Here is a 52,100-nt window from a genome sequence, read left to right as displayed (position 1 = left end):
CCCTGCAAGCCTATACAATGGATAAAACCCGTAACTCCATTCGAGCCCTGATGGATCTCTCGCCCAAAGAGGCCCTGGTACGGCGTGCTGGCCAAGAGCTACGCCTGCCGGTGGAGGAACTGGTGGTGGGTGATCTTATCATCGTCAAGCCCGGTGAACGTATCCCAATGGACGGTGAAGTGGTGGTGGGGCGGACCGATGTGAACCAGGCCCCCATTACTGGTGAGTCCATGCCGGTGGAGAAAACCGTTGGTCAGGAGGTATACGCCGGGACCATCAATGGTCAAGGGGCCATTGAAATGAAAGTTACCAAGTTGGTGGAAGACACCACCCTGGCCAAAATCATTCAACTGGTGGAAGAGGCCCAGGCCCAGAAGGCACCGTCCCAGCAGTTTGTGGATGTCTTTGCCAAATACTACACACCGGCGGTAATCATAGCCGCTGTACTGGTTGCGGTGCTTCCCTGGCTGTTCTTTGGGCAGCCCTTTCAGCCCTGGTTTGAGCGAGCCTTGATCCTCTTAGTTGTTTCCTGCCCCTGTGCCCTGGTGATTTCTACCCCAGTGTCCATCGTGGCTGCCATTGGCAGTGCCGCTAAGAGAGGGGTATTGATTAAAGGCGGCGCTTATCTGGAAGAAGCAGGTGCCCTTAAAGTGATTGCCTTTGACAAGACCGGTACCCTGACCGCAGGTAAGCCGGAAGTAAACTCGGTCATTCCTACTGCGGATGTTCCCTTAGAACAGGTGCTGGAGATTGCGGCTACCATTGAAACCCGTTCCCAGCACCCCCTGGCAGAGGCGATTCTCAAATATGCCAGGGAACGGAATATTCAGATCCCAGAGGGCACCGATTTTCAATCCTTTACCGGCAAAGGGGCTGGGTTACAAATAAATGGTGAACCATACTACATCGGCAACAGACGCTTGTTGGCAGAGTTAAATATCCCCCTGGGGCATCTGCAGGAAGAACTCACCGCTTTGCAGGATCGTGGCCAGACGGTGATGCTTGTGAGTAGCAGTAAGGAGGTTCTGGGTCTCATTGCGGTGGCGGATAAAATCAGAGAAAGCAGTCGGGCTGCGGTGGCAGCATTGCACCGGGCAGGTATTACCAAGCTGGTGATGCTAACCGGGGATAACGCCGGCACAGCCAAAGTCATTGCCGAAGAATTAGGCATTGATGATTACCGGGCAGAACTGCTGCCGGAAAGTAAACTTTACGCCATTCAGCAGTTACAACATCAATATGGCAAGGCAGCAATGGTGGGCGATGGTGTAAACGATGCCCCGGCCCTGGCCGCCGCCACCGTGGGGATTGCGATGGGTGGTGCCGGTACAGACACCGCCCTGGAAACCGCAGACATTGCCCTGATGGCAGACGATCTGACCAAGCTACCCTATGCCATGCACCTAAGCCGTAAGGCACTGGGGGTGATTAAGCAGAATATCGGCTTCTCCCTGGTGGTAAAGGGGGTCTTCCTAGTAGCAACTTTCCTGGGCATGGCCAACCTATGGATGGCGGTCTTTGCGGATACCGGGGCAGCGTTACTTGTCATTGCTAACGGTATGCGGTTAATGAAGGTGGCTGACCCCTACACAGAGACAAAGGTTAAGCCCAACCAATCCAACCTGGCCAGTGTCAGTGTATAGCTGCCAGCAGATAAAAAAGTCCGCATTCTGTGAAAGGAATGCGGACTTTTCAATGGGAGGCACTACCGGTTTTCTTAACTCGTGAAAAAAATTCTCACGATTTGTAAGCCCATAACAAATGCAAAGATTGCAGTTATGAGGATCGCTACCCTTAAATCTTCTTCCTCCATTGGCTCACTCCTTCGGTCTTAGCAAGCTATTCGTAGGTTCGCTCCGATTTTTAGAGGGGTACCAGGAGATAATAAATTCTTGTCCAGGGAACAATGGGAATATTATAATGATAAAGTGAACGTTTCTATAATCGAAGGTCGGTTATCTACCCGGAGGTGATCCTGTGGCTCAAGAAAAGCAGGCGGATACCTGTGAAACTTTTTGCTTTAATGAAGAGAAGGTCGAACGATTAAAAACAGAAGTCAAAGCCACCGAGGGATTGGCGGAAATTTTCAAGGCATTGGCCGATGACACCAGAATGAAGATTATCTATGCCCTATCCCGTGACGAGCTTTGTGTTTGTGATGTGGCATCCATTATCGGTTCAACGGTGGCGGCGGCCTCTCATCATTTACGGTATTTGAAGAATGTGGGGTTAGCCAAGCAACGCAAGCAAGGGAAGATGGTCTTTTACTCCATTCATGATCACTGTGTAAAAATCATTATCGAAACAGCCCTAGCACATTATCAGCATGATGATAAGTAGAATAAAGGTTTTTAGTTAGATCTTAAAGGCGGAGATTTTCTCCGTCTTTTCTTTTTGGGAGGCTTCTCGGTTGCTATTTCTGGGATTGTCTTTAGAATAAAGTGCCATAATAAAGCAAATACCAAATATATGGGGTGGTTGTAGGATGGTGACGGGTAGAAAGGAACTCCTTTTAGAAGGGCTTAATTGTGCCAGTTGTGCCAGTAAGATAGAGGAGCAGATTAAAGCTCTGGCCGGGGTGACAGAGGTTTCTGTGAACTTTGCCACTAAAAAGCTGTCTCTGGAAACGGAGCGGGTAGAGGAGCTGGAGCAGGTCATCCAGGAAGTGAGGAACATCATCAGGAAGTTAGAGCCTGATGTGACGGTCTCTGAGAAAAAGGTTGATTTTACGCAGAAGAAAGCTTTTTTATTAATGGGGCTCGATTGTGCCAATTGTGCTGCCAAAATCGAGAGCCAGGTACAGAACATTTCGGGGGTTAAAAGTGCAATGGTAAACTTCCCGGCTAAGAAGCTCCTGGTGGAAGTGTCTTCTGGCAGTAACAATGCCGATATTCTTAGTCACATTCAGGAAAGAATTAAGCGAATTGAGCCTGATGTTGAGGTTCGGCCAGCGGGCGAAGAGAAGAAGGTTCTAGCCAGGGAAGAAGAAAAACACGGAGAAAAAATGGAAACCATCCGTCTGGCTGTGGGAGCGCTCCTTTTTGCCGTAGCCATTGTCTTTACATTCTCATTTACCACAGAGGCTGTACTCTATGGGATCAGCTATCTATTGGTGGGTGGCGAGGTACTGCTCAAAAGTGTGCGAAATATTTCCCGGGGGCAAGTCTTTGACGAGAATTTTTTAATGAGTATCGCCACCCTGGGGGCCTTCGCCATTCGGCAGTTCCCCGAGGCGGTGGCGGTGATGCTTTTTTACCAGGTGGGGGAATTGTTTCAGGACTATGCGGTGAATCGCTCCCGTAAATCCATTGCATCTCTGATGGATATCCGGCCTGACTTTGCTAACCTGAAAGTGGGTAACGAGACCAAGCAGGTCAGCCCGGAAAGTGTCAATATCGGAGATATCATTGTGGTGAAGCCGGGAGAAAAGGTACCCTTAGACGGTAAAGTGGTGGAGGGCACTTCGATGGTGGATACCTCCGCCATGACAGGGGAATCAGTGCCCAGGGAGGCCGTGCCAGGGGGAGATGTATTGGCTGGTTTCATCAATAAGAGCGGTGTGTTATCCATTGAAGTGACTAAGAAATTTGCAGAATCCACCGTTTCTAAAATACTGGATCTGGTGGAAAATGCAGCGGGCAAAAAGGCACCCACAGAGAATTTTATCACCAAGTTTGCCCGCTATTACACGCCGGTGGTGGTCTTTGGAGCCCTGGGGATTGCCCTTTTACCGCCGCTTTTTATTCCCGGGGCCACCTTTAGCCAGTGGATATACCGTGCTTTAGTGGTGCTGGTAATATCTTGCCCCTGTGCACTGGTGATCTCCATTCCTCTGGGCTTTTTCGGTGGCATCGGCGGAGCCTCCCGCAACGGGGTGCTGGTAAAGGGTGGCAATTACCTGGAGGCCTTGAACAATGTTAAGATTGCCGTGTTCGACAAGACTGGCACTCTGACCAAAGGCGTGTTTAAAGTTACCTCCCTTGTCCCGGCTGGAGATTTTAGTAAAGACAAGTTATTGGAATACGCCTCCTTTGCAGAAGTTCATTCCAACCACCCCATTGCTAAATCGATCATAGAGGCCTATGGGCAAAAGGTAGCCACGGAAAAAATAGAGACCTATGAAGAAATCAGCGGCCACGGCATTAAGGTAAAAGTGGGCGGGGAGGAAATCCTGGCGGGCAATATCAAATTGATGAAAAAGGAAGGCGTTGAATATTCCCAGGAGCAAATTGTGGGAACCGTTGTGCATCTGGCTGTGAATAAGAAATATGCCGGCTACATCGTCATTTCCGATGAAATCAAAGAGGATTCCCCCAGGGCTATGCAGCAGCTAAAAGAACTGGGTGTAAGAAAACTGGTGATGCTCACCGGCGATAACCAGGCCGTGGGCCAAGCCGTTGGTAAATCCCTCGGCTTGGATGAAGTGCGGGCGGAACTCTTGCCAGATCATAAGGTAGAGCAGGTTGAAAAGCTCAACCGGGAAAAGGGACCAAAAGAAAGACTAATGTTTGTGGGGGATGGTATTAACGATGCACCGGTTTTAGCCCGGGCGGACATCGGTGTGGCGATGGGGGGCCTGGGTTCAGACGCCGCCATCGAGGCGGCGGATGTGGTGCTGATGACAGACGAACCCTCCAAGTTGGCTACGGCCATCAAAATCGCACGTCGCACCCGGGGTATTGTCTGGCAGAACATCATCATGGCCATGCTGGTGAAGGGCATCTTCTTAGTGCTGGGTGCCTTTGGTGTGGCCACCATGTGGGAGGCGGTCTTTGCAGATGTGGGTGTAGCCTTAATTGCCATTCTCAATGCTATGCGGGTGATGCGGTTTAACCCCGCAGAACCTTTGGTTGCTAGATAAATAGACTATAGCATAAGCTCCCCAGCGGGAGCTTATTTTAGTTGTCATCCTTTTTTTCATCGGCGCTGTATGTCGTGTAAACCGGATTCTTCCTCTGTGCCATTTGGATTGTTACAAAAATGTTAAAAAGTTGTAACATTCCTGTGATATTCGAAGTTTATTATCATTATAAATACTAAAAATGGAGAAGTATGTCTTATTTCGTTCCAATCTAGTTCTTAGGACCACCTTCCAAAATGGCTATGGTTTCGCAGGAAATTAAATATTTATTGTAGAAATTTGCAATATAGACAACTATTAGGGGGATTAAATTGACCTTCCGACCGACTAAAAGATGGATCACCTATGGACTACTCATCAGCCTTTCGGTTTTTACTTTATCCTCGGTGGCGGAGTCCACAGGGCTTGATGATAAGCTCAAACAGGTAAGGCAAAAGCAAAGCCAAACCCAGCAAAGAATTACCGAACAAAAGGGTGAAGTAAGGGATATTACCCAAAAGATATCCGCATTAAATGCCACCATCAATGACAAACGCAATGAAATTGCCGATTTGAATGGACGTATCGCCGCCAACAAAAAGCAGTTAGCAGAAACCGAAGCATTACTGGAGCAGGCCGCAGAGAAACTGGAAAAGAGTAATGAAACCTTAAACCAGCGGGTAAGGTTCTATTACGAAAACGGTCAGGTGGCTTATCTGGAGGTGTTGCTGGAGGCCCGTAATTTTTCAGATTTCATCAATCGAGTGGAATTGATGAAAATGATTATGGAGCAAGATAAGGAGATTATCGATCGGGTAGCGAAGGAAAAGAAGGATATTGAAGTGGCCAAAGACCAGCTTAACAAGCGACAGCAAAATTTAGTGGCACTGCGGCAAGAGCAGGAGAGGAGCCGCCAGGAGTTGGCTGCCCGTCAGAGTGAGCAAGCGGGCTTATTAAAGGAAGCTCGGCAGGACTTAGACCAGTATGAGCGTGACTTGGATCGCTGGGAAAGCCAGGAACAAGAAATTTTACGACAAATCGCCTTGCAAAAGAGCAGCGGTACCACCACTCAATATAAAGGGGGCAGACTGCTCTGGCCGGTACCTGGCTATAACCAGACATCCTCGCCCTATGGCATGCGCTTTCACCCCATTTTAAAGAAGAATCGTCTGCATAACGGGCTGGACATTCCCGCTCCAACTGGGGTCAACGTGGTGGCTGCCGAGGATGGAAGGGTTATATCCGTAACCACCATGTCCGGTTATGGCAAGGTGGTGATGGTGGATCACGGTGGTGGCTTAAGCACCATGTACCCCCATTTATCTGCACAGTTAGTTAGTGAGGGACAAGTGGTGAAACGGGGTCAAGTAATCGCTAAGATTGGCACTACCGGTTTATCCACCGGCCCACACTTGCACTTTGAGGTATTAAAGAATGGTGTCCCCCAGAACCCGGCGGGGTATCTGTAGTCCATTGGCCTTCAGCTGTTGGTCATACTGTATTTTCTATTCACGAAACTAGGAGGTATTGCCCTTGAATATAAAGATCACACCGGAGGCTCGTCAGTATATTTTGGAAAAAGCTGGCGGTAAGGTTACCCTTCAATGTATGGTGGAGGGGGGCTGACGCTGCAGTACCCACGGAGGGGCTATCAATAGCCACACTCCCACCGTGCGTGGGGGAGCACCTTCTGCTCAGCAGAAAACCCACTTTCAGTCCCAGGAAGTCCAGGGTATCACCGTTTATATCGATCCACAAATACGCCTGGCGGAACCAGACCAACCGCTGGGGCTTCATTATGCCGGTTGGTGGATTTTTCGTTCCCTGGAGTTGTCCAATGCCGTCTGTGCTTGGCCTGGGGAGGAGTAAGGGGTTGTAAACTTTACATAACAACCTATTTCCAGCTATAATGATACCTGTGTTTTTTACCAGTTAATTGAAAGGAGCTGAACAATGGGGCAAACAAAGTGGACAATGAAAATATCCACCTGGCTTAGTCAACAGACAAAGCCTGTAAAGTGGGGGTTGGCGGGCCTTTTGAGTATGACGCTTCTATTAGGAGTGGTTTCAGGTGTGCTGGCCAATACCCCCTGTGAGATTAAGGTAGATGGACAGGTGGTGGCGGTGGCTGCCAACAAGCGAATGGCAGAAGTAGTCGTTAACCAGTTAACAGAGCAGCAACGTCAGCAGCTAAATCAGGTAACGCTAGTACAAAAGGTCAGCTTTGAGAGAACCACCGATAGACCAGTCCAAGTATTGCCGGAGGCCAAACTGCGCCAGATCTTGGCTGAAAAACTTACCTTTGAAACCACAGCGGTAGGTATCCAGGTGGCTGGAGAGGTGAAGGTCGTGGTGGCTGATAAGCAGACCGCCACACAAGTATTGGATAAACTCAAGCAGACCTACCAGGTCGACCCGGATTATCGGGTGTCCTTCCAAGAGAACGTCGCTCTGGTAGATTTGCCTGTGCTGTCAGATAAGGTACTGACAGGCGATGCAGCATTGAAAAAGCTGCTAGGTCAGGGTGAAGGCCCCCGGCTTTATACCGTCAAAGAAGGGGATACCCTTTGGGACATTGCCATTGCCTTTGATGTAAGCCCAGAAGAGGTGGAAAAGGCCAACCCAGGCTTCACCCCGGAGACCATGCAAATTGGACAAAAAATCAAGGTGCTAGGGGCACTGGAGCCCATGATCAGTGTGGTTGCCACCACTGAGAAAACCGTAACAGAGGATTATGAGGCACCTCAACAGGTCAAGAAAAATCCCAACCTACCCTACGGGACCAGTCGGGTTATCCAAGCGGGTGAGCAGGGACGCAAGGAAGTTACCTATCAGATTGTCGCAGTTAATGGCTTGGAAAATGAGCGTAAAGTGTTACAAAAAAAGATTCTGAAAGAAGCCAAACCCCAAATCATTGAAAGAAGCTCCCAGGTAATGGTGGCTTCCCGGGGCATTTCCCGGCCCGCCGGTGCCATTTCTTCCGCCTATGGCTCCCGCTGGGGACGCCAACACCAGGGGATTGACATTGCTCGCTCCTACGGTACAGCCATAGAAGCAGCCGGTGCAGGAAAGGTGATTCGGGCTGGATGGTTTGGAGGCTATGGTTTATGTGTGGAAATTAACCACGGCAATGGGGTGGTAACCCGTTATGCCCATATGTCAAGTGTTGGGGTAAAGGTAGGCCAGACGGTGCAAAGGGGACAGTTTATCGGAAAGGTTGGCTCCACCGGCAGATCCACCGGACCTCATCTACACTTTGAAAAATTGGTCAACGGTGTGCCTAAAAATCCAACTGCCTAAGGGCTTTGGCACAAGCCAAAGGGGTCGATTAGAGTGGCGTAAATGAACTAAATCCTAAAAAATAACCCGTATCAAATCCAAGTGGTACGGGTTTGCTACTTTTAATGCTTTTTGAAAAGATAAATGAGGCTTATTTTGGGAAATGAGTTTGGCCGAGTCCTTTATATTTTAAAACCATTGGCAGCGGCCTTTAAGGCATCGGCCAGTCTGGTTAATTCTTCGGTGGCGGAGGAAACATCCTGCAGGGCCGCTGTTTGGTCTTCGGTGGTGGCAGCCACATTTTGTACGCCAGCGGAAATCTGCTGCACGGCGGCGGATAGTTGCTGCACCTGGCCCGACAAGCCTCCGATGGTTTGCAGTAGGGAGCTAAAGCGACCGCTCACTTCATGAATGACTTCGGCACCGTTTTTGATATTGGCAGTACCTGTGTCCATTGAAGCCACAGCCGTTCCGGAGTCGGTATGGATTTGCTCAATGTGTGTACGAATTTTTCCGGCGGCAGCTGCCGATTGCTCTGCCAGTTTGCGTACTTCCTCCGCCACCACGGCAAAGCCTCTGCCCTGTTCTCCGGCTCGGGCCGATTCGATGGCGGCGTTTAAAGCCAGCATATTGGTCTGGTCGGCGATGTGGGTAATTAACTCTACAATCTGATTGACTTGACTTAGTTCTTGTACTAGCTTTTGTAACATTTGGGAGGCGTGTTGGCCAGAAGTAGCAATGACCTCAATTTGTTGGGTGATCCCCGCCATACCTTGCTGGCCTGCCTCGGCGGTGCTGGCTGTCTCCTGGGCCACTGTCGCCACCTGGTGGGTGTTGTGGGCAATCTGATCTGCGGAAGCAGAAATTTCGGAAATGGTGGCAGCATTGCGGCTGGCGGCGGTAGTCGTGTGCTGGGTTTGCTGGGATAAACCAGCCGCAGCGGTGGTTAGGCTGTCCGCCGTATGGATCAGGTGCCCCGCTAAGGCCCGGAGATTTGCTCGCATTTGGTTGAAGGAACGGGCCAGTGTGCTTAGTTCATCCCGGTTTTTCACCGGTAAGTCTCTGCCGCTTAAATCACCAGAGGCGATCTTGGCCGCTTCCTGGGCCATTTGTTGCAAAGGATGGGCAATCAGCCTCCCCATGAACAAGGCCAACAGAACACCGGCCAGCAGGGTGACGAGGGTTAGCAAAATTACAAAGCAATTTACGCTATCCACCTTTTTCTCCACACTAGATTTGGCCTCCTGTTCTTCTTTAGCTTGGTATTGGGCCAATTGCTCTACTGCTTGGTGAAATTTTTCTAACACTTGCTGGTTGCTGTGGATATACATTCGAGCTTCTTCTAACTTACCGGATTGGACCAGGGAAACGATCTCCTCCGTGTATTGGTCATATGCGTCCATCGATTGCTCAATTTGCGTCGCCAGTTGCCGGGTTTGGTCATGCTGGGCTAATTTTTTTACTTTTTTAATAGAATCGTCAGTCTGACCGTCTAAGGCCATTAGCTTATCTAGGTGTTGTTGGTCGCCGAAAAGTACATAGTTATTGAGAGCTGCTTCGGTAACCGCAAAGGAAACTTGGACATTTTTTGCTTCTTCCGTTAGCTGTAATTCTTTGTCAATAAAGTTGGTAAAGGTTTGCTCCACATTTTCCAGTTGTGTGTAAGAAGTGCCACTCAAAAGTAGTAGTAGTAACAACACCACACCAAAGCCTGATAATAGCTTGAATCGAATCCCCATAGAACCCCTCCACTCTTAATCAATACCAATATTTTCTATACTAGCACCCTAATTTCACAGCCATGTCACAGCAATGTAACATTTTTGTGATATTCCAGGGTTGTTGGGCATGGAGAGTGGTTATTACCTCCGCTCGGTTATTTAAATTTGGGAAAGGAAAGAATAATCGTTGCTAATTTAAATAATACAATGTTATTATATTAGCAAGTGATTATATAATCAATTGATGTTAAGATAACTTAACTGAAGGAGGGGTTTTAGATCATGGAAATTAAAGTATTAGGAACTGGCTGCCAGAAGTGCAAAGAAGTGGAGAAATTGGTGCGGGAGGTTTTAGCAGAAATAAACGTACCCGCCAATGTGGAAAAGGTGGAGGACATTGCCCAGATCGTGCAGTATGGTGTCATGCTTACACCAGGGCTGGTGATTAACGGGAAAGTCAAGGTATCTGGTCGGGTGCCCAACAAGGCCGATATCAAAAAGCTGATTGAGGAAGAAAATTAGTTAGTCAAAAATAACCACGACTTCTCAGTCGTGGTTATTCCGATTTTTGAGTGGTATTACACTAGCAGATAGCCAAAGGCGTTAAAGGTATAGCCGATGATGAGGATACCAACGGTTACAACCCCAACAAACACGGCGAGAAGCTTTGTCTTAACTACCTTTTTCAGGAGAATCATCGAAGGAAGGGACAATGCAGTTACCGCCATCATGAAAGCTAAAGCGGTTCCGATTCCCACTCCTTTCAAAACTAAAGCTTCGGCAATGGGCAGGGTACCAAAGATATCGGCGTACATGGGCACCCCTACCACTGTGGCTAAGAGTACAGAATACCACTTATCCTGGCCCAGTACCGCACTGATGATATGATCCGGTATCCAGTTATGAATGGCAGCCCCAATTCCTACGCCAATGAGGATATAGAGCCATACTCTTTTAACGATGTCCTTCACCTGGCTTTTGGCAAATTCCACTCTGGCACGAGTTGTTAACTCCTCTACTTCAACATCAGCCATTTGATTGCCGAAAACAAAGGGCTCTACATATTCCTCCATCTTGGCTTTGCTGATAACAGTGCCCCCGATCACAGCCAGTATCAGTCCAACGACTACATAGGCAATGGCAATCTTCCAGTTGAAGATGCTGGCCAGTAACAGAACAGAGGCTAAGTCTACCAGCGGGGAAGAAATTAAAAAGGAGAAAGTCACGCCTATGGGCAGGCCGGCGCTGGTAAAGCCGATAAAAAGCGGAATGGAAGAGCAGGAACAAAAGGGAGTTACCGTGCCCAATAAGGCGGCCAGTGTATTGGCTGTGATGCCGTTGAATCTGCCTAATATTTTACGGGTCCGCTCCGGAGGAAAGAAACTCTGGATATAGGAAATTGCAAAAATAAGTACGGATAGCAGGATAAATATTTTAATTACATCGTAGATGAAAAAATGAATACTGCCGCCCAAACGTTCTTGAATGCTTAAGCCAAAGCCCTGTTCCACTAAGGTTTTAACCAGGTTGGAGAGCCACTCCATCTTGAGCAGTTGACTATTTAACCAGTCAAATATAAACATACACTCATCCCCTTACCTTTTCTCTGAGCTGACAAAACAAAACTCTTGCTGGACTAAAACAACTCCTAAGCCTTGTTTGATCAGCAAGTTCTGTAGACTTGGGTTAACCAGTTGATAACCGTCTCCTTTCTGACCCCAATTTATATATTAAAATATAATTATATATGCATATTAAGTCTTAAATGATGAATTGTCAATATCATTTGCGAAAGGGTTAAAGCTATGATCACAAGGTCGCAGGCTTGTTCGGCGGTCTTTTTTATTTGTAAAACTTTTACAATTTGCTTGTTTACTGGGAATATTGGTGCTAATATATAATAAATTTATAATATAAGCAAAAAGTAGGGTAGATGAAGGAGGCGGGTTCATGAAGAAGCGTGGCAAACTGGTGCTGCTGGGTATGATTTTGCTAGCCTTTGTGGCGGTGGCTAGCAAACCCCTTTGGTCCGGGGGCGGAGAGAAAGTAGAAACACCCCAGGTGGTTACCACTCAGACCAAAGCCGGTCAAACAGACACCAATAAAAGTGAGCCAGGTCAAGCAAAGGCCAGTTCAACGGATGCTAGCCAGAACTCGGCAGTTCAGCAACAAACAAGTGCTGTTAACACAAAGGCCCCCAAGCTGACTAAACTTTTAGAAGATAGCTTTGCCAAAGGCAAGCCCGTGGCGGTGGTTTATACCTACAACGCCGATTGCTGACCCACCACCCAGGAATTCTTTTCCAACCACCGGTCGGTGGTACAGCAAATAGAAAAGAAATACGGCGCTCAGCTAACCTTTACTTGGATTGATATCGCAGTTTACCAGGAGTCCGAAGGGGAACAATTAAACAAAACCGCTGCAGACATGAAGGTGCAAACCGCCCCAGCCCTGGTGCTTTTTGATCGTAAGCAGAAGTTGGTGCAGACCTGGATGGGAGAACTAAATCAGGCTGAGGTCAGCAAAGCCATCGAACAGGTGGTGAAGTAGATGCCCTCGCTGGAATCCCTTTTAGCTGGCTCTTTACTATTTTCCCTGCTGGCAGCCCTAACAGCAGGACTGTTCAGTGGCATTAGCCCCTGCACTTTACCCACCGCCGTGATGGTGGTGGCCTATGTGGGCGGCTATGACAATCGCTCAAGGCTAAAGGGCTTTATCCTGTCTTTATCCTTTGTGCTGGGCTTATCCCTCACCCTGGCCGTGGCCGGAGCGGTGGTGTCCGCCGTGGGCGGGCTGTTTATGGGGAGCAAGGTGGTCTGGTATGTGGCTGCCCTGGTGGCAGTGCTGATGGGTGCCAATCTGCTGGGGCTCTTTAAACTGCCCGGTTTTGGCATCAACCCCACCGGGGTCAAGCAGGGCAGTGGCGTGCTGGGGGCCTTTTTGTTGGGCATCCCCTTTGCCATCATTGCCTCTCCCTGCACCGCTCCCATCACCGCCACGGTGCTGGCCTACGCCGCCACCAAAGGCAGTGTCTGGTACGGCTTTACCCTCCTCTTTGCCTACGCAATGGGCCGCAGCATCCCGCTCTTGGCAGCGGGAACCTTTACCTCGGTTTTGAAAAACGCCTCGAAATTTGAGAATTTTAGCTTGGTGGTGCAAAGGATTAGTGGTGTGGCTTTGATTGGGCTGGGCTTTTATCTGCTGTATGGCATCGTTGGCTAGTTGAATAACATGGACAGGATCAAACCTGTCCTTTTTCATTTTCCCCCTTGCCAGACAAGGTTGCTTAGGAATATAATGTGTTTAACCAATATACATAGAGGGGTAATGTATTATGAAGTACGAGACAGAGGAGTATTGGAATGGGTTGGTGCGCATGAGTTTATCTCGCTTTTTTATTTTGCGGGTACTTTGCTGTCGGTCCCTGCATGGCTATGAGATTACCAAAGAGGTGGCCGCACTGACGGAGGGTTGCTGCGCTCCTACCGAAGGGGGACTCTATCCGGTGTTGCGAGAGTTTGAAGAAAATGGGTTGGTGACCTGTGTTACGGAGCTTAATGGCAAAAGGGAACGCAAGGTCTATAGCCTGACAGAAAAAGGGACTAGAGCCTATGAAACAGCCAGCAAAGCCTGGATGAAGGCCGCAGAGTATATACTGGCAGAAGTGAGTAGGCCGGGGCTGTAACCGGCTAGAGGAGGGAACAATGTTGGAATTGAATAACCTTACCCAAGCGGGCAAATTCTTTCTCATTATCTCTGGGGAGTTAATCGCTCTCTTTATCGGGATATCCTTTCTAATTGGCCTGTTACAAGAGTATATCCCCCCGGAGAAAATTAGGGCGGTGTTGACCAGACAGAAAAAATTTGTGGGGAATATAATCGGGGCAGCCTTTGGGGCCTTAACCCCCTTCTGCTCCTGCTCCACCATTCCTATGTTGGTGGGATTACTAAACGGTGGGGCACCCTTTGGGGCGGCCATGTCCTTTTTAATTGCTTCACCACTGCTAAATCCTGTGATTCTGGTCATGTTCTTAGGTCTATTGGGTCTAAAGGTGACGGTGATTTATGGAGCCATTACCTTCGTGGCAGCGGTACTCACGGGGGCTATCTGGGAGAGAATGGGCTTAGCGGACCAGTATAAGCAGGTAGTCACCCGGAGCAGTTGTTGCTGCTGTGGGGAGGGTGCGGAAGAAACGGCGGCTGCCACCGAAGTAAGCCAAACCTTTGAAGCAAAGCTTAAGCGAGCGGGGGAAATGGCCTGGTCTTTGTTCCGGCAGACCTTTCCCTACCTTATTCTTGGCGCAGCCATTGGTGCCTTTATCTATGGCTTTATACCAGAGGATTGGGTGGCAAAGGTGGCTGGCCCAGATAATCCCCTGGCTATTCCGGCGGCGGCCATTGTAGGTGTACCCATGTATATTCGGGTAGAAACCATGCTGCCCATCAGTACGGTGTTGTTAGATAAAGGAATGAGTATGGGGGCAATATTGGCCTTGATTATTGGAGGGGCCGGGGCCAGCATCCCGGAAGTGATTATCCTATCTTCCATTTTCCGCCGTAAGCTGGTAGCAGCCTTTGTGTTCACCATTATTTTGGTGGCCATTGTGGCTGGTTATTTATGTGAGATATTACTATAGCGTAACGCAAAGAGGAACACTCTTTAGATCAAGTGTGTTCCTCTTTTGTATTGCTAGCTCTCTAGGGGCAGGCAATGAGCCGCCGGGACCACAGGCAATCGGCACAGGAGGGGTTGTTACCCCAGCAGTCTGCTTCATTGGTGTCGGTGTAGGAGCAGCCGTCCACAGATTTGCAGTCGGTGCAGGAGGGGATTTTAAAATCCTTGAGCTTACTACGAAAGTTGACATAGGCTGGGTCGGTCCAGATATCACCCAGGGTGCTTTGGTTGACATTACCCAAGTAGAAGGGGTACATCTCCTTTTTGCGCCCGTAGATGTAGCAATGGTAGGCGTGCATCAGGGCGTAACAGGGGGCCACTTCGCCTCGGTAGGTGATGGTGGCGGCTTTGTCTTCCACAAACTTGCACTGCCGGTCGGTGCGGATTTTCATATAGGGCATCTTGGCGTGGATCTTAACCAATATGTCGTCTTTGCCGTGGTTAAGCTGTGTATCGTCCAGGTCGTAGAGGATTTCATCCTTCATTTCCTCATTATAGGGCAGCACGTTGGTGACGATCACCTGATGGGCTTTTAATTCTATGGATAGGCGAATGAGCTTGGCCAGTTTATGGAAGTTTTTCTTCATGGCCACAAACTCGATGCCCAGCTCTGGCAGCTTGCTTTGGGCCGCTGCTTTGGCAGCATTTAGGGCTTTGATATTATCCACCACCGGGGCAAAGTCTGTCTGGCGGATTTGGTTGTATTCCTCCTCATCGGGGCCGTCCAGGGAGATAAAGATGGCATCTAGTGGGAGGTTTACTAGCCTGGCAATATTTTCTGGGGTTAAAAAGGAACCGTTCGTAATCATCTCCACCCGCAGCCCCAGGGCTTTCACGTCCCGCAGCATATCAAAAAAACGGGGGTGGCTCATGGGTTCCCCAAAGCCGCCGAAATGTACCACTTCCAGCTCTGGCAATTGCCGCATCTGGTCCAGTAACCGCTCAAAGGTGGTCCATTCCATCTGGCCCATATCATCTAACCAGGAGTTGCGAATGCAGGTGGTGCAGGAAAAGTTACAGAGGGTCGTTACTTCAATATAGAGTTTTTTAATGTCTTGACGCAGGGGAAGGATTTTGTAGCCTTCCTCGGTGGTGAGCAGTAGGGCCTCGGAAGCACTGGGGTCTGCTAGGCATAGGCCGAGATCACTGAGTTTGATTTTTTTGCCTCCGGCCAGGTTATCTTTAGAATGGACATTGATTTTATTCATGACGGGCCTCCTCAGTTGGTTGATCAGTTAGTGGGGAGGGGAATGCAAGGCAACCCCAGCAAGGGGCAGGGTGCTGCTCCTTGCTGGGGTTACTAAATTTAGTGAAAATTATTTTACTGCACCACTGCTGGTAAAGTATTTCTTTTTGAAGCCCAGAGCTACACTGACCAGGGCAATCATCACGGGCACTTCGATCAGGGGGCCAATAACCGCCGCAAAGGCAGCACCGGATTCGATGCCGAAGATGGCCACGGCCACCGCAATGGCTAGCTCAAAGTTATTGCTGGCAGCGGTAAAGGCCAGGGTGGTGCTTTGGCCGTAGTTGACGCCGCTGCGTTTGCTCATAAAGAAAGACAGGAAGAACATGATGGTAAAGTAAATTAAGAGCGGGATGGAAATCCGTACCACATCCATCGGCAGTTCCACAATATACTTGCCCTTCAGGGAGAACATAATCACGATGGTGAATAGCAGGGCAATCAGAGCCAGTGGGCTGATACGGGGAATAAACTCTTTCTCATACCACTCCTTACCCTTGCGGGGTACCAGTAAAGCCCTGGTTAGCATACCACCGGCAAAGGGAATGCCCAGGTAAATGAGGACACTCTTAGCTACTTCCGCCATCGAGACGTGCACTTCAATGGCTTCCATACCCAGCCAGCCTGGTACCAGGGTAATAAAGAAGTAAGCATAAATAGAGTAAAAGACCATTTGGAAAATGGAATTCACAGCCACCAAAGCGGCGGCGTATTCATTGTCCCCTTTGGCTAGATCGTTCCAGACTATTACCATTGCGATGCAGCGGGCCAGACCAATTAGAATAAGTCCAATCATATAATCAGGATAATCCCGCAGGAAGGCAATGGCTAGCACAAACATCAGGGTGGGGCCGATAATCCAGTTTTGTACCAGAGAAAGCCCCATGACTTTACCATTCTTAAAGGCTTTGCCCATTTCTTCATATTTCACCTTTGCCAGGGGTGGGTACATCATGACGATGAGGCCCACGGCAATGGGAATGGAAGTGGTACCGATGGACATACTGTTTAACCAATCGGCAATGCCGGGAAATACATAACCCAGACCTACCCCAATGGCCATTGCCAGGAAAATCCACAGGGTTAGAAAACGGTCTAGGGTAGACAGTCTTTTTTCTGCCATGTTCTTAATTCCTCCTTATTCATCTTTTTCGCAGACGGATCTTTTCAGGCCCATCAATTCACAATAATTGGGGGTCTCTCGCAGGGCCGAAGGTTTGATATTAGCGGTGGTGGCCTGCAGTAACTCCCCTAAATGCTGCTCCACCAATGGGTAAATCTGTTGCAAGCCACAGGCCTTTAGGGTGTACAGCACCAGTTTGCCATGTTTGACGCTTTCTATTAAGTCCGCCTGGCGCAAAATTTTTAAATGGTGCGACACCGCTGGTTGGGAGAGGCTAAGACCCTGCATGATTTCACAGACGCTTAGCTCCTGCCCCGAGAGCATTTGCAGGATGTTCAGCCGATGGGCATCCCCCAGGGCCTTATAAAGATTCACTAACCGTTCCATATCTCACCACCTCATATATTTAAATGTTTAAATATGATTATTTATTATATTACTATTTAATGATATAATCAACTTGTACTCCGTTAAAAATTTTTAATGGTAACTTCACGGAACCTTAATTGCTTTTTGAAGCGGGTTAGACTAAAAATATTGCATAGCAAAAGATCACCAGGTTTCATAAAAACGAACAGAGGAGAGAAGACATCAGACATGAAGATTGCCATTTTTGCAGATGTACACAGTAACCTATTAGGCTTGCAAGCAGTGCTGGCGGATATTCGGCAAAGGGATGTAGACGCCACCTACTGTGTGGGGGATTTGGTGGGCTATGGCCCTCGGCCCAATGAAGTAATCGACCTGCAGAGGCAGGAGAACATTCCCACCATCATGGGGAACTACGATGATGCCATCGGCAATATGCGGTTTATCTGCGGGTGTGACTATAAGAATGAACAGGCCAGGCAACTGGGGGAAAGCTCCATCCTCTGGACCAAAGAGCATACCTCCGAAGCAAATAAAGGATGGCTCCAGAAGTTGCCCGAGCGTTTGGCGTTTACTGCCGGTGGATTGAAATTCCTGTTGGTACACGGCAGCCCCCGTCAGCTGAATGAATACCTTTTTGAAAACACACCCGAAGAAACCCTCAAGCAGTTCTTAACGGAAAATCATTGTGATGTGCTGGTTTGCGGCCACACCCACTTGCCCTATCACAAGCAGGTGAACGGTGGGCATGTCATCAATGTCGGCAGTGCCGGGAAACCCAAACACGGCAATGCCAATGTGGGCTATGCTCTGGTAAATGTGACGGAAGGGAATTTGACCGTGGAGTTTATTCAGGTATCCTATGATTTTGAACAAACAGCCAGGGAAATCGAGGCCGTGGGCCTGCCGAAGGAATTTGCTGAGATTATTCGCACCGGGAAGGCCTAAAGATTCACGTAATGGGCTTTTTATTTTCACGCTAACCGCCATCAACTGGTTTTATCATAGAAAGTGTTATATAATAATATTAGAATGAACTAGGCGGTGACGTGATGCAAGAAAAAATAGCCCAACGAAAAGCAGATTTATTTAAAGCCATTTCTCATCCCACCCGTATCCGCATTTTGGATTTGCTCAGTGATGGTGAGCATTGTGTGTGCGATATCTTTGAAGGTCTCAATGTGGAACAGGCCAATACTTCCCAGCACCTGTCGGTGATGAAAAAGCAAGGCATCTTGCAGAGCAGAAAAGAGGGACTGCGGGTGATCTACAGCATCAAAAACCCGGAAGTCATTGAGATGCTGGAATTGGCCAATCAAATCCTGAAAAAAGAAGCGGACGAAGCCATGAGCACCTTTGCAGGCGTAGCGGAAAAATAGTGTCACAGCACTCCACAGATTTGTGGGGTGTTTTTTGTTTCTACCCTTGCTTTCCATCAAAAAAAATTGATATGATGGGGTTATGAACAACAATGTGAAAATTGCCAAAGCACTGAGTGACCCCATTCGCTACAAAATTATGCTGATGTTGGCCCAGAGTGAGGCTGGTTGTTGTCCCATACCCGGTGTGGAAGATCAGCGGCCAGGTTTATGTAATTGTGAGCTCATGACAGAGCTGGGTCTTATCCAATCCAGGGTGTCCTATCACATGAAAGAACTGGTGGAGGCAGGGTTAGTGACCGAGGAACCCAGGGGGAAGTGGAAGATGTATTTTATCAATACCAAGAGCTTGCGACAATTCATGGAGCAGCTAAACCAGGATTTTGCCCTGAGGTAAATTTTTTTGGGTGGATCAATCAAAAAAACTTGATATGAAGGAGGGTTTTGAATGAATGAAAGTATCCGGGAAATGGTGCGGCAAAGTTATGCCAGAGCCATCAGCCAAAAGGGTGGCGGTTGTTGTGGGGGTAGCAGTTGCTGCTGTGGGTCCACAGACCAGTCCAACCCCATTACCGGCGGGCTTTACGGCTCGGAGCAGGTGGCAGGCTTGCCAGAGGATTTGGTGGCCAATACCTTTGGCTGTGGCAACCCCACGGCCCTGGCAGAACTCCATCCCGGCGAAGTGGTACTGGATTTAGGCAGCGGGGCGGGGCTTGATGTATTGCTATCGGCCCGCCGGGTGGGTCCTACGGGTAAGGCCTATGGCTTAGATATGACCGATGAAATGCTGGCCGAAGCCAGGGCGAACCAAGCGAAGGCTGGTATCACCAATGTGGAGTTTTTAAAAGGTCACCTGGAGGCAATCCCTCTGCCAGATCATTGCATCGATGTGATTATTTCTAACTGTGTAATCAATCTTTCGGCAGATAAAGATCAGGCCCTGCGGGAGGCCTATCGGGTATTAAAGCCAGGTGGACGCTTGGCGGTGTCTGATATTGTTTTAACCAGGCCCTTACCAGAAAGACTGCAGCAGGATTTACTGGCCTGGGCCGGTTGTATAGCCGGTGCCCTGCAGGAACAGGAATACCGAGAGAAGCTAGCTGCCGCTGGCTTTGCGGATAGCGAAGTACAGGTGACCCGAGTCTACGATTTCACCGGTGCCCAGGGCCAACAGATTTTGCCCAATTCTTCGGAGGAAGAGCGACAGGAGATCCAGGGGGCAGTGGTCAGTGCCTTCATCCGGGCTAAGAAGCCGCCGATGAAGTGACTGCCGGGCGTAGATTATCATATTAGAATGGCCACTGACCGAGATTACCCAGCGATTTGCCACCTTTTGCAATTGTGTCACTTACCCACCGAAGGCGTTAAGGGGAATTTGACTAATCTCTTGGTGGCGGAATCTCCCAGCGTGCTTATCGGTATGATTGGCCTAGAACAATTTGGCACGGCTGTATTGCTACGTCTTAAGCGGTGGACTCGGCACAGCGTAAGGGGGGCATTGCGATGGCCCTGGTAAATGAAACACTAAACCGTGCCCGTAGCAGGGGTGGGCAGGAGGCTTATCTATTAACCAACACCGCCGAAAAGTTTATGGCAAGATGGGGATTTACAAGGATCGAGCGGCAACAAATACCAAGAGATTTACTACAACATTCGGCATTGAGCTATCCCATTTTCATAACCTTCCGAATGATAAAAGAAAATCTAACATTTATCCCCATCCACTAAATAAAAATAACTCATTATTTGATATGACGCCTATTAGTATACAGAGGTTTGACAAAGGGTACATCCTTCCTAGGGCTGGTTCGAACAGTACTCTATCTGATAAGAAAGTATTGCTAATTGGGTGTGGTTCAGTAGGTAGCCACATAGCGTTAGAGCTAGTAAGAGCGGGGGTAATGAATCTAACCCTTGTAGATAAAGACCTTTTTCATATTGAAAATGTTTATAGGCATGCACTGGGGGTTTCTTCCCTTTATGAAGCAGTCAAGAACAAGGAGAATGAAGAATATTATAGTTTACCAAAAGTTATAGGGCTGAAGCGAGAAATTGAGTCTAAATTCCCCTATGTAATAGTGAAGTGCCACCAAGATAGCATTGAGGAATTAATAGTGGGAAAAATGATTGAACCTACCGAATACGATCTGATTGTGATTGCCTTAGGTAATCCAACCATTGAATTATATCTTAATGATTACTTTCATAATTTGTCAAACTGTCCTCCGGTGATTTTTACATGGCTTGAGGCATTAGGAATTGGAGGACATGCTATTTTAACGAAAAACAATAACAAGGCTGGTTGTTTGAATTGCCTATATCTTGACACAAGTGGTTTGAAGACAGACCTATTCAATAGGGCATCGTTTGCTGCAGCAAGACAGTTTTTCGGGAAAATAATTGCCGGATGTGGAAGCGTTTTTACTCCCTATGGCTCAATGGATGCGATAAGTACTGCAATCCTCGCAACTAGGCTAGCGACGGACACTCTACTAGGGCGTGAGGTGGATTGCCCCCTTTTATCTTGGAAAGGAGAGAGCCGAGTTTTTTTAGAACATGGATATATATTGTCGGATAGATATAAGCTAAATAATGAAACATTATATAGTCTCAGATATAGCTACAAGAAAGACCAATGTGAGGTTTGTGGAATCAGAGGTGATTAGACTATAACGATTTTAAATTCATTAGTTTATAATCGTAGTAATACAGGTTATATCAAGATCTGTCGGGGAGCTCTTAGGAAGATGGTGACATATTCTCAGGTTATTCATGATAACCACGAAGGTGGGGGACTACTTTTAGGTCGGCTCATTATTGACTGTAACGATGTTGTTGTTGACGATATAACTGTCCCCAATATAGAAGACCAGAGTGGGAGATTCTTTTTCTTGAGAAAGGGTTTAGCACATCAAGAAAAATTAAAAATAAGATGGTTGCAAAGTAACGGCACTTGTAATTATTTGGGGGAATGGCACACCCACCCAGAAGCTATTCCTAGACCTTCTAACCAAGACATATCTAATTGGAAGCGAATTCTTCGGGAAACTAAGTTTGAAAGTGGTATCTATTCTTTATAATTATTGGAACACGGGCTATAGGCGTATGGGAAGGTAAAAAGGATAATCTAGATATATTAGAGCTCACTGTAGAAACTAGAAAGAGTGGGGGAGTTGTATGAGCAAACCGAGAAAAAATCTCAAAGCAGCTGAAGAGAATTTTTTATGGGTGTCATCGGGAGGAATTTGTGCCTTTGATGGCTGCCATCAGCCATTAGTGTTTGACGACATAGGGACAATAGTAAATGTAGCTGATAAAGCTCATGTCATTGCCCATAGCACAGATGGACCTCGGGGCGATGAACGGGAAAAGTATGGTCTTAGTGAAGACGATATAGATAGTCACAAAAATCTTATACTTTTCTGTAAAATCCATCATAAAATTGTGGATGCTAATGAAGAGAAATATACTCCAGATACTCTTTTTGAAATGAAAAGAAAGCACGAAGCTTGGGTACGAACCAGACTTCAGGAAGTCCAAAATTCGATAGCTATAATCCATAAGACAATGGGACCCCCTGTCGATCATATTACTCTAGCTAGCAAACATAAAATGTTGGGATCGGTTTCACTTCAAGAAAGACTTGATGCTTCGACGGATATTCCTTGGGACCAGATTAAGGATAAAAACATTTTGAAATATAGAGAAACTCTAGATTTAATGAAAAAGTATGAAGGGACTGTTATTGATGTTTTTCCATTATCTCAGATTCCCTTACTAATTCATTTAGGTAGTTTAATTACCGATACTATCCCAGTAAATATTTACCAATATGATCGAAGCATTCAGGAATGGGTACTCGGCTCACCTGAAAATATCTTACTCGAAGAGTTAGGGCTAAAAGCCAATAAAACTATAAAGGGTTCCAAGATTCTTATTGTTTCAATAGGCATAACAAGTAAGATTGAAAGTGACGATATTATAGATGTGGTAAATTTAGAGGAATCTGATTTTCTTGAAATTACGGTAGAAGAACCGAAGGTCGATAAAGTAATTTTTAGTGAGCAAGTAGCAAAAGTAAAAAGTTGTTTCAAAAGAAATGTTGAGGAGTTAATACAAAAAAAACGGTACAATGAAATCCATCTTTTCTATGCAGGGCCAGCGGGGCTTGCAGTGGAAATCGGAAGATCAGTTAACGCAAACATGTGGCCTCATGTTAATCTATATCATTTTAGGTATAGAAATCAGCCCAAACATGAGAGAACCTTCAGTATATGACGTTAAATAATTGTGCAGAAAATACGATCAGTAGGGGACTATATTGCTTTATCATGTATCAAGTGTATCATTCGACAACTAAATGTGTTCTCATACTGTTTAAACAACTTAAAAAGAGCAAAGTAATCATACGGGAACGCATTTAGTTGTCGAATGGGAAGGGATTTACTTATATGATGTTGAGTTTCAAGATCTATTGGTTAAACTTGAATCCCAAAATGGTTCCGATAATGTATATTATGTTAACTAGAATAAAAAAAGAGGGTGCTGCAGGGCTTTTCTCTATCGGGCATTTGGCCTGGACTGGTGGCCCTTTAACTTATGGGTCTTGATTCTACCGCTAATAGAACCTTAAAGCTAATTTTCAGATGGGTTATTTATCAGTTAGTTGTATATACGCCTTGAGACTCATATAGTAAAGATCGTTACGGCGGCCAGCTGCACACTCTGTTGGCCAAGTATGATTAAGGTACGGGTTTGCTCTTTGTAGTTCTAGCTTTATGGCTAAGGCTTAGTACATCAAGGTATCCCTATAGGTCTTGGGTCAAAACCCAAAGAAGCTAAGTGGTGATATCAACGGTTTCCATCTAGTTTTTGATGGCTTATTAGCTAGCAAGAATGGTTTATTTAAAACACCGACTCCTGTCTTGCGTTAACAACACAGAAATCATTTTGAGTCATTCCTTATGAGGCGGCCAATTCAGCTTCGCCCGTTGCTGTTTTAAACGTTAGGTATTATGTTAACCATGCAAAAACATACGTTCCCCCTGCTCTGTTTTCATTAGGATTATTCTCTATAACGAATTATATAATGTTATCTTCTCCGAACCACATCAATAAAGTATGATATGGCATCTGCAATTAACCCCCTTTTCTCTCTAGAATGAGCCATAATTATTTATCTTGAGAGAAACAATGGTTATTCCTAGGCTCTTGGATTTTGAGAGACTTAAGGGCCTCTCCCCTTCTCCCGATAATCGTTGTACCGAGGATTGTCAAAGGACCGGACTATATTAATTATGATATAACGGATCTGCAACATGTTGAAATAACAACGATTTAGTACATTCGGCTAGTCCGAAAGTTTTAAAGCAGATTAGCATTTTAATATAGTAATTAACTAGTCAGTTTCTCTAGTTATCCTACTTAGGTATAGATAGCTAGTTTAGATTACTGCCCTTAGTTTTTACGACACCTGCCCCATTTATAGTAAAACCTCTCTAATAGAAATCAAGAGGTTTTACTAATCCGTGAATACCTGACTCCGAGCTCAAACTTCATATGATATGGATTATGGGAAGCTCACATACTTTAGCGGATAGGGAATGTTAATAACGCGTAATTCACACTGCCTCACCTGATAGTGAGTAAACATAATATATGATCCGCCAAAGTCCATTAAGCTAATTCTTCTAGGACAGTAAAGATCTCCTACTTCTAGCATAGTGACCTGTTTCAGAAATCAAATATATTCATTCGTTCTATGTCCTACCATTGATGATCTCCTTACAATAGGTAAATATCCATTTTATTAACCAAAAGATATGGCGGTTTAATTAAGCTCAAGTCGAATTGAATTTTCACAATCAGTAATAATTGACCCAATCCGGCTGATTTTCTCCAACCGCCTTTTCAACACTACTGATCCAGTCTGCGATCTGTTGGAGCTTTTTCTGCAATTCCTCTGGCGTGAGGTTCCCGTCTTCCGCATCGTCCCATAAGTTGCTGAGTGCGTATTTCACACCGTCTTCCGGGAAAAATATACCATCATGATGTAGATTATCCATAAGAGCGCCTTCGCCATCCTTAGCGTACTTACCATTGATCGAGTTATGGCGAACCTCCCATCCTTCGATCGTCCGCTCAATTCGATAAACGTCCGGATGCCCCCACCTTCTCGTATATACAGAAAAGGTCATTTTTTTGTTTAGCGTATCGTCTCCCTTGGTTTCCATCGTTTCTCCCTGCCCTCTTATTTCTTTCAACAATGCAGTAAGCATATGATAATGATGGTAAAAATCGATTACGTCATTCTCTGGGAGCTTTCCGCTATTGATTATCAGCCATTTTGATAGAATTGGAAGCATACCCCAATGAAGAATCTGGATCACTGGATGTAGGTCAGAAAAAATCTTCCGTAGCCTTTCATAATCAAATGAAAAGCTTGTGCTATTTTCACGGTCGTCATAAAATCTTCCAAAGGATTTTATAAATAAGACCTTGGCGGTTTCCAACTGTCCGAGTGCCTGGTGATGATTCTGAATAATTCTTTGGACTTCATCCAGCCTTTCTGTCTTTAGAATGAATTTCTCATCCATTTGTTTAAAGAAATAATCTAAATTATACGCGATATCTCTTTTCCTAAAATGAAAGACTGTCTCAATCTCCGCCACCGTATACTCGCGAGTCACTTCAAAATTCTCTTTAAGAATTCCGCGTATGATGGAGATTAGTAAATTCCTTCGCCTTGCAGTCGCTTCCGAAATCATCATTAGGTCTTCCTCCGTCACATCTACTTCTACCTGCATCTGTTGATATTAAAAATCGGACAGCCACCGTGGCACATAACATAATTTTCGCAGGTTTGGCACGCAGGAATGGAATATCTCTGTGCTCCGGGCCTGCTTAATCTTTCACGCATTTTGACAAATTCTTCGCCAAATCTCCATCCATCCTGCAGTGAATGCTTCTTTAGATCAATTCCATTCCCGGAGATATCATTCATGAATGAACATGGGTACAAGAGTAGATTTTCTGAAATATAAGCTGAAAATCTTGCCGCTTCACAGAAATCCACAGTCTCCTTCAGAAGACCGCCTCCCATCAGTGGTAAGAACGAAATCATACAGCTGTCAAAGCCAATCTTACAATTTTTGATCTTCTTCACGGACTCAAAGAAATTCTTTATTTCATTTCCATCCGTCAGGCACAAGGCATCGGAGGAATGCACTGGTTTGTAATTCAGAAAAATGATCGCATTGATATTTTCCAATAATTTGGTGTGTTTCTCCATCAATTCCATCGCCTGCGGGAGGTTGAGTTTGTTTAGCATAAAATGGATGTTTACCTTGATTCCATATGCGCTAGCTCGTTTAATCACTTCCTGCGCATCTACATAGGGTTCATACCAACTGACGGCCATTGCGCCGCAGTATTGCTTCGTTGCCGCATAGATCTCGTCCGTCATGCCTTGTCCGTTTGTTGTATATGACGGAACAATATTATGGTCACGGGATTTCTGCAATATCTGCACAAAATGAGGATGCTGGTTTGGGTTTCCGCCGCCCAAGGCCACCTGTAAAACGCCTGCCTTTTCCGCCTGCTTGATAATGAGCTCGTAATCTACCAGGCGCATGAAACTCCCCTGCCTGTTTGAAGCTCGATAGCAAAAATCGCATTCCCGTTCGCAGTAATTTGTGATTGCGATATCAAGCAGTTCAGGGCCTGCTGCGTTGCAGAATGGCTCGCTGCCGTTTTTGTCATATCGGATAAACGTTCCCTCATCCCGATCAAAGCCCAGGATATACCCGCTTTCTCTACAATTTCGAATCAACCAACATCCCATTACCAGCCACCGATTTTGCCGTTAAAATACAAACTATCTTCACAAATCAGAAAGCTTTCCATACAGAAATATACTTCTGCAGCCGAGTATCCATCCGAACTAAGTTTTCCGTAATACACCTTTCTTTTTTCAGCCAGCAGCTTTTCTACGATTTTGACTGTCTCTTCATCGTAGTGTTCCTCTTGCAGAAATTCCGCTACGCTGCGATATGATGTTCGGGACTCTTTCATATATTCCATAATGTCCTGCTTGTTCTGCTCGACTGCTTCATATAGGTCTTCAAAGATCCGACTCATCGGAGACAGTCCTTCGACTCCGATGCCTTTTAAAAAGCGATCCTTATTGAATTCATCCTTCATGGAAATGATGAAAGAGGTGGAGGAACTGTTCGTTACAAAGTCCTGCCTGATCTTCATAAACCAATCTCCTTTAAAGCCTGATTCAAAACATCTATGCCGTTTTCTTCGTATTGGATCAGATTGTCTGCATTATAACTGGTTAGATTTATGTTGAGCTTTAATAAGGTTTGACCTTCACCCAGATCCAAAATCTCCATATGCTCCCAATCCAATAGCTCTTTTTTATACAAGTAATCCTCAAAGCTTTCATATTCCTGTGGGTAGTACGTCAGATATTCCTTTTTTAAATCCCTAGCATATTGAAAAAAAGCCCGGAAGATCCTCTTTGAGTAAAACTCAGCAAAGGAACCCCTTTGCAGATGTAATACATCAGATATCCTTTTTTCAAGTTCTTCATAAGCAAAGCTCTCATTCGCTATACAATAATATTTATCCAATAATTTAAGTATCCTCATGTTATCCTCCGAGTTTACTAGAGAAGCAATTTAGAAAATAGCTCCATGTCGATAGATATATCCCGGCAGAAGCTGTTTTCCTGAGCCAGTCGTTCAATTATCTGATCGTATGCATCGCCGTTTCTGCTCTTTGTGAGATGATGCAAAATCTCCTTTACATTGCATGAAATTAAGCTGCTTTTGTGTTGGTTCATTTCGTTCAGAATGCGAACAGCCACCACCGGTGACACCCCATAGAGCTTACACCATAAATCTAACGCGCCCCTGTTCTCCAGTTCAAGCAAATAAAGGACCAGTCGATACAACTCGGAATGGCACACATTCCAAGTATCATCATTTACATATTCCGCAATGTCCCGGATCATCATGTTAAACGGCCACACAGACTCTGGCCCGGTATTGGTATAGATGCCTTTCTTCTGAAGATAAACGCCAAACATCCTTTTAATAAAAGCATCATACAAGTCTATTTTTTCCGCAAGCACATCCAACGCTTCGAACAGCAAACGGATATTGATATTACTAAAAAATTCACAGTCATATTTGTCAATTAGATCATGAACAATCTTTTTCGCGTGAGGTCCATTCGTAATAAGCTGCATCCTCCAAGCTTTCGTATCATGGGCGGTGAAATGACGATCCTCCAGACCCCATATATAGCGCCAGTAGAGATTTTCGTATTCAGGAAGATTTTCGATGATCGGCAACAGATCCTCCTGCGATTCGGTTCGCGCTAAATAGAAAATGTATTTTTGAACGCCTTCCCGGATCGTAAGATTTTCTTTATTCATCTGATCCCAGAACGCCAGAAAAGCGTGCTGCTCCGCAAGATGGGTTAAAATATAGTTCGTTATGCAGAAATCCCGGAATTCATCAAATGTAAAGCTGATCACAACGGTATTTCTCATCAACATACCAGTTTTCATTATCTGTTCGTCCTTGAATATCACCTCGTTATCCAGCATTTGATAGAGCAGCTTTTGCTCTGTTTCGTTGAAAATACTGGATGGGACATTAAAGAACGTTTTTTCACGGATCATATACTCCGAAATTTTATCAAGCAGGACGTATAAAGAATCTTGATGATTTAAGACCTGTTGATCCTTTTGATATTCCAGTGATTTTAGGTTCAAATATTGCCGGAAAACATCATATTTGTAAACGTCATATACGTAAATTTGCTTCTTGTTTTCGTTTACTTCGCAAAAAAATCGCAGCAGCAGCACATCATTGGTTATTGCATCATAGAATTTATCCGTTAACGTATTTTCTCTGATTGTGATCCCGAAAAAGTTCAAGTACCCTCGGAAGATCCGCTCCTTGAAGTCGTCGCCCCTATGCCACATATCGATATGTTTATATGCGCTCAAATACGTTCCTTCTTCGATCACCACAAACCGCTCCTTCAGGAACTCGTTCCGGGTGGTCATAATCACTTTGATATATGGACAGGCCTGACATTCCTCCAGAAAATCCCGTATGCACTGGCCAAAGTCCTTCACCAGCGTATTCTCGTTTAAGCCGTCTATGATGATGACGATCGGCCTCTTGGAACTATTCCATTCCCGGTGGAGAATTTTATTTGCATAAGGGAATGAATACGCCCCATTAAGCGACAGTTTTTGCTTTGCGAGAATCATCGGATTTTCTCTAAAATCATAGGCATTAAAATATAATGAGCAATAGCCCTTTCTCATCAGGAAATTCAATGCGAAGTCGCAAACGAAATTCGTTTTGCCCTGACCGGCGTCTTTGGTTAGCAGAATATACTTCTTTGCTATAAAGTCGATATTGTCTTTTATGTCAGATAAGTAGTGTTTAACAGAATTATTGAGACTGTTCTGTCTGATGGCAAAGTATTTTTCCAAATTGGAAATATCAGAGTCATTATTTTTTTCAAATTCCTCCAGCCTTGAGATTGCATCCGAAATCCTATCCTGCAGGCAAATGCATACCTGTTCGAGCTCCGTCGCTGAAAAATACTCGGTAAGATCCGAAAAATCTATTTCCTGTTTGCCATTTTCTCTCAGGTGAAAATTAACACTTTTAAAATCAAGAATTTTCGTATCACAGATTGCCTTCTTCAGAAACAACATAGGGTCTGCAAAATAGCGGAGATTTTCTTTATAGTCGCCTTCTTCCACGAATATGTCGGCAATGTATTTTTTGCTTTTCACATTTTTCTCGATCTGGCTTTTCGTATATTGGGTACATGCCTCATTCAACAGCATTTGATATGCATTAGGCTTGAAATTTTCCTTCGCCAGCAAATCCTGGAACATCTTCACGGATGACATGCATACGCCCAATGCGCCGCTGCTATTATGAGCCTGCATTTGAAGGATACCGACGATTCTGTTATCACAGAATACCGGAGAGCCGGATAATCCCTGATAATTATCGGACTTTCCGGTTGCAATTACTGCCAGATGATAATCCCATTCCATTTCCTTTGCCGGTGAAACTATGATCCCGGTTCCCCTCATATGATGCTCGTGTTGCCGGGATGTAATAAATCCGCTGACCGACCAGGTAGATTCTTCATCCAAGATCTCATCATCGGAAAAAATATCTGCCATACTGTAAGTATCGGAATGGCCGATCTCCAGCACTACTGCAACATCATTCTCCTTTATGATGCGAGCATGGTCTTCTTTGTCACTGATCCACACCGTATGACGGTCTCCGCAGGCCACATGCCTGGGAGTCAGCACGAGATTTCGCGCGATCATGATCCCGGTTCCGTATTCAATACACTCATCTTTAAGATAAGACTGTACTTTGACATTGTATTTCTCCATACTATTTTCCTTTACAATCTGATTTCTCGATGTCCAAACATAGCGGAATATCCGTATTCTTCCTGCATATCTATCAGTTCCTGTTTTTGTTTGATGTCGTAGTTAAAATATATAATTTTATTTCCGGTTAGAATGGCTCTAGCCAAGAGTTCATTCTCCGGATGCCGGTTTTGCTTTCCACCATTGGTCGATATGAGAAGCGTTCTACCCTTTGCTTTCTCCAGTAACTTTAGATTTGGTTTTGTAGTACCATGGTGGGATATCTTGATCATATCATACTCATCTGTCAAAAACTCCGCCCAACTGTCGCTGTCCGAGTCCCCAGTAAATAACAATATCAAACCCTTATATTCGATTTCGATTACAATGGATGCATTGTTTACCTCGTTCATATGTGCCAGTGTGGAAGTGCCTATCCAACGCTCGAGCCGCGGCTCTGAAGCCGAAATATATTCTTCAAAACTGCCCGGTTCTAATTGCAACTCCATTAATCGCTCAAACAATGCTGCAAATTCCATATGTTCCGAAAGCTCATAGTCGACACCAAAGTTCCGGATCATCTCAATATTCAGTTTGTGTGCAAGCCTATCCAGAGACGCTTCGTTTGGCGACAACACGATCAGTTTGCATTCTCCAATTTGAATGGAATGATCGACCAGCTTATTTCTGCTGTCAGCAATTCTTTTAACGACTCGGTCAATAAATTGTGCGTTTAACCGATATCCATTCTTAGCGCATAGCTCCTCGAAACTTCTGCTGTGTGCTGCTGATATAAGGCCGGCCTTGCCATCGATCTGCATGGTCAACTGACCCAATACCATATTCATCCGTTTCGTTTGCATCTCCCCGATTGCCGCCCGTTTTCTCTCATTAAATTCATCCCGCATGAACAGGGTGTTGAAAAATCCATTGAACCAAATATTTTCCACCTCGATAATATGAGGTGCGTTTGCTGGACCGTTCTCGCTTAAAAATGCGATTGCTCCTCCTATATGATCCTGATCTATGTGCGTAATTAGCATCAGTATCACACGACAGCCCTTATGCTTTAATTGGATTAACAAGGGTTTTAACTCGATTTCGTAAGTATCCTTATAGCCACAGTCAATAAGGATACATTCCCCATTGTTGAATTCCACTACAAAGCAGTCTCCGGCTTTGGCGGGAAGAAAATGTACAACGCAATTGCTCACGGCAGATCCTTCTTTCTATCGGCTGATGCCTGTGGTTCTATAACCTACTAAGTAACAACTGTTGCGCATTATAGACAAACATCAGCATTATTCGAACTTCGTATTATAGACATTAGTACGGCCCGTTGATTTTAAGAGTCGATGACTTGCCCACATTTTTTGCCTTAGGTAAGGTTTTTTCTGGGCAACTGCGCAACCAATCCAAAGTATTCTGTGATGGCCCATATTTCTAATCAAAACTTAACCACTGCGTGCCTCAAATGGATCAATGCTATTTTCTATATAAAATGTCTTTACTGATGGTATCGCATTGTTTACCAAAACTTCAGTGTATGTGTCTTGGTAAAAGTCAATGCGCCTAGGGCCGTCGATTCCAAGTGAATTATTGAGTCACTAATCATAATAACCGACTAATATAACGTTCCACTTCGTCTACAAGTGTATAATCAAACATAAATATATCTACCCCTGGATTTAATATATCACCCTTAATTCGATAAAGTTTAAGAATTATGTCGAACATAAATAAAATACACCGGAATTTGTCCCAGTGTATCTATAGTACTACTAGCCACCAATTTACAAGCTATACATATTTAGAAACAGATGGCTTAATAAATTGTATTGCTTGATCTTATCGACTCTTACACAAATAAGAAAGCTGAACTTCTAAATCTTCAATAAGATACCGAAGTTTGTGGTGGTTTATAGCCTTTCTTTCTTTTTTAAGAATTTGCTGCAATGTCCGTTCTTCACTTGCAGCCATTAGCCGTGTTGCCGTGTCTCGACCCAGTTTTTCCTCTAGCTTAGAAAGATTCATACTAACTGTTGGAATGCTTATCTCTTCATCAGAGCGAGTTAATAGACGTTCTAGTGTTAAAAGCTCTCCAAGTTCTGCAAGTTTTTTTTCTGCAGTACATGCAAAAGCTAAATTCATCTCCGGAAGATACCGTGGACTTAATAGCTGTTCAGGAAATCTTATTAGAAATATATCCCAAGCAGAAGCACATAGTATTCGTTTAGCTTTTTCGAAATTCATTCCTGCTTGTACTCCTATGAACGAACCTGCGAGATCTGCAAAGCAGTACATCGCTAGGTGACTTTCTCGTGCCAAACGTAAACCTAATTCTTCTGTCATAAAACTCTCAAATTCATCAAGTTTCTTCTCAATAGGTCGTTTATCTTTCTTGTGGATCAATGTCATTTTTAGTAGACACACGTAGCTAAGGTTTATCAATTGTACTAAGTTGTCAATTTTTTTGCTATCACCTATATACTCCTCAACCCAAGCTCTACCACAGTCTTCAATTGTTCTAACATTGAATTTTGTTAAGTAATAATCTATGGCGTCAGGTTTAAGGAGGATTTCCTTGGTCTTTAGAAAACGCTCCTCATCCATTGAATGTAGATATACAATTGAAGTGGCAACAGGGGCAACTTTATCAACAAACACTTTAGGATCTGATTTAAAGTAACTTTCTAATAAATAAAAAGTGGGATTATAGTCAAAATTATATCTTGTCACATAGGATAGAAATTCTTCAATAGCTTGCCTTATGTCCCCCCTCATTCTTTGGCGACTGACACGATATTTATGAAGTTCCGAAGCAATATGCGAATCTAGGACAATAGTAACAACTATTTGATGTTCAAATTGACCGTGTGCCCTCAAAATATCAAGGTTAAATAAGAATGGTCTTTTTCCAGCAAACTGATTAATTATATGTATCTTATGGCTATCAGGGCCAAAAGTTATTCCTTGAGGCAATATGTCAAACTTATATGGTGAAGCAGCGACCTCGTAGATGTAGATATGTTTGTCTCCAACGGATTCTAAAAATTGACGATAATTATCAACTATACTAATAATGGAAACACCTCTAATCTCCCAGTTTTTGGGGGGGAAGTTAAAAATACTTTTTCCTAAAGATCATTGAATATTTCCTACCTTCTTACCTTAAATTGAGTAGGTTCAAGCACAAAGTCTTCGCCAATATTTCCTGGTATAACAAAAAAACTACCAGTGCCATACTGTTTCTTGAAATCATAGATCCTATATAAATAGTAGTTGTCCGAATTCTGCTGTGAGAAAGTTACCTCATTTATGGACATTAGAAACGGGGTATTAATCCCACCTGTTGTTGTCTTTACTTCGATATATTTCTTTTCCCCTTCAATAGTGAAAGATTCAATGTCATAGCCAGCACCATCTCCTATCACTTCAGATGTGTGTATGATTTTATTGGCTAAATCCTTGAGCCCAGCCTCAATTAAATGTTTCCTTTCATATTCCAGAACTAATAATTCGCCTGCTCTCCCTAAGTCTTTACGCTTAGAATCAACCTCACTATAATCAACTTTTCTTCCATGAAAATCTCTCGTTGTTACGCCTTGGGTAGATGTCCTTGGTGCGGGTGGATCCGTCTTGGTAAGTTGAGGCAAGCTCTCTTGGATACTAGCAGAATCCTGTTGTGGCAACGTCTGGTTTAGTACTAGTCCAATTTCCTGTGCTCTTCCTTCTGGTAATTCCCAATCCAGTATTTGCCACTTAAAGTGTACGGGCTCCTCCCTCTCACTATCATGGCTTAAATATGCCAATTGACCTAAATATGTATAGTCTCTTCCCTTGGCAGTTCTGAGAAAAAGATAAATATTATTAGTTAAATGATTATGGTTTATAAAATCCTGAATTGTAGAGTGAGTAAATTTATGTCGAGGCTGGGATTGCCAGGTAAGGATACCCTCCTCAGTAATTCCTTCATCAAATGTGTGACCTGATTGGCTTTGACCATATGTAACAAAGAAAACATAGTCTTTCTCCCGGTTAGGAATCTTAACAATCCCATGCAATCCCCAGGTACCAGCTTGCGGGATAAAAGTTGTATGGGGTGAAAAAATATTATGTACTTCATCTCTGCTATAATCACTGTATTTCCTTAATGGTCTAACCATAATTAACCTCCAGAAAAACATTAAAGATATAATTGGCTTTTTCTATATTTTTTGACATTTCCCTCTAATAGTCTTCAAAATGAAGAAGGAAAGTTACTCTGTTTGTCTAATAATTACAAACAATATCTCGGGAATTGAATATTATGATGGATTTGAGCCACCATCCGATTTGTGAGAGCTACTATGTGTATCTCACAAATCGGATGGTGGCTCTATCTCAGCATATTATTCAGGAATCAGCTTTAATCTTTATGTAAGCTAATACTTCCATAAAATAACCCCCCCATGGGTGCTTTTGTGCTTTATGGAGGATTCGACAAAGATTTGACTTTTTGAGAAGGCAAGCAAGTTGGAGATAAACCGGAGCAGGTTGAAATGATTTATCAAACAGCGAAGAAATAGCAAAAACACCCTAAAAGGATGTTTTTTATTGAGGTTAGTCTTTTGGGCAAGTCTCTCTGTACCTTAAACCTTCAGCTAATATGGATTATGCGAAGCTCAAAATCGGCTGGTTCATTTACAATAAACATAATAGGAAGTCCGCATGCCGGTCAAAGTAGTGTTAAAGATTACGTAGATACTTAAGTATAAATCCGTTTTATCCACTCTGCCCGAAAAGTGATCTGAGTAAACTCTGATGGCCCCTTCAGCAGGATAGCCGCTTCCTGAAAGGCAGGCCCTTCTGAAAGTTTGCGTTGAAAAGACTGGAGTCCCGCCCCCGCGTTGGGTACAAATATATTCATGGTGTATTTACCGACACGCACCTTGGCATTCAGCGTATGCATACTTATATGAAGAGATACATCAATATCACACTCATCCACATAATACTCCCAGTCATGGTTTATATGTAATACATTTTGGGCAATCAACGACTGCTTTAGGTATTGGTAGTCCTCATTGCTCTCCGTGATACGAAAGAGTGTAGGAACCGCCGCCTTTTCCTGAATCCTTTGCCAATCGGCCCCACTGAGAAGCCTTAATCTCTCCTCCAAAGATAGATGGATACAGGTCTCGTTTATAAGTTGATGGTTCAGATAATTAATGGCCATTAAATCCAAATTGTTGGGCGGACAACTTAAACCAACCGCGCCCCTAAAGGCCCGGTTGGTAGGTATCTTAAAGCGGTCGACCCCATTAATCCAGAAAATAGCAGCACCATCTTTATCAAGGTTCAGCACAGCAAAATTAGTTGATTTGTATCCTATATCTACAAAACCTATTGTAAGTTCTTCTCCGTCTTTCTTGATAATCTTTCCCTGACTAATTAATTCGCTAAACCAGCGGGCGAAATACAGTGGATATTTCTCGTGGGTTTCACCTGTAGCATTGTAGCAAGCAAACGCCAACTCTTGCAACACAAACAAGCTCCCATATTCCTTTGACAATTCCATATATCTCTCATAAGAGCTCACCGCCAACGCGTTTTCGCCAAAGTATCGACAGAGCGCTCCCTTTTGCAGATAAGCCTCTGCACATTCCGGCTCTAAACAAATTGCCCGTTCTACCAGATCAAGGGCCGTCTTACTATAGGGATGTAAATTAGCCTGCATTAGGCAAGGCAAAGCGCTGCGTGGCTGCAGTTCCACGCAATGTTCAAACCTTGCCTGCGCATGCTTTTTATCACCAAGATTAGCATAGCACATTCCGGCAACCATAGCTTCTTCAAAGCGCATAGCCTTTTCCGGATATCCGTCCAGGATCGACAGCGCCTCCATGTATTTCTCGTTTGCAAAATGAGCCAGAGCAAGAATTAATAGAGAGCTATTCCCGTCAGTTGGATGCTCGCTGCAGAGTCGCTCAATCTCCTCAAATTCCTCCAGAAATAGCAGAGACCAGAGCTGCAGTTCTAGGTAGGACGGATTCTGCAAGTACAGCATCTCAATGCTATTTTTGTATTCCGGCAGTTGGTTCCTCTCGACAAGTAGCTTGATCACCTGTAACTCAGAAAAATCACGTGTATGAATCAGCATATCGGCCTCAATGTCTTGTAAAAAGCGTTGTTTAAGCAGTGAGACCGATACATTATCAATCCCGCTTACAATCTTGCTGGTGCGGTTGCGGTTGATAATTTCTATCAGTTCACCTCGGCTCAATCCTCGCCGCCTAACACTCAAGTCGAGATGTATGCACTCAATCAACTCACTTAGAATTCTCTTTGCATCCACAAACAGTTTGCGCTTTTCAGCCCATTCCAGCACTTCCGCCCAAGCTAATTTGGCGGCGTCCTGTTCGCCGATCGTATCGAGTTTTACCTTTTTTAGCTGCACAAACTCTAGTTTCTTTTTTGCACAAATTTCTTCTAGCTCCAGCTCAGCTTGGACCCTCTCACTTTCATCACCAATATCGCTAAGCTGCTGTAGTTTGTCCCGAAGGTTGCGCAAATCATCGTTCATCGAGGACCCCACATAGCACTGAACCATATCCTCCTTCTCAGGAGCAGTATTCAGTAAGCTACGGATTCGGTTGACGTCCAGCTGATTAATCTTGACTTGGACGTGTAGATCCGGTTGGTCCTGCGCATAATGGATGACAAAATCATCCATTGTCTCAAAGCTAATTGAGGTAAATTTAGAATTGCTCAGATTACGAAACAAATAAATTACTGCAACACAGTCTTGATAGACCAGTCCTTTCCTCTCAATGCTGCCGCCAGATTGCTGTCTGCCAAAGTAACCCATATTAAAAAACCTCCAGCGATTAAAACATTATCTGAAAATCAGTAAGGTGTAGAAAGAATAGGGATGATTACAAGTGTCCCTTATCCAAAAACCAGAGTATATGGATTATGGGAATCTGGATTCGTAGACTGCTATTACGGATTTTTATTGATTTCCATTTGAAACATGAACACCGCCAAGTTTTCTCCAATGTATGTGAGGTAGATTTACTGCCCAAACTTCCTTTGCTCCTTGGTATGCTCTAAACTTATCAATTAACCCGTCTTGCGTAATCCTAAAGGATATTTTGTCTGCTTTTGGTGCTGTCCTATCCCAAGGATTTGTAAAATCACCTTCCATTGTAAAAAGGTATGTATCTTTTTCGGCAACTTCTACCCCACTATTCGTGGGTTTTGACTCGCCAAATATTTGGGAAGCCTCAAAAAAAATATCCCCAGCTTCGCTTTTAATATTAACCTTTTCCTGTGAGTCTTGAGAGCATCCAGTGATTGTAAATGAGACTTGAAGAATGAAAACTAGATACAACAATAATCTTGGGATAGTCAATTTCTTTCACTCCCATTTAAAACTTTTAGGTCCGGTAAACTATAAAATTTCCCCCAGCACTGAAAGAGATTTTCCAGTGAATTATCATTGGTAAATATGGATTATGGGAAGTTAGACTTTGCAAGCAAATAAGAACATATCGGTAGTTATACTTCCATCTTCCTCCGGGTAATCCTGTCTAAGCAACTGTAAAATCTTTAATCCACTCTCTTGTAAAATCTGGCCCAAAAATTCTTCCGAGTAATAATTGAAATAGATGTAACCTCCATTACTAAAACTTGTTGTCTCAAATCCAGATTTTTTTCCCTCCATGCAGCTTAAGTACAACATACCATTCTTCTTAAGCATTTGGACAACTTTCTTTAGTAAATTTATTGTCTCATCATTATCAAGATGTACGATACAGAACGAAGCAACAACTGCATCATACTTATTTTCTTCCATTTCAAGCTCTCGAATATCCCCCACTTTAAACATCACGGAATCATGGGGAACGTTTTGTCTTGCTAATTTAATCATTTCTTCCGATAGGTCTATCCCAACAACGGTAAAACCTTGATTGGATTCAAACAAATATTTAGCTACATTTCCAGGACCACAGCCTAAATCCAGAATCTTTGACCCTGACTTTAACAATCTACAAAATGAGCCGAGTTTCTCTTTATACAAATCTAAGTTCATAAATTTATTTTCAAAGCCCTTAGCAGACTTATTATATGCTTTCATAGTTATAGCAGACCTTTCCATCACATTCTCCTTAGCAAGTTAGTTATATGGATTATGTGTAGTTTAACGTTCTCTAAAAGTCCGGTATGTTCTAAACATAATGCGAAGCCTAATTGATTTATCTTATAGTACTTCTACTCGTGGTTTAAATATTTGTATATCTGGATTTTCACGACATATTTCTTCTGCTAAATCAAAATTATTACTAATAGAAAATATACATCTTTGACTATGAACAACTTGTGCGCTGTTAAAATATTCTACCCATTTATGATCATTGACAGCCATATATTTTCTATCGGTAAAAATATCATTATAGGTCTCGGCATGGTACATGCCTAATAATAAATTAGATGATATGGGAAACAGAATTTCAATTCCCTCCGAATTTAATCCCCCATAACTTAAAAATGTATCATGTTTATGAGGAATATTAACTACAGGGTCATCAGATGTATAGAAAGGGGTGTTTGTCTTATTAACATAAATAACCCAAATATGCTTTACAAGCACCTTTGCAAATTCTAATGCCATTTCAGGGTCAAGTATTATTCCATTATGTTGTAATTTGACATATTCCTTATCTACAGAAACCTTAAAAGCCTCTTTGGGCAAAGCATCTTCTTCGTTCATTTGTGATTTGTAAGTCATAGTTTCTATAAATTTTTCGAACGTTGCGCCTATAGTATCTCTAAATGATTTTGTTCTAATTATTTGGATGGCAACAAAAAGTGAAAAGAGTTCTTTTTCACTTTTTGATAAAGCATAGCAGTTCTGTATAATCCATTGGTTTCCATTACTGCTCTTTTTAATTATATTTTCTAACATAAAACTGTATATGCTCTCTACACCTTCACTAAAGAATTTTTTCTCAATATATTGCTGGCTATCAATATCATTTAGTGCAGCCTCAATGTTGTCAGTTCCCAATAATTCACCAAGTTCTTTCTTGATTTTTTCTTGTTCGGCTGATACAGCTTTTTTATACATATCAAATAAATTCAAATCATAGAAACGATTTTTCATTGCAACATTTAAAATATCTTGATTAGTACGTACTTCCATTTTTTCTTTATCAAATACATTTATGCGTTCTTCCGTAGAAGCAAAATGTCTTAAATAACACTGAGGAACATAGTGTTCCTTTTTAGTATCTGCCATAATTTTGTTAACCCCTTTTTACAAGGTTTTTGAGAACTATAAAAAGACTTCAACTAACCGAAAGCATCCCGAACTTCTTATTAGGTTCGCATTATAGACATTAGTTGGTTATGCTTATTTAATTTCTTACTAGCTTTACACTATAGACATTAGTTACATAGCTTTTGTACAATAACTTGAATTATTTTATCTAACAACATTTCGCATGTTTCCTGATTATTCCTCCTAAAACATCCACAAAAAGTCAGTTTATTCTCAATAAAGAGTAAAATGTTGGAGTTTTTAAAAGCTCTGGCTTACATAAGACTATCCTAATATATTGTGATAACTTAGAGTACGTCTTAGACGGCTCACCATTAAGAGATTTAGTTTATTTTAAAATTGTCTAAGCCATTTTGGTAAGAAGAATAAATCTATAATCTTGTAATTCCCCCGGTTTGATGGATATAGGGTTTAGAGTGTAATTTGGACTGAACCTATTATAGTTAAAGCTGCTTAACCCGATGTTTAATTTACTGGGGAAAGATCAGTCATAACTTACTTCCCTTTCAACTTTAGGTTGCTCCACTCTTTCAATCCTTACAATTCAGATTTACCCCTCATTGTAATTCCTTGCTCAAGCTGCATTGTCCCATTCTTCTTAATATATCTAAGATGAACATAGTTGGTGACAGATTCCCAGACTTGGATGATCAAGAAATACTCGGTTGACAAAGTCTTTTTTGCCTTGCTTAACTTTACTCTTTGAGCATGAAATACTTAAAAACTGAATTATAGTGATATTCTTTGAAATTCTCAAGCCATATTGATAAATACTAACTCCTAACGTATAAAGAGATAATATATATGATGAATGATGCAAAGATGCAATATTAAATATAATCAATACATTGGCTCTATGATACATTGATACAATGATACATGAATGAAATGTTGTTCCTACAATAAAAGAAAAACAAGAAACAATATTTTGTGAATAGTTGCATATAATTCGTATAAATAAGCGCTATGGGGCAAATATTAAATTTAAAAAAGGGGTGCTTATAGTGAACTGTTATGAGAGTTGGATACAATATAAAGATATTATTGAAGCGTTTATAAATTACAAGAGGTTTACTGAAAAATCAAACTTAACACTAACCAAATATGAACGCTTTTTGTCCAAGTTCTTTAGTGAATTTAAAAAAGATTTGAAAGACATTAACCATGAAGATGTACTTGAATGGCTAAAGAGATATGAAATCGGAAAAAAAACGAGCACATCAAACCAAGCTATTTCTATACTATCATGTTTTTTTAATTATTGTTTAAGCGAGGAGCTTATTGATTCGATACCTATTAAGAAAAGATGGAGAAGTAAAGTTCCAAAATCTCTCCCCAAAAATCTTGAATGTTCGGACCGTGCAAAAGTAAAAATTTTTGCGGAGAATCTATCTCTAAGAGATCGTATAATTGTGGAGTTGTTAGATAGTAAGGACGGTCAAATTAAAATTAGCAGCTTTAAAGACATTCTTCCAATTCTGTTTTGAAGAAGGTGTACTCACAAAAAATCCTGTCTTAAGTATAGAATCTCCCAAAGCAAATCAAGATTTACCAGGTCATTTAGATATGGAAACCATGTTTAAACTTCGTGAAGCAACGAAAGAAAGCCCAAGAGACAGAGCTATAATAGAAACACTTTTTTATACCGGTGTAAGAGTCAGTGAATTGATAAATATTTTGCTAGAGGATATTAGATGGAATGGGCATCAGATTTGGATTCGTAATGGAAAAGGGAATAAGGAAAGATTTGTCTTATTTACATCTGATTGTGGTGCTAGAATTACTAGATATCTTGATTTAAGGGCAGATAACTCTCCATATCTATTTGTTACTAGATTAGGTAAACCATTTACCCGCCAAGGAATACATAAAATAATAAAAATGTATGCTGAAAAAGCCAACATAAATCAAAACGTTACCGCTCATTCTTTTCGACATACATTTGCTACAGAATTAGCCCTTCGTGGATTTCCGTATGAGTATATTTCAGAATTACTTGGTCATAAAAATTTAAACAATGCAAGAATTTACACCAAACTTATCTCTTCCATTAAAAAAAGATAGTATAACTATCTGGTTCCGGAAAATATTATTGTGTCAACATCAGCACAAACTCCTAGAGGGATAAAACTTTGATATATAAGGGTTTAGCCCTCTTCTCTTTTTATTAACCGATCTCAGATTGTATATTATGTTAACTTTGACCATAAAAATGCGATAGGGGTGCCTCTCTGCACATAGATGAACTGGCATTAATTAATTGGTTGCCAGAATCATTGTAATTACAGGCTTCGCCTAGTGTTTGATTGAGGTTTGAATTTGTATGGCAGATCAGGCATTCCCTTAGGGTCTTTCAGGTACCTCGCCAGAGTGTTGTCAGTTTTACTCTCAAAGCACGGTTCCAGGCTGTTGTTGGCTTATGGTTGGGCTAGTTTGCATATTGGCTTTTACGCTGGGGTCAGCACAGAGAGTCATTTGATGTATTCCTTTATGAATGCCAATTCGATTGGTTATGAACGTAGTTCGTATGAGCTTTTTATGGAGAAAGCATTAACTTGTTTCCACTACTCTGCCTGTACGTGGTTTAGTGGTATTTGGTGGTGGGATGCCATCCATTTAAACCTGGGTAGGAATACATGACTGAACGGTGAAGTTAAGATTAAGCTTTCCATTGAGGTTTTATGGTAGGCCTCCTGTCTCTGGGCTGGCCCCATTATGTTAACTTCGCTCTTATTGATTGATCTCTAACTTCATACAGGTACTACTAATCAAGCAGGCTGTGCCCAATGTTGATTGATGCAGTAGGTCCTCCGGGATTTCTTGGCGTTCTATCCTGGTAACCCCCTCCCCTCCCATGAACATTTCTACTGTGTTGGTTAACAAATAAGCCACCACTCCTACCGCGGGCTAGCTCTAATGCCTTATTCACCCAGAGCAGTGGCAATAGCTCCTCTTTACGCTGGTCGGTGGCTACAGCCAAAGAACGTAGCATCACGGCAGCATCGATTGTTCCAGTTCGATGACTCCTATCAGTCCACTTTGGGAATGCCTAACCAATAGTTATTTTATGTAAAAAGAACTATCCTTTTTACTGGCACACACATGGCAGAAAGGTGATTAATGCAACGAGTAAGAGTTTACGCCCCCTCCTCCTTGATTGCTTACATCAAGAGTTCCACGAACATCCAATTATATGGATAATACGAACTTTATCAAAAAGCTGACATTTTTGGTGGACTAGTTTTTGGGGAGAAGGTCACATACAAATTAGCAGGTCAAGCTATGCCACTATACTTGCTATTTGAGGTTACATATGGTATTGTTGAATCTATCATTAAGAACAGGAGGTACAAAAAGATGTGTAAAAATAAATTAATCTTGAATAATCACAAACTAAATTTAGAAGTTCAGGAGGAGGCACATCTTTATTGCTAACTGTTTTTATTCCTATGCTATAAACCAGTTACAGCCAAAGGCGAGGATGTTCTCTATCGTCTTTTTTTGTGCCCTTCTCCAAGATCATCAGTAAAGGAGATGGGGTTAATGAGTATACTCTTTGAGGGAGTATGCAAAATTTACCATGGTAAGATGGTATTGGCAAATATAAGCGGTAAAATTAATAATGGCGAGAAAATAGGTTTTATTGGGGGCAACGGTATTGGAAAAACAACATTCGCCAGAATTCTAGCTGGTGCGGAAATTCCAGATATGGGCAGCATTGAATATTCGCCCCATAATTCACTCATAATCTATCTGCAACAATACCCAGATTTTGAATCAGGGACTACCGTGTACGATGAATTATATAAAGCGGTCAGCAAAAATTCCGATGTAAATGAACCAATTGATACCATTGTTCAAAAATCGTTGCATCAAATGGAAATTCACGAAGATCTGTGGGAGCAGCAAGCAACAAACTTAAGTGGTGGAGAAAAAACGAAACTCATGCTCTGCAAAGTTCTTACAAGAAATTTTGACTTGTTGATTCTTGATGAACCCACAAATCATTTGGATATCGATAGTGCTACGTTACTAGAAAAGATTATTAAGCGAATTAAGCAGTCGGTTTTAATCATATCGCATAACAGATATCTTTTAGATCGGGTGACAGATCGAATATGGGATTTAACTGTCACGGGCTTAAAGTCCTATAAAGGCAATTATTCCGAATATAAAATACAAAAAGAAAATGAAGTTAAGCATACTCTTAAAGAATATGAAAAGCAACAAAAACAAATTGAGCAACTGAACCAAACTATTCGCAATAGAAGAAAATGGCTAGTGAGTGCGCAAAAATGCTCTGACTATAAAAATGCTGCAAAAACACAAGCCAGCGCTATTAAGGCAAAAGAAAAAGAGCTTGCTCGATTATTAAAAAATAAAATAGAAAAACCGCAGCAGATTCCGATCCCGGCATTTGACTTTATTAACAAATTTCATGTCCAGAGAAACAAATTATCCCCTGTTATTATACGTGCGCACCAATTGGCCAAGGCTTATGGTAGCAATGTCGTCTTTGAAGATCTGTCTTTTACGATTGGCAGGGGTGAAAAAGTGGCCTTATTAGGCGAAAACGGATCGGGAAAAACCTCCCTTATAAAAATACTTTGTGGTGTTGATCGTAATTTTCAAGGCCAATTATCCTTAGACTCTGCTCTTAGAATAGGCTACTTTTCTCAGGAATTTGAAGAACTTAAAGCCTATAGAACTATACTTGAAAGCGTTACTACAGTGGATAAATCAACAGAAGATCTTCGAACCCTGCTTGCCTGCCTTCTTTTTAGAAAAGACGATGTTTACAAAAAGATTAAGGGGTTGAGCATGGGAGAAAAATCTCGGGTTGCATTTGCCAGGCTGATTTTATCAGGCGCAAACTTTCTTATTTTAGATGAACCGACCAACTATTTAGATATTGCTGCCAAAGAAAAAATTGAAGAAGTCTTGGAACAATATGCAGGAGGAATACTATTTGTTTCACACGATATCTATTTTGTACAAAGGATTGCCGCCAAAATCATGTTGCTTGAGCATGGTTCGCTGAAATGTTATGACGGAAACTATGATTATTACCTGCGAAAAAGAAAAAATGAGTGTATTCAAAATACAGGTGAATTGGATTTTATAACGATTCGTAACCGCATCCTGAAACTTGAATGTGACTTGGCGTTCATTGGCGGAAAATTGAATGATAGCTTAGGTGAGGACGAGAAGAAAAGTCTCAATGAAGAGTATATGAGAAAAGCACGAGAACTGAATGAGTGTCGGAAACTTTTGTAAATAATTCTTCGGTCTACCAGGAAAGAGAAAGTATCGTACAAAATAAATGTAAGCGCTTACTATTAGTCAATCAGTAAAAGCAAAGTTTCCGGCCGATAAGGGCAGGGGCTTTGCTTTTGCCTTGTAAGATGTTAGTTAGTGGTCTTTACTAAAGATGGCTCTCATAACGGAACTGTGGCTCACTTACACCGGAGGTATGGCTCTCACTTTCCGGCATTTCAGAGTCACCTATTTTTGCGTAGATTACCGAGGGAACACATAAAACTCTCTAAGCCTGCTCTATCAAAGCCACGCACTCCACATGCCTTGAAGAGACAAAAAGATGTCGTTTGAAGCTGGTAGGGCATTGGCGGAAGGTTTTGTGTACAACACACGGAGAACGTAACGAGTTTTGCATAAATGGTACTTCCTCCTTAGTGGTAAGTATTGCCATTTACACAAAACTCGTTACGTTCTCATAGGTTATTGTATTTGGTCATTTAATATTTATAATCCAATTTCAGCCGCCATTGTGCGCATACCGAGGATGCATTTGTTAATAACATCGTCAAGTTCCATATTAAGGTTTTTACATCCTTGTAGAATAACCTCACGATTCACACCGGCTGCAAAGTGTTTATCTTTGAACTTCTTTTTTACACTTTTGACTTCTATATCCATGACTGACTTTGATGGACGCATTAAAGCAGCAGCTCCTATTAGCCCAGTCAACTCATCTATTGTAAAAAGTACCTTTTCCATGTATAGTGTTGGTTCTGCATCTACCACCAATCCGTGTCCATGACTAATGACTGAATATATGAATGTATCATCATAACCTGCAGCTTTCAATAATTCAGGCGCTTTTTTGCAGTGTTCATCTGGATACATTTCATAGTCTACATCATGCAGAAGCCCAACGGCACCCCAATAGTCTACATCTTCCTCGGCTTCCGTAGCAAAATAGCGCATCACCGCTTCCACTGCAATACCGTGGCGAATAAGCGCTTCATTCTTATTGTATTGCTTTAATACAGACATTGCTTTTTCTCTCATAATTATAGAACCCTCTTACTTTTAGTATTTTAGATCTTAATTAGCTCTATTACCAAGCCAAGCTTTATAAAGAAATTATACACCAAAGCGCAAATCAAGGAAAGGAACCCCCCTGCCTTTTAATCTTCTACGAAAGAGTTAGGTTATATCAGACTAGGGCGTTGATTTATCTTTATACTTTGCCGATATCAAAATAGCATTTCCTTTGTTGTATTTTCTACTGACTAGTTACGGTCTGATTTTCCCGTTTACCATCCCCTTGATATCTAGGCGCGGAGTATTCAGATAATGAGAAAACTCTCGGCATTTATCCCGAGAGTATACAGATACTCTATTCAATAGATGATAAGTTCAATTAAGAAAACTGCAATGCAAGCAACCGCCGAGACTTTAAAGAGACTGCTTCCCTGATATGCAAGAATAACCGCGACAACAAACCCGCCCAAAGCAGACCAAGTATTTGCAGTTGCGTTCAGAATAGCGGGAAATATCATTACTGCCAACGTAACAAAAGGAACATAATACAGAAATGTTTTAATATAGACGTTACTGATGTCTCTTCTTAGCAACGTCAAAGGGATGAGTCGTATCAGATAGGTTACTCCAGCCATAACCAATATATACAGATAGATATTCCCGCTCATGTTAACCCGCCTTCTTGGAGAGCAGGAGCAATGCTCTTACCCCCTGCAGAACAATCTTCATCCGCTTCCCTTATAGGGAATAGGAATGCCGCTATCCCAGCAATCAGTATTGTCAAAATAATAATTTTAAATCCTGGAGAAACATGATGGAATATCTCTAACTTTGCAAAAAACGAACTCATTAACATTGATAATAAAATAATACCAGTCAAAACTTTATTGCCTTTGGCCGGTGGAATAATCACCGCAATAAACATGCCGTAAAGCGCAATACTCAAAGCATTTATTATTCTTTCAGGCAAAACCTCCCCAGAAATTACACCGAAAAATGTGCCAAGCGTCCATCCCGGAATAGCGCTGCTCATCAATCCATAATTATAGAATGGATTGAGTTTGCCGCTTTTACAAACCGCGACACCGAAAATTTCATCAGTTATTCCATGAGCAAGCAAGAACCGGTGGATAAAAGGAGCTTTTGCATCTAGTTTTTGCGATAGTGCACACGACATCAGACAGTATCGTAGGTTTAGAATCAGTTGAGCAGATGCCATTTCCAGATAGGTCGCAGAAGCTCCCATTAACCCTAATGCGGCAAATTGGCCTGCGGAAGTTAGATTGGTTAAAGAAATCACAACTGCTTGAAACAGCGTAAGACCTGCCTTTTTAGCAAGAATACCAAAGGTAAATGAGACGGCAAAGTATCCCAGACCGATCGGAATGCCATCACAAAAACCATTTTTCCACTGTATACGATTAGTTCCCATTATTCTCAAATCCTTGAATTTCTTAGTCGTTGACCTAGCCAACGCTTAGAATCTTATTCTAGCATGCACATTGACATCAGTAAAACAAATGTTTATGATCTTTATATAAGATATTCTAATGTATCAGAGGTAATAAAATGAATTGCTATCGCGCTTTCATGATCATACTGGAAACCGGCAGCTTTACCAAAGCGGCCGAAGAACTGGGCTATACACAGTCGGCTATAAGCCAAATGGTACGCTCCTTAGAGGAAGAACTTGCCACTACACTGCTGCTGCGTTCACGAAAAGGGATTGCACTCACGCCGGACGGCGAGGAATTATTGCCTTATATCAGAAGATTAGCTAATTCACATCGGGAGTTAATGGAAAAACAAAAAGAAATGCGCGGACTGCAAAGCGGAATCATCCGGATAGGAGTATTTGCGAGCGTTTCTTGTCATTGGCTACCTGGGTTAATGAAGGATTTTAAAAATCAATATCCATCAGTAGTTTTTGAGCTTTATCAAGGGGAATATACCAGTATCGCAAAATTAATTAAAGACGGTAGCGTCGATTTCGGCTTTGTTAATCCCTATGCAGTATCGGATCTAAACACAATTGCTTTAAAACACGATGAAATGTTAGCAGTATTGCCATACAAGCATGCTCTAAGTGATTGTGAGCAAGTCTCTTTGGCAGAATTGTCAAACGAACCATTCATTCTCTTGGATGAAGGCCAATTAAGCGAACCGCTAGAATACTTCAAAAAAAATAATTTACAGCCTAACATCCAATATCGTGTTCATGATGACTATACAATTATGTCCATGATTGAAAAAGGATTGGGGATTTCCATTTTACCAGAATTAATACTAAATCGAATCAATTATAATATTCTAACCAAAAGGATATCACCTACTATTGTTCGTACCATCGGTATCGCATTCAAAAATTTTAAGGCATTGCCCATAGCTAGCCGATATTTTATTAATTTTCTGGTGAAACAGTATGGTGACATTAGTGAAAATAAAGATCTCCTAGGTAATTTAACTTGCTACAACGATTATGGGAACAGAAACAAACCGTAAATCATCTACCTAGTGACTACCCACGCCAGGCAAACTACGTAAATATAGATGAAAAAAGCTCAGTGATTAATGAAGGTTATCAATCACTAACCATAGGCGTTGCCCGTAGGCCATCCGGCGAGTCGATAGTACTACATCCCCCCCTGTCCCACTGCCTAAATCCAGCAGCACTTCACCGGGATGCAATTCCGCCAGAGCTGTGGGATTACCACAGCAACTATTGCCACCGCAGCAAAAACCGCTCTTTTGCTATGGAACGCGCATAATCATTAGTTAATATATATTATGTTAACTTAAACCTTCAAAACGCAATAGGATGCCTCTCAATTTTATTGAAATCAAAAATTAACCTTTAATTTATCTGAGAATATGATCTCGGGTATAGAAGTTATAGTGTACCTTAGTTAACCTTCGAGTATTGCTGTACAATGAGGACATCTTGATGCCTTAATATGGATTTCGGTGTAACAATAAGGACATATTTTGGTAGAAGGAGCTTCCAAAACTTTCTCTTTCTCTTTCGACAGGCGGTTTATTTGTTTTATTACAAAGAAAATAGAAAAAGCTACAATTAAGAAATCGATAATATTGTTAATAAATATTCCATAATTTAAAGTTACTACTCCGGCCTTTTTGGCTTCTTCGATGGATTTAAAATGTTCATTTCCAAGAACTAAGAATAAATTAGAAAAATCCACTTTACCAACTAGGAGGCCTACCAGTGGCATGATTATATCATTGACTAGAGATGTAACAATTTTACCAAATGCACCTCCTATAATCACACCAATGGCTAAATCAATGACGTTCCCTTTTAACGCGAATTCTTTGAATTCTTTCCACATATCTTATCCCCCACATACAAAGTTTTTTAGTATTCTTATACCAATTCACCAGACACATTAATAAATTGGAATTTGTAAATTCAGCTATCCCTGAACGGTAGGTACTCTAAAAAACGCTTGACGGCCAAGGAAGCAGTTTTTTGACTCCGTAGCGCGAGGCCGATTGTGCGATAGGCAGGAACGCTCAGTTCCTTGGCTACGATGCGATAAGGTATCCTTTTCAGAATCAGCTCAGGCAGAATGCTGATGCCGAGACCACTTTCTACCATCGACATGATAGCATAATCATCCCACGTTGTGTAGCGTACATGTGGCACAAGATTATTGCGCTCAAAGATTTCCGCAGTTTCAGCTTTTACAGTCTTTTCAAACAGAATAAGCGGGTAATTGCACAGGGCTTCTACCGGAAATCTGTCGCAGTCGGCAAGTGGGTGGTCTTCCGGCAGCACGACCAGCAGTCTATCCTTCTGAAGCTCTATCGTCTCGAATTCCGCCTTGGTCGGTAGCCGCAGGAAGCCACAGTCCACGTGCCCGTCGCTTATCCATGCTTCGATCTCCGTGTACTCGCCAAGCAGCAGATCATAATCGATACCGGGATAGTCCTTCTGAAACTCCTTGATTATTTTCGGCATCCAGTGTGTTGCCGCACTGGAAAAAGTACCGATGCGGATGATGCCGGACTGCAGACCGTTCAACTCGTCCACCTGCATTTGCAGCTTCTGGTACTCCTCATAGATGCTTTTTACATATGGCAGCAGCTGCAGTCCGTCAGAGGTCAGCCTGACGCCGGTTCGGTCACGTTCCAGCAGGGAGACCTTCCACACCTTCTCCAAATCACGAATCATCCGGCTGATGCCGGACTGGGAGTAGTTGAGCACCTCAGACGCCTTAGTAAAGCTGCCATACTCTACTGTTTTGATAAACGCCATATATTTGAGCAGATTCATATCCATAGTTCACACCTCTTGCATCTGGTTTTGTGCTAATATCCATGCTAAACAGTCGATTTTCAAAACTATAGCTAGATGATATTCTAATAAAGAACTGTTTTCAAGCATAAATCCAAATCAAGGAGAGACAATGCCGTGAAAAAGGCGTATTTTAAATACATCTTAGCGCTACTGCTATTTGGTTTCAATGGCGTCGTCGTAAGTCATATTACACTCGCAAGCTATGAGATTGTGTTCCTACGGACAGTGATCGGAAGTCTCCTTCTGTTGGCGATTGTTCTGCTTTCAAGAGAAAAATTCACATTTTGGCAACACAAGCGACAGTTTCTCTTTCTCGCCATATCCGCTATTGCCATGGGAGCAAGCGGGTTGTTTCTCTATGAAGCATATAACCAGATTGGCGTTGGTATCGCATCTCTGGCATATTATTGCGGCCCTGTCATCGTGATGGTGCTGTCACCGCTTTTGTTCCGCGAAAGGCTGACATATCCGAAAATCATTGGGTTTATGGTGGTACTGTGTGGTATATTATTCGTCAATGGGCAGGCATTTCAGGAAGGCAAGACCGCTTGGGGACTGTTTTGCGGCGGAATGAGTGCACTCATGTATGCTTTAATGATCATCTTCAACAAGAAGGCAAAGAACATCACAGGATTGGAAAACTCAACGCTGCAACTTACCATCAGCTTTCTGCCTGTTGCAGTTTTTTGCTGGGTTAAGCAGGGCCTTCTTATTCAAATTCCCGGTGAAGCTTGGATTTGGGTTCTTCTCCTTGGCGTGCTCAACACCGGAATTGGCTGTTATTTGTATTTCTCCTCCATCGACAGTCTTCCAGTGCAGACCGTTTCAATTTGTGGTTATCTGGAGCCCCTGACAGCTGTCGTATCGTCTGCAATATTTTTGCAAGAAACGATGAACACACTTCAAATATGTGGTGCTATCATGATTATCGGTGGAGCGATCATAGGCGAATGTTTCCTAAATAAGAAAGCACAAATGTAGATTATAATTGCCTAACCAGCCCTCAACAGCCGAAATCAAGACTGTTGGGGGCTGTAATTTTTCACGAACTTTTCTCCTAAACCATTTCAGCAATTTGCAACTTTCTTACCGGCCTTCGTTTTCGAATTAGACCCTCGATGATATATAGTACGGTTTTGCTGCGGATGTTATTTGTAGGAAGTTATCTTTCTTTCAGGTATATTAATTGCCTCGGTCAACCAGGCTGTTGCTGGACCCACCGGGGCTGTTTTCGTAGCTATGGGGTTTCTTTTCAAAGGTTACAGATTTAAGGGGCTGTGAAAAGTTATCTATTATTGCAGATGGGTGAAGTTCTGGCTTCTCCCTCTTCGGCACATTGACTGAATAAGTCTTGAATCTATACTATAGCATTAGCATTTAATTACATAAAAAAAGACATAACATCTCCTTGGAGGAAATGCTATGTCTTTTTTTGTGGTTTAAAGGGCGTTAAACTTGCGGTTAAATTTATACTAGTACTTGGTTGTTTAATCTTGTCTAATTTAAGTAGCAACCCTCCTGAAATAATAAGAAATGCGCCAGATAGTTGTATGGTTGATAGCGTTTCTCCTAAAATTAAAAAAGCCAATACTGTTGCTATTACGGGTTCTATGGTACTTAAAATTGAAGCCTGACTGGCCCCTAACAATGATAATCCTTTTTGATAACAAAAAAGAGGTACAATCGTACATAATATGGCTGTTCCCAGACCAACCATCCACATAGCCTGATAGGAATGACCTGCAAATATATTAACTGGCGGATAAACTACCATGGTAGCCAATAAGCAAACAACCGATGTATAGGTTGAAATGGTCACTGGTTCCAGAGTTTTAGAAAGATACTGCCCGTTTATATTATATATTGCATAAAATATCGCTGATCCGATACCATATAAAATACCTAACATACTAATTTGATGTGTAGATGTATTTATAATATCTATAACCATTAAGCAACCTAAAGACGTAATGAGTAATGTTACCGCCTTAATCAACGATATCTTTTCTTTAAAGATCATTGTTGCCATAAGCACAACCATTAGTGGGTATGTATAAAGCAATATATTTGTAATTGTGGCAGACATATGCTTTATAGCTAACG

The 52,100-nt window shown here is 42.8% G+C and carries 48 protein-coding genes (1 of these 48 only partly in view); 24 read left to right on the top strand and 24 right to left on the bottom strand.

Going from position 1 to position 52,100, the window contains the following annotated elements; genetic code table 11:
- From BUA78_RS14620 to BUA78_RS14595, 6 genes are all read left to right on the top strand, one after another.
- On the top strand, nucleotides 1–1,643 hold a 1,643-nt coding region (locus BUA78_RS14620), incomplete at its 5' end, for a heavy metal translocating P-type ATPase (protein ID WP_072915780.1).
- 334 nt (nucleotides 1,644–1,977) lie between these two features.
- Nucleotides 1,978–2,340 (top strand): ArsR/SmtB family transcription factor, encoded by a 363-nt coding sequence (locus tag BUA78_RS14615; protein WP_072915782.1) that lies wholly within the window; start codon nucleotides 1,978–1,980, stop codon nucleotides 2,338–2,340.
- Between the two features lie 145 nt (nucleotides 2,341–2,485).
- Nucleotides 2,486–4,861 (top strand): heavy metal translocating P-type ATPase, encoded by a 2,376-nt coding sequence (locus tag BUA78_RS14610; protein ID WP_072915784.1) that lies wholly within the window; start codon nucleotides 2,486–2,488, stop codon nucleotides 4,859–4,861.
- 311 nt (nucleotides 4,862–5,172) lie between these two features.
- Nucleotides 5,173–6,309 carry a murein hydrolase activator EnvC family protein gene (locus BUA78_RS14605; RefSeq protein ID WP_072915787.1) on the top strand — a complete coding sequence of 379 codons (1,137 nt, stop codon included), beginning with the start codon at nucleotides 5,173–5,175 and terminating at the stop codon, nucleotides 6,307–6,309.
- Between the two features lie 202 nt (nucleotides 6,310–6,511).
- On the top strand, nucleotides 6,512–6,709 hold the full coding sequence (locus BUA78_RS14600) for a hypothetical protein (protein WP_072915789.1): 198 nt from the start codon (nucleotides 6,512–6,514) through the stop codon (nucleotides 6,707–6,709).
- Between the two features lie 84 nt (nucleotides 6,710–6,793).
- Nucleotides 6,794–8,140: a peptidoglycan DD-metalloendopeptidase family protein gene (locus BUA78_RS14595; RefSeq protein WP_072915792.1), complete on the top strand. Its 1,347-nt coding sequence runs from the start codon at nucleotides 6,794–6,796 to the stop codon at nucleotides 8,138–8,140.
- A 161-nt stretch (nucleotides 8,141–8,301) separates the two neighbouring features.
- On the opposite strand, the gene BUA78_RS14590 is transcribed toward BUA78_RS14595, so the two are convergent.
- The gene (locus BUA78_RS14590) at nucleotides 8,302–9,858 is read right to left on the bottom strand and encodes a methyl-accepting chemotaxis protein (RefSeq protein ID WP_072915794.1); all 1,557 of its coding nucleotides are present in this window, start codon (nucleotides 9,856–9,858) and stop codon (nucleotides 8,302–8,304) included.
- 264 nt (nucleotides 9,859–10,122) lie between these two features.
- Between BUA78_RS14590 and BUA78_RS14585 the strand changes: the two genes are divergently transcribed.
- On the top strand, nucleotides 10,123–10,362 hold the full coding sequence (locus tag BUA78_RS14585) for a thioredoxin family protein (RefSeq protein WP_072915797.1): 240 nt from the start codon (nucleotides 10,123–10,125) through the stop codon (nucleotides 10,360–10,362).
- Nucleotides 10,363–10,418: 56 nt separating this feature from the next.
- On the opposite strand, the gene BUA78_RS14580 is transcribed toward BUA78_RS14585, so the two are convergent.
- Nucleotides 10,419–11,423: a permease gene (locus BUA78_RS14580; RefSeq protein WP_072915800.1), complete on the bottom strand. Its 1,005-nt coding sequence runs from the start codon at nucleotides 11,421–11,423 to the stop codon at nucleotides 10,419–10,421.
- Between the two features lie 367 nt (nucleotides 11,424–11,790).
- Between BUA78_RS14580 and BUA78_RS14575 the strand changes: the two genes are divergently transcribed.
- The 5 genes from BUA78_RS14575 (at nucleotide 11,791) to BUA78_RS14555 (ending at nucleotide 14,477) form a co-directional block, all read left to right on the top strand.
- The gene (locus BUA78_RS14575; protein WP_072915803.1) at nucleotides 11,791–12,120 is read left to right on the top strand and encodes a hypothetical protein; all 330 of its coding nucleotides are present in this window, start codon (nucleotides 11,791–11,793) and stop codon (nucleotides 12,118–12,120) included.
- A gap of 36 nt (nucleotides 12,121–12,156) precedes the next feature.
- Nucleotides 12,157–12,390, top strand: a complete 234-nt coding sequence (locus BUA78_RS14570) for a YbbN family protein (protein ID WP_072915805.1) — start codon at nucleotides 12,157–12,159, stop codon at nucleotides 12,388–12,390.
- The gene (locus BUA78_RS14565; protein WP_072915808.1) at nucleotides 12,391–13,062 is read left to right on the top strand and encodes a cytochrome c biogenesis CcdA family protein; all 672 of its coding nucleotides are present in this window, start codon (nucleotides 12,391–12,393) and stop codon (nucleotides 13,060–13,062) included.
- Between the two features lie 112 nt (nucleotides 13,063–13,174).
- Nucleotides 13,175–13,525 carry a PadR family transcriptional regulator gene (locus tag BUA78_RS14560; protein WP_072915810.1) on the top strand — a complete coding sequence of 117 codons (351 nt, stop codon included), beginning with the start codon at nucleotides 13,175–13,177 and terminating at the stop codon, nucleotides 13,523–13,525.
- Nucleotides 13,526–13,544: 19 nt separating this feature from the next.
- Nucleotides 13,545–14,477, top strand: coding sequence for a permease (locus BUA78_RS14555; RefSeq protein WP_072915812.1), 933 nt, complete (start codon nucleotides 13,545–13,547; stop codon nucleotides 14,475–14,477).
- Nucleotides 14,478–14,538: 61 nt separating this feature from the next.
- Here the strand turns inward: BUA78_RS14555 and BUA78_RS14550 are convergent, their stop codons facing one another.
- The 3 genes from BUA78_RS14550 to BUA78_RS14540 form a co-directional block, all read right to left on the bottom strand.
- Complete coding sequence (locus BUA78_RS14550) at nucleotides 14,539–15,723, bottom strand: tungsten cofactor oxidoreductase radical SAM maturase (RefSeq protein WP_072915815.1); 1,185 nt, start codon at nucleotides 15,721–15,723, stop codon at nucleotides 14,539–14,541.
- Nucleotides 15,724–15,831: 108 nt separating this feature from the next.
- Nucleotides 15,832–16,884 carry an ACR3 family arsenite efflux transporter gene (gene arsB / locus BUA78_RS14545; protein ID WP_072915817.1) on the bottom strand — a complete coding sequence of 351 codons (1,053 nt, stop codon included), beginning with the start codon at nucleotides 16,882–16,884 and terminating at the stop codon, nucleotides 15,832–15,834.
- 15 nt (nucleotides 16,885–16,899) lie between these two features.
- The gene (locus tag BUA78_RS14540; RefSeq protein ID WP_072915820.1) at nucleotides 16,900–17,271 is read right to left on the bottom strand and encodes an ArsR/SmtB family transcription factor; all 372 of its coding nucleotides are present in this window, start codon (nucleotides 17,269–17,271) and stop codon (nucleotides 16,900–16,902) included.
- A gap of 210 nt (nucleotides 17,272–17,481) precedes the next feature.
- Here BUA78_RS14540 and BUA78_RS14535 point away from each other — a divergent pair, with 210 nt between their 5' ends.
- From BUA78_RS14535 to BUA78_RS14505, 7 genes are all read left to right on the top strand, one after another.
- The gene (locus tag BUA78_RS14535) at nucleotides 17,482–18,201 is read left to right on the top strand and encodes a metallophosphoesterase family protein (RefSeq protein WP_072915822.1); all 720 of its coding nucleotides are present in this window, start codon (nucleotides 17,482–17,484) and stop codon (nucleotides 18,199–18,201) included.
- A gap of 104 nt (nucleotides 18,202–18,305) precedes the next feature.
- On the top strand, nucleotides 18,306–18,632 hold the full coding sequence (locus tag BUA78_RS14530) for an ArsR/SmtB family transcription factor (protein ID WP_072915825.1): 327 nt from the start codon (nucleotides 18,306–18,308) through the stop codon (nucleotides 18,630–18,632).
- A gap of 82 nt (nucleotides 18,633–18,714) precedes the next feature.
- Nucleotides 18,715–19,029 (top strand): ArsR/SmtB family transcription factor, encoded by a 315-nt coding sequence (locus tag BUA78_RS14525; protein ID WP_072915828.1) that lies wholly within the window; start codon nucleotides 18,715–18,717, stop codon nucleotides 19,027–19,029.
- A gap of 51 nt (nucleotides 19,030–19,080) precedes the next feature.
- On the top strand, nucleotides 19,081–19,899 hold the full coding sequence (locus BUA78_RS14520; protein WP_072915831.1) for an arsenite methyltransferase: 819 nt from the start codon (nucleotides 19,081–19,083) through the stop codon (nucleotides 19,897–19,899).
- A gap of 331 nt (nucleotides 19,900–20,230) precedes the next feature.
- A complete protein-coding gene (locus tag BUA78_RS14515) occupies nucleotides 20,231–21,298 on the top strand; it encodes a HesA/MoeB/ThiF family protein (protein ID WP_072915833.1) in 1,068 nt (355 codons plus the stop codon).
- 81 nt (nucleotides 21,299–21,379) lie between these two features.
- Nucleotides 21,380–21,712, top strand: coding sequence for a Mov34/MPN/PAD-1 family protein (locus tag BUA78_RS14510; RefSeq protein ID WP_084082439.1), 333 nt, complete (start codon nucleotides 21,380–21,382; stop codon nucleotides 21,710–21,712).
- Between the two features lie 97 nt (nucleotides 21,713–21,809).
- Entirely contained in the window at nucleotides 21,810–22,910 is a 1,101-nt protein-coding gene (locus tag BUA78_RS14505) for an SAVED domain-containing protein (RefSeq protein WP_072915836.1), read from the top strand.
- Between the two features lie 1,586 nt (nucleotides 22,911–24,496).
- Here the strand turns inward: BUA78_RS14505 and BUA78_RS14500 are convergent.
- From BUA78_RS14500 to BUA78_RS14445, 12 genes are all read right to left on the bottom strand, one after another.
- Nucleotides 24,497–25,402, bottom strand: a complete 906-nt coding sequence (locus BUA78_RS14500) for a hypothetical protein (RefSeq protein ID WP_238456835.1) — start codon at nucleotides 25,400–25,402, stop codon at nucleotides 24,497–24,499.
- A gap of 26 nt (nucleotides 25,403–25,428) precedes the next feature.
- Nucleotides 25,429–26,475, bottom strand: a complete 1,047-nt coding sequence (locus BUA78_RS14495) for a radical SAM protein (protein WP_072915953.1) — start codon at nucleotides 26,473–26,475, stop codon at nucleotides 25,429–25,431.
- Nucleotides 26,475–26,891, bottom strand: coding sequence for a hypothetical protein (locus BUA78_RS14490; RefSeq protein WP_072915951.1), 417 nt, complete (start codon nucleotides 26,889–26,891; stop codon nucleotides 26,475–26,477). Before BUA78_RS14490 ends, BUA78_RS14495 begins: the two co-directional genes overlap by 1 nt.
- Nucleotides 26,888–27,289: a hypothetical protein gene (locus BUA78_RS14485; protein ID WP_072915948.1), complete on the bottom strand. Its 402-nt coding sequence runs from the start codon at nucleotides 27,287–27,289 to the stop codon at nucleotides 26,888–26,890. The genes BUA78_RS14490 and BUA78_RS14485 overlap by 4 nt, the downstream gene beginning before the upstream one ends.
- A gap of 17 nt (nucleotides 27,290–27,306) precedes the next feature.
- Nucleotides 27,307–30,003 (bottom strand): NACHT domain-containing protein, encoded by a 2,697-nt coding sequence (locus BUA78_RS14480; protein WP_139257406.1) that lies wholly within the window; start codon nucleotides 30,001–30,003, stop codon nucleotides 27,307–27,309.
- Between the two features lie 98 nt (nucleotides 30,004–30,101).
- Complete coding sequence (locus BUA78_RS14475) at nucleotides 30,102–31,283, bottom strand: ComEC/Rec2 family competence protein (protein WP_072915942.1); 1,182 nt, start codon at nucleotides 31,281–31,283, stop codon at nucleotides 30,102–30,104.
- A gap of 634 nt (nucleotides 31,284–31,917) precedes the next feature.
- The gene (locus tag BUA78_RS14470) at nucleotides 31,918–33,051 is read right to left on the bottom strand and encodes a hypothetical protein (protein WP_072915940.1); all 1,134 of its coding nucleotides are present in this window, start codon (nucleotides 33,049–33,051) and stop codon (nucleotides 31,918–31,920) included.
- A gap of 176 nt (nucleotides 33,052–33,227) precedes the next feature.
- Entirely contained in the window at nucleotides 33,228–34,235 is a 1,008-nt protein-coding gene (locus BUA78_RS14465) for a DUF3427 domain-containing protein (protein ID WP_072915937.1), read from the bottom strand.
- Nucleotides 34,236–34,816: 581 nt separating this feature from the next.
- Nucleotides 34,817–36,916, bottom strand: a complete 2,100-nt coding sequence (locus BUA78_RS14460) for a dsDNA nuclease domain-containing protein (RefSeq protein WP_072915935.1) — start codon at nucleotides 36,914–36,916, stop codon at nucleotides 34,817–34,819.
- A 144-nt stretch (nucleotides 36,917–37,060) separates the two neighbouring features.
- Nucleotides 37,061–37,462 (bottom strand): hypothetical protein, encoded by a 402-nt coding sequence (locus BUA78_RS14455; protein WP_072915932.1) that lies wholly within the window; start codon nucleotides 37,460–37,462, stop codon nucleotides 37,061–37,063.
- 111 nt (nucleotides 37,463–37,573) lie between these two features.
- Nucleotides 37,574–38,209 (bottom strand): class I SAM-dependent methyltransferase, encoded by a 636-nt coding sequence (locus BUA78_RS14450; RefSeq protein WP_072915930.1) that lies wholly within the window; start codon nucleotides 38,207–38,209, stop codon nucleotides 37,574–37,576.
- A gap of 102 nt (nucleotides 38,210–38,311) precedes the next feature.
- Complete coding sequence (locus BUA78_RS14445; protein ID WP_072915927.1) at nucleotides 38,312–39,349, bottom strand: DUF4238 domain-containing protein; 1,038 nt, start codon at nucleotides 39,347–39,349, stop codon at nucleotides 38,312–38,314.
- Nucleotides 39,350–40,395: 1,046 nt separating this feature from the next.
- On the opposite strand from BUA78_RS14445, the gene BUA78_RS14440 reads away from it, so the two are divergent.
- Together BUA78_RS14440 and BUA78_RS14435 are read left to right on the top strand one after the other, a co-directional pair.
- On the top strand, nucleotides 40,396–40,878 hold the full coding sequence (locus BUA78_RS14440) for a phage integrase N-terminal SAM-like domain-containing protein (protein WP_072915924.1): 483 nt from the start codon (nucleotides 40,396–40,398) through the stop codon (nucleotides 40,876–40,878).
- 79 nt (nucleotides 40,879–40,957) lie between these two features.
- Nucleotides 40,958–41,455, top strand: a complete 498-nt coding sequence (locus BUA78_RS14435) for a tyrosine-type recombinase/integrase (RefSeq protein ID WP_072915922.1) — start codon at nucleotides 40,958–40,960, stop codon at nucleotides 41,453–41,455.
- 666 nt (nucleotides 41,456–42,121) lie between these two features.
- On the opposite strand, the gene BUA78_RS20285 is transcribed toward BUA78_RS14435, so the two are convergent.
- Nucleotides 42,122–42,274, bottom strand: coding sequence for a hypothetical protein (locus BUA78_RS20285; RefSeq protein ID WP_175549032.1), 153 nt, complete (start codon nucleotides 42,272–42,274; stop codon nucleotides 42,122–42,124).
- 660 nt (nucleotides 42,275–42,934) lie between these two features.
- Here BUA78_RS20285 and abc-f point away from each other — a divergent pair.
- Nucleotides 42,935–44,668: a ribosomal protection-like ABC-F family protein gene (gene abc-f, locus BUA78_RS14430; RefSeq protein WP_072915919.1), complete on the top strand. Its 1,734-nt coding sequence runs from the start codon at nucleotides 42,935–42,937 to the stop codon at nucleotides 44,666–44,668.
- 486 nt (nucleotides 44,669–45,154) lie between these two features.
- Here the strand turns inward: abc-f and BUA78_RS14425 are convergent, their stop codons facing one another.
- The 3 genes from BUA78_RS14425 to BUA78_RS14415 all read right to left on the bottom strand — a co-directional run bounded on the left by BUA78_RS14425 (nucleotide 45,155) and on the right by BUA78_RS14415 (nucleotide 47,111).
- Nucleotides 45,155–45,703, bottom strand: coding sequence for an HDIG domain-containing metalloprotein (locus BUA78_RS14425; protein WP_072915918.1), 549 nt, complete (start codon nucleotides 45,701–45,703; stop codon nucleotides 45,155–45,157).
- A gap of 335 nt (nucleotides 45,704–46,038) precedes the next feature.
- Complete coding sequence (locus BUA78_RS14420; RefSeq protein WP_072915916.1) at nucleotides 46,039–46,347, bottom strand: AzlD domain-containing protein; 309 nt, start codon at nucleotides 46,345–46,347, stop codon at nucleotides 46,039–46,041.
- On the bottom strand, nucleotides 46,344–47,111 hold the full coding sequence (locus BUA78_RS14415; protein WP_072915915.1) for an AzlC family ABC transporter permease: 768 nt from the start codon (nucleotides 47,109–47,111) through the stop codon (nucleotides 46,344–46,346). Before BUA78_RS14415 ends, BUA78_RS14420 begins: the two co-directional genes overlap by 4 nt.
- 137 nt (nucleotides 47,112–47,248) lie before the next feature.
- Here BUA78_RS14415 and BUA78_RS14410 point away from each other — a divergent pair, with 137 nt between their 5' ends.
- Nucleotides 47,249–48,181, top strand: coding sequence for a LysR family transcriptional regulator (locus BUA78_RS14410; RefSeq protein ID WP_072915913.1), 933 nt, complete (start codon nucleotides 47,249–47,251; stop codon nucleotides 48,179–48,181).
- A gap of 404 nt (nucleotides 48,182–48,585) precedes the next feature.
- On the opposite strand, the gene mscL is transcribed toward BUA78_RS14410, so the two are convergent.
- Together mscL and BUA78_RS14400 are read right to left on the bottom strand one after the other, a co-directional pair.
- Entirely contained in the window at nucleotides 48,586–49,026 is a 441-nt protein-coding gene (mscL, locus tag BUA78_RS14405; protein ID WP_072915912.1) for a large conductance mechanosensitive channel protein MscL, read from the bottom strand.
- Nucleotides 49,027–49,106: 80 nt separating this feature from the next.
- Entirely contained in the window at nucleotides 49,107–49,979 is an 873-nt protein-coding gene (locus BUA78_RS14400) for a LysR family transcriptional regulator (RefSeq protein WP_072915910.1), read from the bottom strand.
- Nucleotides 49,980–50,111: 132 nt separating this feature from the next.
- Between BUA78_RS14400 and BUA78_RS14395 the strand changes: the two genes are divergently transcribed.
- A complete protein-coding gene (locus tag BUA78_RS14395; RefSeq protein WP_072915909.1) occupies nucleotides 50,112–50,978 on the top strand; it encodes a DMT family transporter in 867 nt (288 codons plus the stop codon).
- 439 nt (nucleotides 50,979–51,417) lie between these two features.
- Here the strand turns inward: BUA78_RS14395 and BUA78_RS14390 are convergent, their stop codons facing one another.
- Nucleotides 51,418–52,100 carry the 3' portion of a DMT family transporter gene (locus tag BUA78_RS14390; RefSeq protein ID WP_072915907.1) on the bottom strand. Its footprint extends 250 nt past the window's final position, so only the last 683 of its 933 coding nucleotides appear in the window; its start codon lies beyond the right edge, outside the window; its stop codon occupies nucleotides 51,418–51,420.

Source organism: Desulforamulus aeronauticus DSM 10349 (assembly GCF_900142375.1).
Taxonomy (GTDB): Bacteria; Bacillota; Desulfotomaculia; order Desulfotomaculales; family Desulfotomaculaceae; genus Desulfotomaculum; species Desulfotomaculum aeronauticum.
This window is presented reverse-complemented; position numbering and strand designations above follow the sequence as displayed.

Excerpts from the sequence above, each read along its gene's own strand:
- BUA78_RS14610 (WP_072915784.1), top strand. The coding sequence starts at position 2,486 with ATGGTGACGGGTAGAAAGGAACTCCTTTTAGAAGGGCTTAATTGTGCC.
- BUA78_RS14595 (WP_072915792.1), top strand. The coding sequence starts at position 6,794 with ATGGGGCAAACAAAGTGGACAATGAAAATATCCACCTGGCTTAGTCAA.
- BUA78_RS14590 (WP_072915794.1), bottom strand. The coding sequence starts at position 9,858 with ATGGGGATTCGATTCAAGCTATTATCAGGCTTTGGTGTGGTGTTGTTA.
- BUA78_RS14585 (WP_072915797.1), top strand. The coding sequence starts at position 10,123 with ATGGAAATTAAAGTATTAGGAACTGGCTGCCAGAAGTGCAAAGAAGTG.
- BUA78_RS14580 (WP_072915800.1), bottom strand. The coding sequence starts at position 11,423 with ATGTTTATATTTGACTGGTTAAATAGTCAACTGCTCAAGATGGAGTGG.
- BUA78_RS14575 (WP_072915803.1), top strand. The coding sequence starts at position 11,791 with ATGAAGAAGCGTGGCAAACTGGTGCTGCTGGGTATGATTTTGCTAGCC.
- BUA78_RS14565 (WP_072915808.1), top strand. The coding sequence starts at position 12,391 with ATGCCCTCGCTGGAATCCCTTTTAGCTGGCTCTTTACTATTTTCCCTG.
- BUA78_RS14560 (WP_072915810.1), top strand. The coding sequence starts at position 13,175 with ATGAAGTACGAGACAGAGGAGTATTGGAATGGGTTGGTGCGCATGAGT.
- BUA78_RS14555 (WP_072915812.1), top strand. The coding sequence starts at position 13,545 with ATGTTGGAATTGAATAACCTTACCCAAGCGGGCAAATTCTTTCTCATT.
- BUA78_RS14550 (WP_072915815.1), bottom strand. The coding sequence starts at position 15,723 with ATGAATAAAATCAATGTCCATTCTAAAGATAACCTGGCCGGAGGCAAA.
- arsB (WP_072915817.1), bottom strand. The coding sequence starts at position 16,884 with ATGGCAGAAAAAAGACTGTCTACCCTAGACCGTTTTCTAACCCTGTGG.
- BUA78_RS14540 (WP_072915820.1), bottom strand. The coding sequence starts at position 17,271 with ATGGAACGGTTAGTGAATCTTTATAAGGCCCTGGGGGATGCCCATCGG.
- BUA78_RS14535 (WP_072915822.1), top strand. The coding sequence starts at position 17,482 with ATGAAGATTGCCATTTTTGCAGATGTACACAGTAACCTATTAGGCTTG.
- BUA78_RS14530 (WP_072915825.1), top strand. The coding sequence starts at position 18,306 with ATGCAAGAAAAAATAGCCCAACGAAAAGCAGATTTATTTAAAGCCATT.
- BUA78_RS14525 (WP_072915828.1), top strand. The coding sequence starts at position 18,715 with ATGAACAACAATGTGAAAATTGCCAAAGCACTGAGTGACCCCATTCGC.
- BUA78_RS14520 (WP_072915831.1), top strand. The coding sequence starts at position 19,081 with ATGAATGAAAGTATCCGGGAAATGGTGCGGCAAAGTTATGCCAGAGCC.
- BUA78_RS14515 (WP_072915833.1), top strand. The coding sequence starts at position 20,231 with ATGGGGATTTACAAGGATCGAGCGGCAACAAATACCAAGAGATTTACT.
- BUA78_RS14510 (WP_084082439.1), top strand. The coding sequence starts at position 21,380 with ATGGTGACATATTCTCAGGTTATTCATGATAACCACGAAGGTGGGGGA.
- BUA78_RS14505 (WP_072915836.1), top strand. The coding sequence starts at position 21,810 with ATGAGCAAACCGAGAAAAAATCTCAAAGCAGCTGAAGAGAATTTTTTA.
- BUA78_RS14500 (WP_238456835.1), bottom strand. The coding sequence starts at position 25,402 with ATGATGATTTCGGAAGCGACTGCAAGGCGAAGGAATTTACTAATCTCC.
- BUA78_RS14495 (WP_072915953.1), bottom strand. The coding sequence starts at position 26,475 with ATGGGATGTTGGTTGATTCGAAATTGTAGAGAAAGCGGGTATATCCTG.
- BUA78_RS14490 (WP_072915951.1), bottom strand. The coding sequence starts at position 26,891 with ATGAAGATCAGGCAGGACTTTGTAACGAACAGTTCCTCCACCTCTTTC.
- BUA78_RS14485 (WP_072915948.1), bottom strand. The coding sequence starts at position 27,289 with ATGAGGATACTTAAATTATTGGATAAATATTATTGTATAGCGAATGAG.
- BUA78_RS14465 (WP_072915937.1), bottom strand. The coding sequence starts at position 34,235 with ATGGTTAGACCATTAAGGAAATACAGTGATTATAGCAGAGATGAAGTA.
- BUA78_RS14460 (WP_072915935.1), bottom strand. The coding sequence starts at position 36,916 with ATGGGTTACTTTGGCAGACAGCAATCTGGCGGCAGCATTGAGAGGAAA.
- BUA78_RS14450 (WP_072915930.1), bottom strand. The coding sequence starts at position 38,209 with ATGGAAAGGTCTGCTATAACTATGAAAGCATATAATAAGTCTGCTAAG.
- BUA78_RS14445 (WP_072915927.1), bottom strand. The coding sequence starts at position 39,349 with ATGGCAGATACTAAAAAGGAACACTATGTTCCTCAGTGTTATTTAAGA.
- BUA78_RS14435 (WP_072915922.1), top strand. The coding sequence starts at position 40,958 with ATGGAAACCATGTTTAAACTTCGTGAAGCAACGAAAGAAAGCCCAAGA.
- abc-f (WP_072915919.1), top strand. The coding sequence starts at position 42,935 with ATGAGTATACTCTTTGAGGGAGTATGCAAAATTTACCATGGTAAGATG.
- BUA78_RS14425 (WP_072915918.1), bottom strand. The coding sequence starts at position 45,703 with ATGAGAGAAAAAGCAATGTCTGTATTAAAGCAATACAATAAGAATGAA.
- BUA78_RS14420 (WP_072915916.1), bottom strand. The coding sequence starts at position 46,347 with ATGAGCGGGAATATCTATCTGTATATATTGGTTATGGCTGGAGTAACC.
- BUA78_RS14415 (WP_072915915.1), bottom strand. The coding sequence starts at position 47,111 with ATGGGAACTAATCGTATACAGTGGAAAAATGGTTTTTGTGATGGCATT.
- BUA78_RS14410 (WP_072915913.1), top strand. The coding sequence starts at position 47,249 with ATGAATTGCTATCGCGCTTTCATGATCATACTGGAAACCGGCAGCTTT.
- mscL (WP_072915912.1), bottom strand. The coding sequence starts at position 49,026 with ATGTGGAAAGAATTCAAAGAATTCGCGTTAAAAGGGAACGTCATTGAT.
- BUA78_RS14400 (WP_072915910.1), bottom strand. The coding sequence starts at position 49,979 with ATGGATATGAATCTGCTCAAATATATGGCGTTTATCAAAACAGTAGAG.